58 protein-coding genes, 2 pseudogenes and 1 riboswitch are annotated in these 55,840 nt (G+C 43.0%); of the genes and pseudogenes, 28 read left to right on the top strand and 32 right to left on the bottom strand.

The genetic code is table 11. The annotated features are described in order from the left end of the window. The first annotated feature begins 146 nt into the window (after nucleotides 1-146). Nucleotides 147-1,181, top strand: coding sequence for a cyclic di-GMP-binding domain-containing protein, MshE-related (locus AC2VE5_RS03065; RefSeq protein WP_486886307.1), 1,035 nt, complete (start codon nucleotides 147-149; stop codon nucleotides 1,179-1,181). An 8-nt stretch (nucleotides 1,182-1,189) separates the two neighbouring features. On the opposite strand, the gene proB is transcribed toward AC2VE5_RS03065, so the two are convergent. The 12 genes from proB to AC2VE5_RS03005 all read right to left on the bottom strand — a co-directional run bounded on the left by proB (nucleotide 1,190) and on the right by AC2VE5_RS03005 (nucleotide 12,181). Then, nucleotides 1,190-2,293, bottom strand: coding sequence for a glutamate 5-kinase (gene proB, locus AC2VE5_RS03060; RefSeq protein ID WP_486886306.1), 1,104 nt, complete (start codon nucleotides 2,291-2,293; stop codon nucleotides 1,190-1,192). A gap of 204 nt (nucleotides 2,294-2,497) precedes the next feature. Further along, nucleotides 2,498-3,031, bottom strand: a complete 534-nt coding sequence (locus tag AC2VE5_RS03055; protein ID WP_486886305.1) for a YqeG family HAD IIIA-type phosphatase — start codon at nucleotides 3,029-3,031, stop codon at nucleotides 2,498-2,500. Nucleotides 3,032-3,051: 20 nt separating this feature from the next. Beyond that, nucleotides 3,052-4,098 carry an endolytic transglycosylase MltG gene (mltG, locus tag AC2VE5_RS03050; RefSeq protein ID WP_486886304.1) on the bottom strand — a complete coding sequence of 349 codons (1,047 nt, stop codon included), beginning with the start codon at nucleotides 4,096-4,098 and terminating at the stop codon, nucleotides 3,052-3,054. A gap of 48 nt (nucleotides 4,099-4,146) precedes the next feature. Continuing rightward, on the bottom strand, nucleotides 4,147-4,719 hold the full coding sequence (locus AC2VE5_RS03045; RefSeq protein ID WP_486886303.1) for a DUF3727 domain-containing protein: 573 nt from the start codon (nucleotides 4,717-4,719) through the stop codon (nucleotides 4,147-4,149). A 119-nt stretch (nucleotides 4,720-4,838) separates the two neighbouring features. Next, nucleotides 4,839-5,300 carry a Holliday junction resolvase RuvX gene (ruvX, locus tag AC2VE5_RS03040; RefSeq protein ID WP_486886302.1) on the bottom strand — a complete coding sequence of 154 codons (462 nt, stop codon included), beginning with the start codon at nucleotides 5,298-5,300 and terminating at the stop codon, nucleotides 4,839-4,841. Between the two features lie 12 nt (nucleotides 5,301-5,312). Next, complete coding sequence (locus AC2VE5_RS03035) at nucleotides 5,313-6,551, bottom strand: GNAT family N-acetyltransferase (protein WP_486886301.1); 1,239 nt, start codon at nucleotides 6,549-6,551, stop codon at nucleotides 5,313-5,315. A gap of 154 nt (nucleotides 6,552-6,705) precedes the next feature. Further along, on the bottom strand, nucleotides 6,706-6,912 hold the full coding sequence (locus AC2VE5_RS03030) for a hypothetical protein (RefSeq protein ID WP_486886300.1): 207 nt from the start codon (nucleotides 6,910-6,912) through the stop codon (nucleotides 6,706-6,708). A gap of 164 nt (nucleotides 6,913-7,076) precedes the next feature. Beyond that, on the bottom strand, nucleotides 7,077-9,626 hold the full coding sequence (gene mutS, locus AC2VE5_RS03025) for a DNA mismatch repair protein MutS (protein WP_486886321.1): 2,550 nt from the start codon (nucleotides 9,624-9,626) through the stop codon (nucleotides 7,077-7,079). Between the two features lie 162 nt (nucleotides 9,627-9,788). Continuing rightward, on the bottom strand, nucleotides 9,789-10,667 hold the full coding sequence (locus tag AC2VE5_RS03020; RefSeq protein ID WP_486886299.1) for an aminotransferase class IV: 879 nt from the start codon (nucleotides 10,665-10,667) through the stop codon (nucleotides 9,789-9,791). Next, nucleotides 10,664-11,314, bottom strand: coding sequence for a Uma2 family endonuclease (locus tag AC2VE5_RS03015; RefSeq protein WP_486886298.1), 651 nt, complete (start codon nucleotides 11,312-11,314; stop codon nucleotides 10,664-10,666). Before AC2VE5_RS03015 ends, AC2VE5_RS03020 begins: the two co-directional genes overlap by 4 nt. A gap of 19 nt (nucleotides 11,315-11,333) precedes the next feature. After that, nucleotides 11,334-11,765 (bottom strand): NUDIX hydrolase, encoded by a 432-nt coding sequence (locus AC2VE5_RS03010; protein WP_486886297.1) that lies wholly within the window; start codon nucleotides 11,763-11,765, stop codon nucleotides 11,334-11,336. 2 nt (nucleotides 11,766-11,767) lie between these two features. Further along, entirely contained in the window at nucleotides 11,768-12,181 is a 414-nt protein-coding gene (locus AC2VE5_RS03005) for a hypothetical protein (protein WP_486886296.1), read from the bottom strand. A gap of 189 nt (nucleotides 12,182-12,370) precedes the next feature. Between AC2VE5_RS03005 and folD the strand changes: the two genes are divergently transcribed. From folD to AC2VE5_RS02985, 4 genes are all read left to right on the top strand, one after another. Further along, a complete protein-coding gene (gene folD / locus AC2VE5_RS03000) occupies nucleotides 12,371-13,255 on the top strand; it encodes a bifunctional methylenetetrahydrofolate dehydrogenase/methenyltetrahydrofolate cyclohydrolase FolD (protein WP_486886295.1) in 885 nt (294 codons plus the stop codon). A 73-nt stretch (nucleotides 13,256-13,328) separates the two neighbouring features. After that, on the top strand, nucleotides 13,329-14,255 hold the full coding sequence (gene crtE, locus AC2VE5_RS02995; protein ID WP_486886294.1) for a geranylgeranyl diphosphate synthase CrtE: 927 nt from the start codon (nucleotides 13,329-13,331) through the stop codon (nucleotides 14,253-14,255). A gap of 29 nt (nucleotides 14,256-14,284) precedes the next feature. After that, nucleotides 14,285-14,740 carry a divergent PAP2 family protein gene (locus AC2VE5_RS02990; RefSeq protein ID WP_486886293.1) on the top strand — a complete coding sequence of 152 codons (456 nt, stop codon included), beginning with the start codon at nucleotides 14,285-14,287 and terminating at the stop codon, nucleotides 14,738-14,740. Between the two features lie 97 nt (nucleotides 14,741-14,837). After that, complete coding sequence (locus AC2VE5_RS02985; protein WP_486886292.1) at nucleotides 14,838-15,476, top strand: peroxiredoxin; 639 nt, start codon at nucleotides 14,838-14,840, stop codon at nucleotides 15,474-15,476. A 65-nt stretch (nucleotides 15,477-15,541) separates the two neighbouring features. Here AC2VE5_RS02985 and AC2VE5_RS02980 read toward each other — a convergent pair whose 3' ends face one another. The 3 genes from AC2VE5_RS02980 to AC2VE5_RS02970 form a co-directional block, all read right to left on the bottom strand. Beyond that, complete coding sequence (locus AC2VE5_RS02980) at nucleotides 15,542-15,778, bottom strand: 2Fe-2S iron-sulfur cluster-binding protein (RefSeq protein WP_486886291.1); 237 nt, start codon at nucleotides 15,776-15,778, stop codon at nucleotides 15,542-15,544. Between the two features lie 5 nt (nucleotides 15,779-15,783). Further along, a complete protein-coding gene (cobQ, locus tag AC2VE5_RS02975) occupies nucleotides 15,784-17,262 on the bottom strand; it encodes a cobyric acid synthase CobQ (protein ID WP_486886290.1) in 1,479 nt (492 codons plus the stop codon). A 101-nt stretch (nucleotides 17,263-17,363) separates the two neighbouring features. After that, nucleotides 17,364-17,765, bottom strand: coding sequence for an Npun_F0494 family protein (locus tag AC2VE5_RS02970; RefSeq protein ID WP_486886289.1), 402 nt, complete (start codon nucleotides 17,763-17,765; stop codon nucleotides 17,364-17,366). 100 nt (nucleotides 17,766-17,865) lie between these two features. Then, nucleotides 17,866-17,995: riboswitch (guanidine-I (ykkC/yxkD leader) on the top strand. An 80-nt stretch (nucleotides 17,996-18,075) separates the two neighbouring features. Here AC2VE5_RS02970 and speB point away from each other — a divergent pair. The 10 genes from speB to AC2VE5_RS02920 all read left to right on the top strand — a co-directional run bounded on the left by speB (nucleotide 18,076) and on the right by AC2VE5_RS02920 (nucleotide 25,700). Beyond that, nucleotides 18,076-19,281 (top strand): agmatinase, encoded by a 1,206-nt coding sequence (speB, locus tag AC2VE5_RS02965; protein WP_486886288.1) that lies wholly within the window; start codon nucleotides 18,076-18,078, stop codon nucleotides 19,279-19,281. Beyond that, nucleotides 19,281-19,646 (top strand): hydrogenase maturation nickel metallochaperone HypA, encoded by a 366-nt coding sequence (gene hypA, locus AC2VE5_RS02960; protein ID WP_486886287.1) that lies wholly within the window; start codon nucleotides 19,281-19,283, stop codon nucleotides 19,644-19,646. Before speB ends, hypA begins: the two co-directional genes overlap by 1 nt. After that, a complete protein-coding gene (hypB, locus tag AC2VE5_RS02955; RefSeq protein WP_486886320.1) occupies nucleotides 19,630-20,316 on the top strand; it encodes a hydrogenase nickel incorporation protein HypB in 687 nt (228 codons plus the stop codon). Before hypA ends, hypB begins: the two co-directional genes overlap by 17 nt. Nucleotides 20,317-20,412: 96 nt before the next feature. Further along, a complete protein-coding gene (locus AC2VE5_RS02950) occupies nucleotides 20,413-21,462 on the top strand; it encodes an ABC transporter substrate-binding protein (RefSeq protein WP_486886319.1) in 1,050 nt (349 codons plus the stop codon). Nucleotides 21,463-21,484: 22 nt separating this feature from the next. Further along, nucleotides 21,485-22,330, top strand: coding sequence for an ABC transporter permease (locus AC2VE5_RS02945; RefSeq protein WP_486886286.1), 846 nt, complete (start codon nucleotides 21,485-21,487; stop codon nucleotides 22,328-22,330). Nucleotides 22,331-22,370: 40 nt separating this feature from the next. Then, nucleotides 22,371-23,141 (top strand): ABC transporter ATP-binding protein, encoded by a 771-nt coding sequence (locus AC2VE5_RS02940; RefSeq protein WP_486886285.1) that lies wholly within the window; start codon nucleotides 22,371-22,373, stop codon nucleotides 23,139-23,141. A 77-nt stretch (nucleotides 23,142-23,218) separates the two neighbouring features. Then, complete coding sequence (locus AC2VE5_RS02935; RefSeq protein WP_486886284.1) at nucleotides 23,219-23,656, top strand: peroxiredoxin; 438 nt, start codon at nucleotides 23,219-23,221, stop codon at nucleotides 23,654-23,656. Between the two features lie 134 nt (nucleotides 23,657-23,790). Continuing rightward, a complete protein-coding gene (gene ispE / locus AC2VE5_RS02930; protein ID WP_486886283.1) occupies nucleotides 23,791-24,747 on the top strand; it encodes a 4-(cytidine 5'-diphospho)-2-C-methyl-D-erythritol kinase in 957 nt (318 codons plus the stop codon). Nucleotides 24,748-24,777: 30 nt separating this feature from the next. Continuing rightward, nucleotides 24,778-25,101 carry a DUF3082 domain-containing protein gene (locus tag AC2VE5_RS02925; RefSeq protein ID WP_486886282.1) on the top strand — a complete coding sequence of 108 codons (324 nt, stop codon included), beginning with the start codon at nucleotides 24,778-24,780 and terminating at the stop codon, nucleotides 25,099-25,101. Between the two features lie 398 nt (nucleotides 25,102-25,499). Further along, the gene (locus AC2VE5_RS02920) at nucleotides 25,500-25,700 is read left to right on the top strand and encodes a DUF2811 domain-containing protein (protein ID WP_486886281.1); all 201 of its coding nucleotides are present in this window, start codon (nucleotides 25,500-25,502) and stop codon (nucleotides 25,698-25,700) included. 53 nt (nucleotides 25,701-25,753) lie between these two features. Here AC2VE5_RS02920 and AC2VE5_RS02915 read toward each other — a convergent pair whose 3' ends face one another. Beyond that, nucleotides 25,754-26,458 carry a response regulator transcription factor gene (locus tag AC2VE5_RS02915; protein ID WP_486886318.1) on the bottom strand — a complete coding sequence of 235 codons (705 nt, stop codon included), beginning with the start codon at nucleotides 26,456-26,458 and terminating at the stop codon, nucleotides 25,754-25,756. Between the two features lie 543 nt (nucleotides 26,459-27,001). Here AC2VE5_RS02915 and AC2VE5_RS02910 point away from each other — a divergent pair. Continuing rightward, on the top strand, nucleotides 27,002-27,628 hold the full coding sequence (locus AC2VE5_RS02910; RefSeq protein ID WP_486886280.1) for a CPP1-like family protein: 627 nt from the start codon (nucleotides 27,002-27,004) through the stop codon (nucleotides 27,626-27,628). Nucleotides 27,629-27,631: 3 nt separating this feature from the next. Here the strand turns inward: AC2VE5_RS02910 and AC2VE5_RS02905 are convergent, their stop codons facing one another. The 3 genes from AC2VE5_RS02905 to AC2VE5_RS02895 form a co-directional block, all read right to left on the bottom strand. Further along, nucleotides 27,632-28,330: an HAD family hydrolase gene (locus AC2VE5_RS02905; RefSeq protein WP_486886279.1), complete on the bottom strand. Its 699-nt coding sequence runs from the start codon at nucleotides 28,328-28,330 to the stop codon at nucleotides 27,632-27,634. 89 nt (nucleotides 28,331-28,419) lie between these two features. Beyond that, on the bottom strand, nucleotides 28,420-29,448 hold the full coding sequence (gene hppD, locus AC2VE5_RS02900) for a 4-hydroxyphenylpyruvate dioxygenase (RefSeq protein WP_486886278.1): 1,029 nt from the start codon (nucleotides 29,446-29,448) through the stop codon (nucleotides 28,420-28,422). 96 nt (nucleotides 29,449-29,544) lie between these two features. Then, nucleotides 29,545-30,252: an SDR family oxidoreductase gene (locus AC2VE5_RS02895; protein WP_486886277.1), complete on the bottom strand. Its 708-nt coding sequence runs from the start codon at nucleotides 30,250-30,252 to the stop codon at nucleotides 29,545-29,547. 300 nt (nucleotides 30,253-30,552) lie between these two features. Here AC2VE5_RS02895 and ftsH2 point away from each other — a divergent pair, with 300 nt between their 5' ends. Together ftsH2 and AC2VE5_RS02885 are read left to right on the top strand one after the other, a co-directional pair. Next, entirely contained in the window at nucleotides 30,553-32,439 is a 1,887-nt protein-coding gene (ftsH2, locus tag AC2VE5_RS02890) for an ATP-dependent zinc metalloprotease FtsH2 (RefSeq protein ID WP_486886276.1), read from the top strand. A gap of 209 nt (nucleotides 32,440-32,648) precedes the next feature. Continuing rightward, nucleotides 32,649-33,188, top strand: coding sequence for a hypothetical protein (locus AC2VE5_RS02885; protein ID WP_486886317.1), 540 nt, complete (start codon nucleotides 32,649-32,651; stop codon nucleotides 33,186-33,188). A 206-nt stretch (nucleotides 33,189-33,394) separates the two neighbouring features. Here AC2VE5_RS02885 and AC2VE5_RS02880 read toward each other — a convergent pair whose 3' ends face one another. Next, entirely contained in the window at nucleotides 33,395-33,886 is a 492-nt protein-coding gene (locus AC2VE5_RS02880) for a MarR family winged helix-turn-helix transcriptional regulator (protein ID WP_486886275.1), read from the bottom strand. Between the two features lie 100 nt (nucleotides 33,887-33,986). Between AC2VE5_RS02880 and AC2VE5_RS02875 the strand changes: the two genes are divergently transcribed. Next, nucleotides 33,987-34,889 carry an EamA family transporter gene (locus AC2VE5_RS02875; protein WP_486886274.1) on the top strand — a complete coding sequence of 301 codons (903 nt, stop codon included), beginning with the start codon at nucleotides 33,987-33,989 and terminating at the stop codon, nucleotides 34,887-34,889. A gap of 171 nt (nucleotides 34,890-35,060) precedes the next feature. Here the strand turns inward: AC2VE5_RS02875 and AC2VE5_RS02870 are convergent, their stop codons facing one another. Next, nucleotides 35,061-35,534, bottom strand: a complete 474-nt coding sequence (locus AC2VE5_RS02870; RefSeq protein ID WP_486886316.1) for a GNAT family N-acetyltransferase — start codon at nucleotides 35,532-35,534, stop codon at nucleotides 35,061-35,063. Between the two features lie 184 nt (nucleotides 35,535-35,718). Between AC2VE5_RS02870 and AC2VE5_RS02865 the strand changes: the two are divergent. The 3 genes and pseudogenes from AC2VE5_RS02865 (at nucleotide 35,719) to AC2VE5_RS02855 (ending at nucleotide 37,637) form a co-directional block, all read left to right on the top strand. After that, nucleotides 35,719-36,240, top strand: a pseudogene (locus AC2VE5_RS02865) (photosystem I assembly protein Ycf3). Nucleotides 36,241-36,284: 44 nt separating this feature from the next. After that, nucleotides 36,285-36,575 (top strand): Asp-tRNA(Asn)/Glu-tRNA(Gln) amidotransferase subunit GatC, encoded by a 291-nt coding sequence (gene gatC, locus AC2VE5_RS02860; RefSeq protein WP_486886273.1) that lies wholly within the window; start codon nucleotides 36,285-36,287, stop codon nucleotides 36,573-36,575. An 84-nt stretch (nucleotides 36,576-36,659) separates the two neighbouring features. Then, complete coding sequence (locus tag AC2VE5_RS02855; RefSeq protein WP_486886272.1) at nucleotides 36,660-37,637, top strand: glutathione S-transferase family protein; 978 nt, start codon at nucleotides 36,660-36,662, stop codon at nucleotides 37,635-37,637. Nucleotides 37,638-37,678: 41 nt separating this feature from the next. Here AC2VE5_RS02855 and AC2VE5_RS02850 read toward each other — a convergent pair whose 3' ends face one another. Genes AC2VE5_RS02850 through hemF form a run of 3 tightly spaced genes read right to left on the bottom strand, consistent with a single transcriptional unit; the run spans nucleotide 37,679 to nucleotide 39,406 of the window. Next, complete coding sequence (locus tag AC2VE5_RS02850; protein ID WP_486886271.1) at nucleotides 37,679-37,978, bottom strand: DUF3593 domain-containing protein; 300 nt, start codon at nucleotides 37,976-37,978, stop codon at nucleotides 37,679-37,681. Beyond that, the gene (locus AC2VE5_RS02845; protein ID WP_486886270.1) at nucleotides 37,975-38,322 is read right to left on the bottom strand and encodes a DUF2499 domain-containing protein; all 348 of its coding nucleotides are present in this window, start codon (nucleotides 38,320-38,322) and stop codon (nucleotides 37,975-37,977) included. The genes AC2VE5_RS02850 and AC2VE5_RS02845 overlap by 4 nt, the downstream gene beginning before the upstream one ends. A gap of 55 nt (nucleotides 38,323-38,377) precedes the next feature. Continuing rightward, nucleotides 38,378-39,406 carry an oxygen-dependent coproporphyrinogen oxidase gene (hemF, locus tag AC2VE5_RS02840; RefSeq protein WP_486886269.1) on the bottom strand — a complete coding sequence of 343 codons (1,029 nt, stop codon included), beginning with the start codon at nucleotides 39,404-39,406 and terminating at the stop codon, nucleotides 38,378-38,380. Between the two features lie 295 nt (nucleotides 39,407-39,701). Here hemF and AC2VE5_RS02835 point away from each other — a divergent pair, with 295 nt between their 5' ends. From AC2VE5_RS02835 to AC2VE5_RS02820, 4 genes are all read left to right on the top strand, one after another. Beyond that, nucleotides 39,702-40,220 (top strand): SRPBCC family protein, encoded by a 519-nt coding sequence (locus AC2VE5_RS02835; protein ID WP_486886268.1) that lies wholly within the window; start codon nucleotides 39,702-39,704, stop codon nucleotides 40,218-40,220. A gap of 114 nt (nucleotides 40,221-40,334) precedes the next feature. After that, the gene (locus AC2VE5_RS02830) at nucleotides 40,335-41,405 is read left to right on the top strand and encodes an Mrp/NBP35 family ATP-binding protein (RefSeq protein ID WP_486886267.1); all 1,071 of its coding nucleotides are present in this window, start codon (nucleotides 40,335-40,337) and stop codon (nucleotides 41,403-41,405) included. 134 nt (nucleotides 41,406-41,539) lie between these two features. Further along, a complete protein-coding gene (locus AC2VE5_RS02825; protein WP_486886266.1) occupies nucleotides 41,540-42,811 on the top strand; it encodes a M16 family metallopeptidase in 1,272 nt (423 codons plus the stop codon). Between the two features lie 34 nt (nucleotides 42,812-42,845). After that, on the top strand, nucleotides 42,846-44,117 hold the full coding sequence (locus AC2VE5_RS02820; RefSeq protein WP_486886265.1) for a M16 family metallopeptidase: 1,272 nt from the start codon (nucleotides 42,846-42,848) through the stop codon (nucleotides 44,115-44,117). 182 nt (nucleotides 44,118-44,299) lie between these two features. On the opposite strand, the gene AC2VE5_RS02815 is transcribed toward AC2VE5_RS02820, so the two are convergent. From AC2VE5_RS02815 to dpdE, 6 genes and pseudogenes are all read right to left on the bottom strand, one after another. Beyond that, nucleotides 44,300-44,632 carry a DUF5615 family PIN-like protein gene (locus AC2VE5_RS02815; RefSeq protein ID WP_486886264.1) on the bottom strand — a complete coding sequence of 111 codons (333 nt, stop codon included), beginning with the start codon at nucleotides 44,630-44,632 and terminating at the stop codon, nucleotides 44,300-44,302. Beyond that, nucleotides 44,629-44,859 carry a DUF433 domain-containing protein gene (locus AC2VE5_RS02810; RefSeq protein ID WP_486886263.1) on the bottom strand — a complete coding sequence of 77 codons (231 nt, stop codon included), beginning with the start codon at nucleotides 44,857-44,859 and terminating at the stop codon, nucleotides 44,629-44,631. Before AC2VE5_RS02810 ends, AC2VE5_RS02815 begins: the two co-directional genes overlap by 4 nt. A 371-nt stretch (nucleotides 44,860-45,230) precedes the next feature. Continuing rightward, a complete protein-coding gene (locus AC2VE5_RS02805; protein ID WP_486886262.1) occupies nucleotides 45,231-45,479 on the bottom strand; it encodes a DUF4926 domain-containing protein in 249 nt (82 codons plus the stop codon). Nucleotides 45,480-45,489: 10 nt separating this feature from the next. Next, a pseudogene (locus AC2VE5_RS02800) lies at nucleotides 45,490-45,809 on the bottom strand (DUF6883 domain-containing protein). 937 nt (nucleotides 45,810-46,746) lie between these two features. Continuing rightward, the gene (locus AC2VE5_RS02795) at nucleotides 46,747-47,067 is read right to left on the bottom strand and encodes a hypothetical protein (RefSeq protein WP_486886261.1); all 321 of its coding nucleotides are present in this window, start codon (nucleotides 47,065-47,067) and stop codon (nucleotides 46,747-46,749) included. Nucleotides 47,068-47,936: 869 nt separating this feature from the next. After that, nucleotides 47,937-51,248: a protein DpdE gene (gene dpdE, locus AC2VE5_RS02790; protein WP_486886260.1), complete on the bottom strand. Its 3,312-nt coding sequence runs from the start codon at nucleotides 51,246-51,248 to the stop codon at nucleotides 47,937-47,939. Between the two features lie 305 nt (nucleotides 51,249-51,553). Here dpdE and AC2VE5_RS02785 point away from each other — a divergent pair, with 305 nt between their 5' ends. After that, nucleotides 51,554-52,180, top strand: coding sequence for a hypothetical protein (locus tag AC2VE5_RS02785; protein WP_486886259.1), 627 nt, complete (start codon nucleotides 51,554-51,556; stop codon nucleotides 52,178-52,180). Between the two features lie 150 nt (nucleotides 52,181-52,330). Here AC2VE5_RS02785 and AC2VE5_RS02780 read toward each other — a convergent pair whose 3' ends face one another. Next, nucleotides 52,331-53,158, bottom strand: a complete 828-nt coding sequence (locus AC2VE5_RS02780; protein WP_486886258.1) for a metallophosphoesterase — start codon at nucleotides 53,156-53,158, stop codon at nucleotides 52,331-52,333. A 48-nt stretch (nucleotides 53,159-53,206) separates the two neighbouring features. Further along, nucleotides 53,207-54,670 (bottom strand): dihydrolipoyl dehydrogenase family protein, encoded by a 1,464-nt coding sequence (locus tag AC2VE5_RS02775; protein WP_486886257.1) that lies wholly within the window; start codon nucleotides 54,668-54,670, stop codon nucleotides 53,207-53,209. 225 nt (nucleotides 54,671-54,895) lie between these two features. Here AC2VE5_RS02775 and AC2VE5_RS02770 point away from each other — a divergent pair, with 225 nt between their 5' ends. Further along, nucleotides 54,896-55,816: an endonuclease/exonuclease/phosphatase family protein gene (locus tag AC2VE5_RS02770; protein ID WP_486886256.1), complete on the top strand. Its 921-nt coding sequence runs from the start codon at nucleotides 54,896-54,898 to the stop codon at nucleotides 55,814-55,816. The last annotated feature ends 24 nt before the right edge of the window (nucleotides 55,817-55,840 follow it).

Raw genomic sequence — 55,840 nt, 5'->3', positions numbered from 1 at the left:
CCTAAACTTTATGTTTTCTTAACCTAACCTTAGTTAAACTAATCTTAAACAAGATTGGTGAGGTGTATATTTCTTTACATACAAAGGCAAGCACAAGTGGAGCCTTACTAGGTTAATGAACTTGAATCGGCAATAAAGGTAAAACAGTGATTAGTATAAATGAAGAACAAAGCAATCTATCAAAGCCACTAGGCGCATACTTAATTGAGGCTGGTACGATTGCACCAGAGCAACTAGAGATTGCGCTTCAAAAGCAAAGCCAATCGGGAAAACGCTTAGGAACAATTCTTGTAGAATGCGGTTGGATAAAACAGCAAACTATTGAGTATTTGATGGAAAACATTGTATTGCCAAGTAGAACTGCCAACCTGCACTCTAAGCTAAAACCCTATGGAAATAACCATTTAACTATAGTCGAACAAACAAATAACTATCATCCCGTAACTGGCTCATCAACTAGCAATGTAAAGTTTTCTCTATCTCCAAAAAAGACTACCCGTTTTTTAGTTCTTCTGGTATCCAGTTTGGTTTTATGTGGTTTGTTCTTCCAGTTCTGTGTTTATTTTTTACCAGATTATCCTTTAAGAGATACTTTCGCACGGCTATTTAATGTCAATGGAGAACAAAATATTCCAGCACTTTACTCTTGGGCAGCTTTACTATTTTGTGCTGTTCTACTAGAGGTCATTGCTGAGGCAAAAAAGGTAGCTGGCGATCGCTATGTCAATTACTGGCGAGTATTAGCAGTTATTTTTGTGTATTTATCCCTTGACGAAGCACTTTCAATTCACGAACTATTTATAGAACCCTTGCGAAATGCGTTCGGTGCAGGTGGTTTTCTATACTACGCTTGGGTGATTCCTGGTGCAATTTTTGTGGTACTCTTTTTGCTAAGTTTTCTAAAATTTATTAATGCTCTTCCTGGTAAGACTAAACGCTTATTTTTGATTGCTGGTACAGTTTTTGTAGGTGGGGCGATTGGGATGGAATTACTGGCTGGAACTCATGACGAGGTTTATGGCTCCGAGAACTTTACTACAGCTATTCTTACTTCCATTGAGGAATTTATGGAAATGACGGGCGTAGTTATTTTTATCTATGGGTTATTGTCTTACATCAGTTCGGAGTTGAAAGGAGCAAATCTAAATATAAGGATTGCCGACGGCAAAAAGTATCAGTAAGGCATTACTTAAGTTAAGACGAGGTTATCGCGGTGAACTATAGTTTCCGCAGCAGCGTAGCCCAAAATTGTTGATATTTCACTAGAATGTCTGCCCAAAATTTGCTTGAGTTCGCTGCTGTTATAATTAACTATGCCTCTAGCGATCGCTTTTCCGCTTAGATCGCATAGTTCTACCGCCTCTTGACTTTCAAATTCTCCGGCTACAGATGTAATTCCTGCCGCTAGTAACGATTTCCTTTCTTCAACAATAGCTTTAACCGCACCTATATCTAAAGTTAGTTTGCCCATTGGCACTAAACCATAAGCAATCCAACGCTTGCGCGCTCTATTTGGCTGGGGTTGGGGTTCAAACTGCGTCCCTAAAGTTTCTCCTTGTAAGATTTTTTGAATATTGTCAGGATTGCCTTGGGTAATTACCGTCCGCACCCCGGCGGCGGTAGCAATGCGGGCGGCGGCAATTTTTGTTGTCATCCCACCAGTCCCCCACTTAGATGGGCGATCGCCGGATTGTACTTGCTCGGCTAATTCATTGATATTTTTAACCAAAGAAATTGGTTGAGCGTCAGGAAACGAACGCGGATCGGCAGAATACAGCCGATCGACATCGGTTAACAAAAATAGCCAATCTGCTTCTACTAAACTGGCAACTAAAGCAGACAATGTATCGTTATCGCCAAACTTTAATTCATCCACAGCTACGGTGTCATTTTCATTTACTACTGGAATTACGCCTAATTTGAGTAACTCTGCAAAGGTACGATAGACATTGATATAACGGCTCCGCGCCACTAAGTCACCGCGAGTCAGCAGCACTTGAGCAATGGGTTGTTGCAATGTGTCAAATAGATCGTCGTATATCCGCATCAACCGTCCTTGACCGACGGCGGCTATGGCTTGCTTAAGGGCGACTTCTTTGGGTCTTTCCGTTAGTCCCAGCCTCGCGCAGCCTATCCCTACGGCTCCAGAAGAAACCAAAATTACTTGATGACCTTGCTGCCGCAACTGACTCAAAACTTTTACTAATGTAGCGATCGTAGATAAGGCAAGCTTTCCTGTTTGCGGTTGAGTCAGGCTTGAAGTGCCAATTTTTATAACTATGGTTTGGGACATTTGGGTGTATTTGCCTAGGGCATAGACAAATTGTAAAGCGCCAGTTCCTCTATAGGTGAGGCTGACGCTTTACGAACATATTTATAGATATTTATAGCTAGAGTCTTTATCAAGCTGACTCTATTTGATCTGTATCTATCATTACAGATTTTTCGTAAAAATGAGCAGTCCATAACATTTTCTTTAGATTTCTTAAGTTCTATTCTACTTTGTTACTTTTTGTTTCGGTACGATTGAAGCGCCCATAAATTTGGACACTAATACCTCAAAATTTCGCAGGGGATAGGAGCGTACTGCTTCGCCGGGATCGAGGATCGGGTCTACCAAAATTGTAAACATTCCCAGTCGATTTCCGGCGATCACATCAGTAAATAAGCGATCGCCTACCATCGCAATTTGTTCGACAGGTAAATCCATCGCTGTTACAGCTTGTCGCAATTTGCGCCGAGAAGGTTTGACCGCACCTAAAATATAAGGCAAGTCTAGAGAGCGGGCAATGCCCCCAATACGAGCATCGCTGAGGTTATTACTTACTAGCCACAGCTTCGTTGTCTGTCGAATGCTCTCTACCCAATCTTTGAGTTCGGTAGAGGCGGTAACAACTTTTACTGGGACAAGGGTTTCATCCACGTCCAAAACCAGCCCTTTAAGCTGGTACTGGGCAATAATATCGGAGGTCAAACTTAAGACGGAGTTTTGTAAGATTAAGTCCGGCTGTAAGTATTCGTGCCATGCCATAGTCAGTTTTTAAGTTGGGTTTAATTTGCCGAGACTTGTCTACGGATAGCTACTTGTGCGGCGGTGTGTTCGCTGAGAGTTTTGCTAAACACATGAGTACCATCATAACGAGCAACAAAATACAAATAAGGAGTCTTTTCGGGATACAGTGCGGCTTTCAAACTAGCAATCCCAGGACTTGCAATCGGCGTAGGGGGTAAGCCAGGATTGACGTAAGTATTGTAGGGACTGGCAACTTTGATTTGATAGAAAGTCAAAGGTTGGTCTTTAGTTTGGCGAATATTGAGCGCGTATTCTACGGTTGGATCGGTTTGCAAGAGCATTCCTTTGCCCAACCTAGAAGCAAATACTCCAGCAATGAGCGATCGCTCTTTAGGAATTACGGCTTCTTTTTCGACAATGCTGCCCAAAGTTACCCACTCTAACAAGCTTAAATCTGTTTGTTTTTTACCTTGTTCGTACACTGGCAGCGCTACAACTTGAAATTGGTTAAGCATTTGCCTAACGACAATTTCGGGGGTGACGCTATCGCCATTTAGCTTGTAGGTGTCGGGATATAAAAACCCTTCTAAGTGAGGTAAGTTTGCTGGCAACCAGGGGTATTCGTTTCTGGGAATTTTTTTTACTTCTGCCAAAAACGCTTGGGCGGAGAAAAAGCCTTGTTTTTCAAAGTATTCTCCCATTTGCCGCAACGACCAGCCTTCAGGAATTGTAAAACTTAGTTGGACAACCTTACCCCGCCAAATTTGCGCGGCAACGGCTGGTAAAGATTGATTTGGTACTATGACATAATTTCCGGCTTTAAAGCCCCCATTAGGTTCTTGTTTTTCCAAATACCGCGCCCACAAGTTCCAAGCTTGACTAGAACGAATTCCCCCCGCCTCTGCCAATTGCTGCCCAATTTGCTGGGCTGCCATTCCTGATTTTACCTGAATAGAGACTACTTGATTATTTTCGGTAGGAGAAATCGCTCCATTCCACCAATTCCAGCCTAGCCAAGTGCTTACTCCCAAGACTGGCACAAGTAGCACCATAGACCACTTGAAAGCTTTTTGCATTACTTTCATTTTGTTTAACTGCCCTAAATAACTACTTTTGCTTTGCAGCAAGCTCAATTAGTCCATCTCGTCAAATAGCTGCTCCTCTAATAGCGGTTGAATTTTACTAAATTCTTCTTGAGAAAGTAGCTCTGGCTTGCCATCAGAGGTCATCTTGGCAAAAAACAACAAGGGATCGAGGGGCGTGTAAATTGAGTATTCTTGCTCTTGATGATAAAAGTTTGCCAGCAATTGCAACTGTTCTGGCTCTAACTCCGAGCCTTCTTCTTCAATTTCTAGAGTAAATAACTCCGCATCTTCTACGGGGGGAAGTTCCCCAGCAACGGTGAGAGCAAAAGCCGTGCGCCGGAGGATCAAGTTCTGTTCAGCTAGTACAGCTTCGGCGGTAGTAAAGATTTGGTCGATAGTCTCATCATCTTCTATCGGCACTGCTTCTTCCTCATCGCCATCGCCATGCCATGCAAAAATTTCGATGGCTGAGTCTTCTGGGAGCAGTAAAACATATTCAATATCCCCTACAAATAGCGATCGCTCGATATAACAGGGAAGACTCCGCCCAGATTCATCAGTGAGGGTGATGGACGCTGTTGGAGATGAATCGTTTTCTTCAGGGGATGGGGATGAAAACATAGACGATGGGGGACTGTCAATTGATTAATAACAACAGCAACTAACTCACTTGCGCGTTTATTAGGTACTATTTGTCAGCTTTCAGGATATCACGGGATGCGAGTTTAACTGCATTTAAGTTATGTGCGGGAAACATCTACTACTTGTAATTGGTTGCTGCGTCTTAGATCTAGCCAGCGTTGTAAAATTATAGCGGCGGCTTTGCGATCGATTAGTCCTTTCTCGATAAAATGCCCTGACTTTTTTTCTAAATTAATTAACTGCTCAGCTTCCACCGAAGTCAGGCGCTCGTCAACATATTCCATCGGCAGGGTGAGAACTTGGGCAAGTTTTGATGCTAATTTTTGCACTTGTCTAGCCTGAAAACCCAGTTCGCCTTTCATTGTGTAAGGTAGACCAACTACTAGGATTTGAGCCGTACGCTCTTGCACCAATTGTTGAAGCTGAGCTACATCTAGGGCAAAAGATTGACGCTCTATGGTAGTTAAACCTGTAGCAATCAATCCCGTACCGTCGCATCCAGCTACACCAATGCGCTTTTTGCCAATATCTAAACCCAAAGCAGAAATTCTCGGTGACATAGGTTTAAGTTGCTATGCCTGTTCTTTGCCTAGGTCTGATGAACTTGGTGGCAGAGGATCTACATTAGAATAACTACTAGGTTCCGACGTTAAGTTAGGGGTATCGTTTGTCACTTCTATAGAAGACATCTGCTGTTTTGGTTGTCCTAGCCAAGACATTCCTCCCGCTACAGGCTTGCGTGCTGGCTGGAATCCTTGCAACATTTCCGACCATTGCAACCCTTCTAAAGAGACAAATTTGGACTCGCGCAACTTGTGATACACCGAGCGCGACATCATCAAAGTGTGTTCTACTCTTTTAGCGCCAATTTGTTCTAGATACTCCTCCCTTTCTTGCTGGTAGTCTGCGGAAGCTAGTTGCAAGGACTGAGGGGGTAAATCTTGAGCAATGCGAGCTAATTGGGATAATAGTTCCGGATAGAGCCAAGTATAGGCGGGGTGAACCGTCAGGGTAGCTCTATGAGGCTGCGTACCTTTGCGACACATCCGCACTTGGAAGTAGCCAATTGCGGCTTTGCGTTGGGGTTCAAAGACGTAGCCGCTAATTACTTCAAGCTTATGTATCCACTGCTGGATGGCTTCAACGATACCACCAAGCAAGCTAGTTTTAAAATCGTCAGCATTGCGGTCAAATACTTGACGCACCAAAGGAGGCATGGAGGCGGTATCTAATTGATAAAGTAACTGAGCATCAGCATTACTTACAGGCAAAATATTTGGTAAATCAGGTTCGCGTAATGCCAATTCTTGCAATAAACTAGGGGTAATTTCCCAGTAGGTTTGTTGAGCTAATGTTTGAAAGCCATTTTGACGGTAAAGAGCCAGCGACTCTTTATCATTGATATCAACTTCCAATAACCAGGTTCTAGCTTCACCCACGGCTTCAAAACAATAACGTAGTAGTTGAGAGCCAACCCCATGAGCGCGGGATTGAGCATCTACCAATAACTTTTCTACCCGCCATGTGCTGCGAGTGCGGTTGCAAGGAGAAATTTGAATTGTACCTTGGACGCGCCTAGCTTGCTCGGCGACATAAATACAAAAGTGGTATTGCAGGGGATTAGGAAACAAGTTTAAAAACTTCAGCAAGCCGTACCAGCGACGCAGTAGTTTTAATTGATTTTGCTCTGTAGCCACCATCGGTTTTTCTGACGCGAACGATTCGGCACAGAGACGCTCAATTCCTTCTATATCCCGGCGTTGAACCGTGCGAATAACAACGTTTAGATTTTGAGGAAGTACTGAAGTCATGATTCGTCTGGTTGGAATCCAGCCTAAAGTTAGTTAATATGCTGCACCAATATTTTAACGATTTTCTGGGTTTATGCCGCCGATCTCAAGATCGATCTTCAGATTAGACCTTGCCAAATTAACTCGCGCGGGTGGCAAGGTCTAATTAAATTATTTATCGTGCTTGACGGGATACTAATTTTTCAAAATTTGCTTGGGTTTGATGCAGCAATTGTTCGCGGCTATCGCCCACAGTTTTGTTGAGCGTGGGGACTAGGTTTCGCGCTTGCAAAGCCATATGCAATTGCAGATGAGCAACATATTCGCTAAAATCTTCACGGCTACGAGTGTTAGATGGTAGTCCCTGGGGTTGAATTGCCACGAGCAATGGTCTCCTAATAGTTGATTTTTTGCATTTCATCCAGATCGGAAATTATCACGTCGCTGGTGCTTGTGACCTATTCCGCAATCAAGTGTAACAACAGTCACTATTTCTCTGGACTTATTGACAATTTTAGCTTTAGGATAATCGCGTCGAACAATAGTTTACAACTTGTTAATTTGCGATCGCAGTCCGATGGCAATTTTACTATGTTTTTCAATTTGCCCCATTACTTCTTTAGCCCGTCCAATCACAACTGGGGGTAAACCTGCTAGTCTTCCCGCCTCAATTCCATAAGATTTATCTGCGCCGCCTGGTTGAACTTGGTGCAAAAATATGATTTGGTCGGGTAATTCTTTTACCGTCACTTGATAATTAGCAACATTCGGCATTATTGAAGCAAGTTCGTTCATTTCGTGGTAGTGAGTGGCGAAAATAGTGCGCGATTTAATTGCTTCTGCCAAATACTCCGCTACCGCCCAAGCAATCGAAAGCCCGTCAAAAGTTGCCGTACCGCGCCCAATTTCATCTAGTAATACTAGCGACGTGGAAGTAGCGTGATTGAGGATGTTTGCCGTTTCGTTCATCTCTACCATAAAAGTAGATTGACCTGTAGCTAAATCATCCACCGCTCCTACACGAGTAAAAATGCGATCGCATATTCCAAGTATTGCCTCTTTTGCGGGGACAAAGCAACCCACTTGAGCCATTAATTGAATCAATCCCAGTTGACGCAAGTAGCAGCTTTTTCCACTAGCGTTAGGTCCCGTCAAAATTACTAAATCTGGCTTTTCTGTCGCATCTTGGCTATTTTTCTCCCACCCCAACATTGTTGAATTTGGTACAAAAAAACCTGATGGTAAAGATTGCTCTACTACGGGATGACGACCATCAGTAATCTTAATTTCTCGCCCTTCTACCATTTGCGGGCGACAGTAACCCTGGTAAACCGCTACTTCTGCAAACCCACACAATACATCCGCCGCCGCTACCGCGCGAGAAGTATTGCGAATAATCTCCGCACTTTCCCCAACTTCTTGACGTAAAAGGGAAAAAACCTCGTATTCCAGACGATTGAGGTCATCTCTTGCCGTCAAAATTCGCGCTTCTTTTTCCTTCAAATCGGGCGTAATATACCGCTCCTCGTTGGTGAGGGTTTGTTTGCGGATGTAGTTATCGGGAACTTGGTCAGCACGCGAGCGAGAAATACTAATGTAATAACCAAAAGTTTTGTTAAATCCTACCTTAAGGTTGGGGATTCCCGTTCGGGCTTTTTCCTCAACTTCCAAGTTAGCAATCCATAGTTTGTCTTGTTCGACCGTAAGACGCAAGTCATCTAGCTGAGAATTGATACCACTGCGAATTAAACCGCCTTCGGTGAGATACAAAGGGGGAGACTCTACCAAGTGAGCGCGAATTTGATGCCCCAACTGCTCCAAAATAGGCGGTATTTTTTGCAAAGCTTTTAGATAAGGCGACTTGGCATTTTCCACTAACATAGCTATTTCCGGCAGCCTGAGTAGAGAATCTGCTAAAGACACCAAATCTCGAGCGTTAGCACTTCCCGAACTTGTCCGTCCCGTCAACCTTTCTAAGTCATAAATTTGCCGCAGGAGTTGCCGCAAGTCATGACGCAGCGACGTGTCTTCAACTAATTCTTGAATAGTATCAAGGCGCGCATTAATACCTTTAATATCTAGCAACGGCTGCAAAAACCAACGCCGTAAAGCTCTACCGCCCATTGCTGTACTGGTTTTATCAATTGCCCACAGCAAAGAGCCATGTAATATCCCATCGCGGACAGTTTGGGTAATTTCTAGATTGCGACGGCTTTGGCTATCAACAATTAGGTAGTCTGTGATAGTGTAAGTCCGCAATAACTGGAGCGCTACAGGGTTTTCTTTTTGGGTAGCTTCTAAATATTCCAGCAATCCGCCCGCCGCCCGCACTGCCAGGGGTAAGTGTTCCGTGCCAATTCCTTCTAAACTACGCATTTTAAAGCGTTGCAACAGCCGATTTCGAGCTTCGGCAAGGGTAAAAGGGGTTTGACTGCGCATGGCATAGCAAAACGAGCTAGGCAGGTAGCTAGGCAAGTGTTCGGATTTTTCTCCTGGACGCAATAAACTACCTAAATCGGGGACATTGGTGGGAAATAATACTTCTGACGGATGCAAGCGCATCAATTCTTGAGTTAGCTGCTCTAAGCCGCTTGATTGAGTAGTAAGAAATTCTCCAGTAGAGATATCTGCGTAAGCTAAACCCCAATGTTCTCCAGCAATGACTACGGCGGCGAGAAAGTTGTTGCGACGAGCATTGAGCATTCCTTCGTCAAGCAACGTACCAGGAGTTATAACCTTTGTTACTTCGCGTTTTACCTGCCGATTTTGCGCCGCCGCTACAGACGCATCTTCTACTTGGTCGCAAATTGCGATCGCAAATCCTTTTTCAACTAACATGGCACAATAGCGGTCTATGGCATGATGCGGTACGCCGGACATTGGTACTCGTCCGATTTCTTTACCTGCTTGGATGCTAGTTAAAACTAATTCTAATTGCTCGGAAACCGTGCAAGCATCTTGAAAAAATACTTCGTAAAAGTCGCCGACTCGGTATAACAGCAGCGCGTGCGGATATTGCTCTTTGATTTCAACATAATGCTGCATCATCGGGCTGAGTTTTTTTCTCTCTAGCTCCTGATAATCGGCGTTACGCATGGTAGGCTTGCCTTGATTGAAGTCTGGCGTTGAAGGGTCGGGCGAAACGTTCATAGCTGGCGTTGCAGGTTGCTCAATATTGACTTTATCGCATGGATTTGATTGCTGTTGCGCTTTCGTTTTTAAAACAGCAAGGATTTGTTAAATAGTTAACTAAAACTATCAGCTAAATTTTTGCTTTTGGTGGGTAATTTGGCGAAATTCCTGTAGAAACTGCTTAAATAGTGGATGGTTACAGGATTCGTATTTATAGTTATCAATACTTGCTACTGGCTTTAGTTCCATCATGGTTGCAGCTAAAAAAGCGCCATCAAAATTTGCTAATTCGCTAGGTTTAATATCGCGCTCTACTACTTCAATATTTATGGACTTGGCGATATCTAGCAACGTAGCACGGGTAATGCCAGGGAAAATATTGACATTAAGTGCAGGTGTAACAACTGTATGGGATTGTAAGAAAAAAATATTAGCGGCGGTTGCTTCAGTGATTTTACCTTCCGCATCGAGCATTATGGCATCATTAAAGCCCTCAATTTGGGCAGCACGGCGGCTGAGGTAGCTATTTACATAAGTTCCGCATATTTTCCACGTTACCGGAATTGCCTTACCAGAAACGCGCTCGTATTTTGAGATATGACAAGTAAGGGGTGTAGCCTCGTCGCGGGCGATAGTTACTGCCAAAATTGTCACATCTACAGGCATATCATCGCTAAAATTTAGATACGCCCCGCTACGGTAAACAATTGGGCGGATATAGTAATTATTAGGCGGTATTGCTTCTAATAATCCCAAAAGCCCCGATTTTAGCTCAGTATTTGACCAATCAAATTCTAATCCCATCTGCAAAGAGCCATGACGCAAACGGTCTAAATGAGCTTCCAGACGATGAATATAGTATGAATCGCTATTGCAGTAAGCCATAATGCCATCAAATACGCCAACGCCTAAATGTAGAGAATGGCTGGCGATAGATGGGGCAGCTTGTTCGCGTTCGACAAGTTTACCATTATGCCAAGCGATCGCGGCAGGAGTAAAATTCATTTATTTTCGGTTTGTAGATGGGCTAGTAGCCAAGCGCCAACTTGAGTATTATCCATTTGACGACTGCGCTGCAAAGTTTCTTCTAGTAAAGCTATTTCTAATTCTGGTAATACCTGAGACTGGTAAATTCGCTTGCTTCCGCCATCAGAAATCGCCAAAGCAACTATCTGGGTATTCTGGACATCTATAATCCAATACTCCGCAACATCCATACTTTCATACAGCAAGCGCTTTTTACCTAAATCGTCAGCTAGGGATGTACTGGCAATTTCAATTACTAAGTCTGGTGCTGGATAATTGTTTAAATCGATTACTGATGTACCTGTAATAGCTAATTTTGCCCTTTCTCCAACGTAATAAGATACATCGGGTTGGCCTTCTCTGACTCCCGTCTTACGGTAGCTACAGTTAGTTAATCCCCTAATAGAAATATTTTTAAGAGTACAAAACAGATTTACGGCAAACAGGATAATCGTATTATCGCTTGCATGGTCATATCCAACTGGTGACATTTCAATCCTTAACTGTCCGTTGTCATAATAACCTTTAGCGTTTTCCAATTCAGGCTGATTAATAGCGGCGATATATTCGTCCCAGTTAACAGTAATCCATGTATCAGTCTCTATTTTGGTTTGTAATTCATTCATGACAGACTTAATAATATTTTTAATTTAAGGACGCTTGAAAGTCTAATAAAATCTTTTGAGCAGTGGGAACTAATGGATATACACCCTTAGCTTTTTGCGAATAATAGCTACCGCGTTTTATATTATCAACGGTCAAAAAATCCATGTCCCAACCTTCATGTAAAATCAACTGATTTAGTTCTACGGTTAGCGGGGCATAATAAACATGGCGAACGGCTTTTTCATCTGGATAACAGCCAAATTCTAATAAGTTTGGTGGCGTATAGCCGATTTCTTCTAATAATTCTCGTTTTACGGCAACTTCTGAATTTTCTCCTGATTCTAGGTGTCCGCCAAATAAGCCCCAGTGTCCGGGATAAACTATATTGGGGATATCGTCGCGCAATTGCATCAAAAATTGGTTATTTTGGTAGAGAATTGCGATCGCTACACGCACAATTGAATTGCTCATAACTAAGATGCTGGCGTATGTTCGATTCTTTCTTGTTCTTCGACATAAAAGTCGCCTAATTCTTGAGTTTCCATCGGAATACTCTGGTAGCGAAGATTACCCTTAATTAATAACTTATCATTGATTTTTAAGCCTTGTTGACTGGTTATTGTCCAAATTGTCCCGCTAGAGTCTTGCATTTGATAAGCTTGCCAAGGCTCTGATAGTGGGACAATATTAGTTACTTGTCCTTGCAGATAAACTGTCCCTTGATTATTGGGCGATTTGATATTGCTAATATCAGTTACATTTGTACCAATTCTGAACTTGATGCTATTCCAGCTAGAGTTTCCTACACCATTACAACCAATTAGGCCACCGACTATAAAAAAATTACAAGTGACTAGATAAAAACTTCTTGTTAGTTGAATTTTCATATAAAAATATATAAGTTAAGTAGATTCACACCGTTAAATATTTGCTGTCAACATCCAAAGTATAGATAAAATTATTTTTAACTTCTGCTTTCACCTAAAAGTAAAAATAATTGCCAGAATCCTTTGCTGCGGTTAAAAAAGATGCTAATTGATTAAATAGTTTTTCCTAAAAATCCAGGTGCAATCTTAATGAACACAATGGCTAAATTACTAGACGGCAAAGCTTTAGCCCAAAAGCTGCAAATTGAGCTACTAGAGCGCATCCAAGCTTTGACACCGCAAATAGGACGTAACCCTGGTTTAGCGGTAATTATGGTCGGCGATAACCCTGCCAGCGCTGCCTACGTGCGAAATAAAGAGCGGGACTGTGTAAAAGTCGGAATAGCCTCTTTTGGTCGCCATTTCCCCGCAAATACTAGCCAATCAGAGCTAGAACAAGTAATTCAAGCCCTAAATCAAGATGAAAGAGTAGATGGAATTTTGGTACAGTTACCCTTACCAGAACCCTTAGATGCGGTTGCATTACTACACCAAATAGAGCCTAACAAAGATGTTGATGGACTGCACCCGCTTAATTTAGGACGACTGCTAAGAGGAGAACCCGGTTTACGCAGTTGTACCCCCAAGGGAGTGATGCGCTTATTGCAAGAATACAATATTGAACTGAAGGGCAAAAAAGCCGTTGTTGTCGGTAGAAGTATTTTAGTTGGTAAGCCTTTAGCATTAATGCTATTAGAGGCAGATGCTACCGTCACGATCGCACATTCCAAGTCAGATGATCTAGAATCTATTACTAAGCAAGCTGATATCCTCATCCCTGCTGTAGGCTTGGCGGGATTAATTACGGATTCAATGGTGAAGCCGGGAGCAGTAGTTGTCGATGTGGGTATCAATAGCATTACAGACGCACATACAAGCAAAAGTCGTTTGGTTGGAGATGTAGATTTTGCCTCGGTGCAACAAGTCGCCTCTTATCTTACCCCGGTTCCCGGCGGCATTGGTCCGATGACTAGAGCGATATTGCTGCAAAATACTGTACTTAGCTATTGCCAGTACCATAAAATTAGCCTGTAAAGTTTCCTAATTTATGTTCCCCAAAGCCCCGTAGAATTATTACGGATATAACAGCAGCTTGAGGAACCAACCGATGGTAGCAACGGATAATCTGCAAATGACCCCAGGAAAAACTCAATTTTTATTATCAGCTTATCTGCAAGAGCATCAAAGCCTTGTAGAAGCAGCCTTAGACCGGGCGATTTCTGTTGTCTACCCAGAAAAAATATACGAAGCAATGCGCTACTCCCTGCTGGCGGGTGGAAAGCGCCTGCGTCCGATTCTTTGCCTTGCTACTTGCGAAATGGCTGGAGGTACGCTAGAAGTAGCGATGCCTACAGCCTGCGCTTTAGAGATGATTCATACCATGTCATTGATTCACGATGACTTGCCAGCGATGGACAACGACGACTATCGCCGGGGTAAATTGACCAATCATAAAGTTTATGGCGAAGATATTGCGATTTTGGCGGGCGATGGCTTACTCGCTTATGCTTTTGAATTTGTTGCCACTAATACTCCTAACGTGCCTGCGGAGCGAGTTTTACAAGTAATTGCGCGCCTAGGACGAGCGGTGGGTGCCGCGGGGCTAGTGGGCGGTCAGGTAGTTGATTTAGAATCGGAGGGCAAGCCTGATGTCTCTCTAGAAACCTTGAATTTTATTCACAACCATAAAACGGCGGCATTATTAGAAGCAAGTGTAGTATGTGGGGGAATTTTGGCAGGAATGCCAGGGGAAGATTTACACAGGCTGTCTCGATTCTCTCAAAATATCGGCTTGGCATTTCAAATTATTGATGACATTTTGGATATCACTTCTACCCAAGAACAATTAGGCAAAACTGCGGGAAAAGATTTGCAAGCGCAAAAAGTAACCTATCCTAGCTTGTGGGGTATAGAAGAATCACAAAGTCAGGCACAACAGATAATTGCCGCCGCCATAGCGCAATTAGAGCCATTTGGGGAAAAAGCAATACCCTTAAAAGCACTCGCTCACTATATTACCAGTCGCACTCACTAAACTCTAACATCCACCCTTTTTAAAACACCATGCAGGACTTTGGCGACATTTTAGATAACAGCGTTCTATATATTGCTGTCATAACTTGTCTTTTCGCTCAAGGGTCAAAGTTGATTATTGACTTAGCCAAAAATCGTAAACTTAACGTCCGCGTCTTAGTCACCACTGGGGGAATGCCTAGCGCTCACTCGGCGCTAGTAACTTCCTTAGCAACGGGGGTCGGACAAACCGCCGGATGGGGAAGTCCTGAATTTGCGATCGCAACTATTTTTGCAGTTATTGTCATGTATGATGCGGCAGGAGTGCGCCAAGCCGCCGGAAAGCAAGCTCGTATTCTCAATCAAATGATTGATGAATTATTTAGCAAAGACCACGAATTTAATGAAGACCGTTTGAAGGAATTGCTTGGTCATACACCTTTTCAAGTGATTGTGGGATCGATTTTAGGGATAACCATTTCTTGTCTGGCTGCACCCGCTTATTAAAATTTTATTCAAATCCTCTACAATCCGACCGGAAAACCGGGCTTTTATGTCATGATCGCTAAAGTAAACAACAGGATTTGAGCAGAGGTAACAATTCATGGCGTTAAGATTAGGCGATACAGTCCCTAACTTTAAACAAGCTTCTACGCACGGCGATATTGATTTCTATGAATGGGCAGGCGATAGCTGGGTGGTGCTGTTTTCTCATCCGGCGGACTTTACCCCAGTTTGTACTACCGAACTTGGACAAGTCGCCTATCTCAAGCCAGAACTTGACAAGCGCCATGCTAAAGCATTGGCACTCAGCGTTGACGATGTGGAGTCTCACCAAGGCTGGGTAGGAGATATTGAGGAAACTCAGGGAACTAAACTAAATTTTCCAATTTTAGCCGATCCCGATCGCAAAGTTTCTGACTTGTACGACATGATCCACCCCAATGCCAACAATACTTTAACCGTGCGCTCGGTATTTATTATCGATCCTCAGAAAAAACTGCGTTTGACTCTTACTTATCCAGCTAGTACCGGACGCAACTTTGCGGAAATTTTGCGGGTAATCGATTCATTACAACTAACAGACAACTACAGCGTTGCAACTCCGGCTAACTGGGAAGATGGCGGCGACTGCGTGATCGTTCCATCATTGAAAGATCCAGAAGTGTTAAAAGAGAAGTTTCCCAAAGGTTACGAAGAAATCAAGCCTTATTTGCGGATGACTCCTCAGCCAAATAAATAATTTTTGCCTTTTCTCTTAACTAAAACCTGACAAGCCGTTTACTAGCGCATTGTCAGGTTTTTTATTTACCAAGTTGGATCGCACGTAAGATTAATTGTCAAATGCGATCGCCCTTTTGGTACGCCAGTAATACAAGCACGAATTTCATGACCATCATCTATTTCTACCTCACAAGCATGGCAAGAACCCATCAAGCAGCCTGTAGGAATAGTTATCCCACATCGGGCAGCAACATCTAATATCAATTCTCCAACTTCTGCCTCCGTGGTGATATTGTCAGGTAAAAAATGTACAGAAACCATTATTTTTAATTCAAAATATCGTTTAAATTCAAATGAGCTTCAATAGTAGTTGCCAAGGTGTCTAGCATACTTTCTCGTTGCTCTCGATAGTTGGGAATGCCTGTAGGCAAGGATTTTAAACCTCGTTGCTGCCGGAGTCGATTTAACCAAGCACGTCGCCATGCTCCATTATCAAACAATCCGTGCAGGTAACTACCCCAAACTAATTGATCTTTATCTACTAAGCCTAGATTAGGATCGTCAAATAAGGGTTTGTAATCGCTTGCCCCTGTATCAGCTTCAATTAAACGCGATCGCCCTTGATGAATTTCATACCCAGCTACAGGTAAGCCTTCTTGAGGAAAGTTTGAAGTTACTTGCCTTTGTTTGGCAATTTTGTAATCAGTAATCATAGTTCTAATTGGCAATAATTCCAATCCTTCGCATTTGCTATATTCGCTTTCTAGGCGATCGGGATCGGTTAAGTATTGCCCCATCATTTGATAGCCGCCGCAAATACCCAAAACTGTACCTCCCGATGCGGCATAATTTCTAATTGCGTCTGCCATGCCACTTTTTTGCAGCACTATTAAGTCGGCAATGGTAGTTTTAGTTCCGGGAATAATTACCGCATCTGGATGCCCTAATTCTTGTTTGGGATGGAGATACTTGAGAGACACCGTAGGTTCTGATTCTAGCGGATCGAAGTCGGTAAAATTAGCAATGCGCGGTAAACGCAAGACAGTAATATTGAGATCCCCTTGAGACGAAGAGGTTTTGCGCTCAAATAAATCTAGAGAGTCTTCGGCGGGAAATACTTGCTCCAACCAAGGAATCACTCCAACTACTGGAATACCTGTATAGTTTTCCAACCATTCAATTCCTGGCTGCAAAATCGAGCGCATTCCTCGAAATTTATTAATAATTATGCCGCGAATTAAGGCGCGTTCTTCTGGTTCCAGTAAAGCTAAAGTTCCCACTACATGGGCAAAAGCACCCCCGCGCTCGATATCTACAACGAGTAGCGTTGGCGCGTTAAGATGTTTTGCCACCCGCATATTAGTTAAGTCGCGGTGTTTGAGATTGATTTCTGCGGGGCTACCCGCACCTTCACAAACAATTAGATCGAATTCTGTACTCAACTGCTGCAAAGAGTCCTTAATTGCTTGCCAACCCACATCAAAATATTGCTGGTAGTAATCGGCGGCTCCTACCTTACCTACTGCTTTACCTTTAAGGATGACTTGAGAAGTCATATCACCTTGGGGTTTAAGCAAAATTGGATTCATTTCTATGGTTGGCTGCGTCCCGGCTGCCCAGGCTTGCACGGCTTGAGCATAACCAATTTCTCCACCATTTGCGGTTACATAGGCATTCAAAGCCATGTTCTGCCCCTTAAAAGGTGCTACTCGCCAACCACGGCGAGACAAGATCCGACATATAGCCGTAGTTAGCAGAGATTTTCCAGCGTGGGAAGTTGTTCCCACCACCATTAAGGATTTCATAAACAGCTATCCATGAACTAAAGAATAAAGATTAAAAATACGCCGTCTGTTTTATTCTTCCCTGTTCCTGCTTAGTTTTAACTGCTAACTACAACCAATTTTTATAAAGGCAATCTAAACCACTGGTTCAAAGCGTTATAAAAGTAATCCTTTAGTGATGGCTGCCAGTCGCTATCGGCGTACTGCTCAATTAGTTGGCTGCCTAGGGGTGTAAGGCGAAAACTATCAGTAATGCCTTGTCCATCTACTTCGCGGCGGAGAATGCCGACTTGAATTAACCACCCTAGGGCGTTTTCTGCGGCTAATTCTGATATAGAGCGGCGAGTATAGCCATTTTTCACTCCGTCAAGAGCAGATATTGCATTGATAGGGACGCTTTCATGGCGCATTTTTGCCAATAAATGGATTTTGAAAGGCGAACAAAATAAACTTTGCTTGGCTCTAGCGATCGTTTTTGGGGAATAAGTTAGGGATTTATAACTTTTAGAATCAATAGTTGACATTTTGTATCTATAAATACATTTGGATCTGGGAAAGATTGATATTACTATCAATTAACACTGGCTATATTAATAGTTTAGATTATTAGCTAAAACAAAAAACTTAATTAGCTTCTAGGGTTCCGGTTTGAATTTTCACTGGCAACAGCAATTTTTTTAAGCGGCAGGTCCAAGAGAAGCAACCAATATTCCTAGAAATATTGGTTACACGGCGGGAGAAAAGCCCGGGAGAAACAATAACAGTTGTATAACTGTTATTGACTCCTGGGTTTTTTGTTGACAAAATGCGAGTTTATACCAGGGAGCAATTAAAATGACTGAACGCGATCGCCCATTAGAAGAAAGTTTAGAATCTCATCCTAAGCAATCTCCTAGCGAGGCGGAAAGAGCTTTGGAGAGTGAAAGAAAATTACCTTTAACAGGTTGGCAACAAGAAGTATCTAAAGGTTTAGAATTTGGATTAGAAGCAGCAGAAAGTATAGGCGATCGCTCTATTCCAACTTTTTCTCGTGGCGAACTACCTCACTATGCGGGGATCAATACTTTTTTAAAAGCGCCTTACGTTGAAGATGTACGCAAAGTCGGCGAGTACGATGTCGCTATTGTTGGCGTACCTCACGATTCTGGCACAACTTATCGTCCGGGAACTCGTTTTGGTCCTCAAGGTATCCGCCGCATTTCGGCTCTTTATACGCCTTATAGTTTTGAATTAGGCGTAGACTTGCGCGAACAAATTACGTTGTGCGATGTGGGAGATATTTTCACAATTCCCGCCAATAATGAAAAGTCTTTTGACCAAATTTCTAAAGGGATTGCCCATATTTTTAGTTCTGGCGCATTCCCCATTATTTTAGGAGGAGATCATTCTATTGGTTATCCCACAGTACGCGGTATTTGTCGGCATTTGGGCGACAAAAAAGTCGGGATTATTCACTTCGATCGCCATGTGGATACTCAAGAAAAAGACTTGGACGAAAGGATGCACACTTGTCCTTGGTTTCATGCCACAAATATCAAAAATGCTCCGCCTAAAAACTTAGTTCAATTAGGAATTGGCGGCTGGCAAGTTCCCCGCGAAGGCGTGAAGTTTTATCGGGAAAAAGCCAGCAACATCCTAACAGTTACAGATATTACAGAAAAAGGCTTAGATTACGCGGTAGACTTTGCCTTAGAAAGAGCTTTAGACGGTACAGATTGCGTTTATATCAGCTTTGATATTGATTGTATTGATGCGGGTTTTGTCCCTGGAACTGGCTGGCCTGAACCTGGTGGTTTGTTACCCCGCGAAGCTCTATATATGCTAGGTAAAATTGTCCAACGCGCGCCTATTTGTGGTTTGGAAGTTGTGGAAGTTTCGCCACCTTATGATGTTAGCGATATGACAGCATTACTAGCCGCTAGGGTAATATGCGACACTATGGGTCACTTGGTTGTATCGGGACAATTACCAAGAAAACAAAAACCTGACTATATTCACCCTTACGCTCAACCAGAATTAGTTAAGGAGTGGACTAATTAATGCACGAAACGGATATGACTAAGGCGCTAATTTTAACTGTTAAAGATTGGCAAGAAAGTCAGCAAGAATTGCCGCAAATAGCTTGCATTCATTTAATTGTTGGTAAGTTTACGTGTGTAGAGCCTGTAAGTTTGCAATTTGCGTTTGAAGTGCAAACCAAAAACACATTTTTAGATGGGGTAAAGCTAGTTATTCAAGAAACGCCCTTGATAGCTTTTTGTCATCAATGCCAAGCAGAATATCATCCAGAAATTGGCATTCAGTATGCTTGCCCAGAGTGCAAGTCGCCGATGGATGATATCAGGTCGGGAAGAGAATTAAAAATCGATCGAGTTGAATATACAGATTATGCACCAAACTTTTGACGCAGCTTTAGGCATCAATTTACTCCACGCCAACCAAACTGGCGCAGATAGTAATCGCGATCGCTTTGATGAATGGGGAATTACTTGCTTGAATATTATGAGCAGTCCTGGCGCTGGTAAAACGGTGCTGTTGGAACAAACTCTAGCAGCTTTGAGCCGCGAACTAAAAATTGCTGTAATTGAAGGGGATATGACTACCGAACTAGACGCGGAACGTTTGCGTAAATACGATGTTCCAGTCATTGCGATTAATACCGGGCGCTCTTGTCACTTAGATTCAAAAATGGTAGCGGGTGGAATTCATCAACTCCAACATCAATACAACCCGCCAGAATTGGATTTGGTATTAGTCGAAAATGTGGGCAATTTAGTTTGTCCAGCCGAATTTGAAGTAGGAGAACACTTAAAAGTTGCGCTCTTAAGTATTACCGAAGGCGAAGATAAGCCGCTCAAGTATCCAATCATGTTTCAACAAGCAGATTGCTTGCTGATTACAAAAATCGATTTAGCACCATATTTAGACGTAGATATGCACCGCATTGAAGAAAACGTTAGGCAAATGAATCCTCACGTCAAAATAATTGCTATTTCTGCCAAAACTGGAGCAGGAATAGAAACTTGGCTTTCTTGGGTGCGATCGCAAATAGTCCCCAAACCTGCTTTAGTTTGAAAATTGTGTAGCAACGATTGCAGATAACTATTGGCACTATCTGCTATCGAGTATTAAATGAAACTAAGCTACGAGAAAATACTGAAAAGAAATGCAATGAAACTGCGATCGCTTTTTACCTATGTTGCTTTATTTGTAGCAGGTTTGACCTTAACTGTCAGTTGTACTAATCCAGCAACTAATATAACCACTAGCTCTGATACTACTACGTCTGTTGGAGGCAATAGTGCAGCCACGGCTAGTCTAGGATTTAGCGCTTGGCCTGGTTGGATTCCCTGGCAAGTCGCCCAAGAGCAAAATATCTTTGATACACACAAAGCCTCCGTAGATTTGAAATGGTTTGATGGATATTTAGAATCTATAAGTACCTTAGCAGCGCAACAAATTACAGCAAATAGTCAAACCTTAAACGATACTATTAGCTCGGTTTCTGGTGGTGCAGATCAAGTAGTAGTGCTAGTAAATGACAACTCTACAGGCAACGATAAAATTATTGTCCGAGAGGGCATTAACTCCATTGCCGACCTTAAGGGCAAAAAAGTAGCTGCCGAAGAAGGCACAGTAGATCACTTTTTATTGCTGCTAGGACTAGAACAAGCAGGTTTAAGTCCCCAAGATATTCAGTTTGTACCCTTAGAAACAGGCAAAGCCTCCGCCGCCTTTGTAGGGGGACAAGTTGATGCGGTGGGTGTATTTGCGCCCTTTACAACCCAAGCACTCAAGCGTCCTGGTAGCAAAGAATTATTTAGCTCTAAAGAGTTTCCTGGGGCAATTCCAGATCATTTGGTAGTAACGCGCAAATTTATCAACGAACAGCCAGCGCAAGTACAGGCGCTAGTTGATTCTTGGTTTGCAACTTTAGATTATATCGAGGCAAATCCTAAAAAGGCGATCGCAATTATGGCAAAAAGAGCCGGGGTAAGCGTCGAAGAATACAAAGAATACGCTCAAGGAACTCACATTTTTAGCATTGAAGAAAACCTCAAAGCCTTTCAACCAGGCACAAATCGAACATCCCTAGCTTTTGCGGCGGCAGAAATGAGCGGGTTTTTAGAAAAAGTTGGACTAGCAAAGCAAAAGCCAGATCTTAGCAAGCTATTTGACGATCGCTTTATTAAAGCCTATGCCGAGAAAGTCAAGAAATGAATCCACTTACCACGATTAAGCCATGAGTTCTACGGAATCAGTGCCGCCAAATGCCAAACAATCTAAAAGCCTACAGTCTACAGTTTTCTGGCGACTTGGCGAAGATATCCCCAAGCCTTTAAATACAGGACTAATTGCTACTTCTATTGCCTTACCGCTCTTGCTATGGTGGCTGGTAACTACTTTTGGAAACGTAGATCCGCAGTTTTTGCCCTCTCCAGGTAGAGTATTAGAGGCGTTTGGGCGCTTGTGGGGTACGGGAGAGCTATTAAAAGATACCGTAGCGAGTCTGTGGCGGGTGGGGGGAGGGGTTTTGCTGGCAGTAATCTTCTCGATTTCTGTAGGCGTTTTGATGGGCAGTTTTGCCAGTATTAGAGCTTTACTTGAACCATTATTTGGTCTAGTGCGGTATATGCCTGCGCCTGCCTTTATTCCTTTACTGATTTTATATTTGGGCATTGGTGAAGAACCAAAAATTACTTTAATCTTTATTGGTGTATTTTTCTTTAACTCTTTGATGGTGATGGATACAGTCAAATTTGTACCCAAAGACTTGATTGAAGCAACCTATACCTTGGGTGGAAGCCGGATACAGACTTTATTACAGGTAATTTTTCCTCACGTTATCCCCGGAATTATTGATGCTTGTCGGATTAACTTAGCCGCCGCATGGCAATTAGTAATTGTGTCTGAATTGATTGCCGCAAACGAAGGCTTGGGTCGGCGAATTAGCGTAGCAGGTAGATTTTTGAGAACTGATGAAATTTTTGTGGGGCTAATTGTCATTGGTGTAATTGGGCTGACTTTCGACTTGCTATTTCAATATTTACTGAGAGTTTCTTGTAGCTGGGCAAGTCAAAAAAGATAAATCGACCGTCGAGCAAATACTACATAATCAGGGACAAATCATGTATCTACAAGTCAATAACTTAAATAAAAACTTCGAGACAAAGCAAGGCTCTCTACCAGTCTTGAAAGATATTAATATGACAATTAAGCAAGGCGAATTTATCTGCGCTGTAGGAGCATCAGGATCGGGTAAATCTACCTTGCTGCGCCAAATTGCCGGATTAGATCGCCCCACCACTGGAGAAGTCAAAGTTGATGGGATGCGCGTTACAGGCCCAGGTCCCGACCGAGGAATGGTATTTCAGCATTACACGCTTTATCCTTGGATGAACGTGCAGAAAAACACAGAATTTGGACTTAAGTTACAAGGATTGTCCAAAAAACAGCGCCGCGAGAAAGCTAGTTATTATCTAAATGTCGTGGGGTTGGAAAGTTTCGCTAAATCCTTACCAAAAGAGCTATCGGGTGGAATGAAACAACGCTGCGCGATCGCCCGTGCTTTAGCTTCCCAACCCAAGGTAATGTTGATGGATGAACCTTTTGGCGCGTTAGACATCCATACCAAAGAATCTATGCACCAGTTCATGTTAGAGCTTTGGGAGCGGACAAACTTAACAATTTTTATGATTACCCATGACGTAGAGGAAGCCGTATTTCTCTCCAATCGAATTTATGCTTTAACCGCGCGTCCTGGTACGGTACAAAAGGAAATGTCGATCAAATTACCCCATCGTAACGCTACAGTGAAGCGCAACTCTATATTTCACGATTACCGGGATGAATTGATGGAATTGCTGCGAGGAAACCCCCAAAAAGCGATCGCCGCTTAAAAATTATCGCTGTGCTTGTAGCAAAAAAAACTGCTATAAATATCGAGGACTAGAAAACTTGATATTAAGGGCATACTATGGCTTTAGCAGTTGGCACAGATGCACCAGCATTTACCGTCAAAGATACCAATGGCAATACCGTTTCGCTATCCGATTATGCTGGTAAAACAGTAGTTTTGTATTTCTACCCAAAAGATGATACTCCAGGCTGCACTAAGCAAGCTTGTAGTTTTCGCGATGCTAGTACCGACTATCAGGGCAAAGATGTAGTAATTTTAGGGGTTAGTGCTGATGATGAAGTATCTCATCAACAGTTTACGCAAAAGTACAATCTCAATTTTCCCTTACTAGCGGATACTGAGAAAACTTTAATTAAAGCTTACGATGTCGATGGTGGTGGTTATGCCAAACGGGTTACTTATGTAATTGATGGGAATGGCAAAATTACTCACGTAGATTCTAGTGTGAATACTTCAACTCATGCTAGTGATGTTTTAGCGGCACTAGGAGCGTAGGAATTGCTTGATAGTAGGCCTAGGGTTTAAGCTTTAGGCTACTCTAGCTCAAGTTAGCGTCAGCCGATGGGCTTACTCAATCGAGCTTTAGCGCTTTACTCGCTCATTACAGCACTTTTCCCCTAATAGCCCTAATGCGTTCTTATTCTTTAACGGCTCCAGCAAAAATTAATTTATATTTAGAAATAATTGGCGATCGCCCCGATGGTTATCACGAACTTGCAATGGTGCTGCAAAGCATTGATTTAGCCGATAGAATTGACCTGCGCTCTTTGAGTACCGACACTATCTCTGTTCGTTGTTCTCATCCCCAAGTACCAAGAAGTCGCGCTAACCTCGCCTACCAAGCGGCGGCTTTAATGGCGGCAGAATTTCCCGACGCTTTTGCCCAATTTGGCGGCATAGAAATTACTATTGATAAGCGGATTCCGATCGCTGCGGGTTTAGCTGGAGGCTCTAGCAATGCTGCGGCGGTGCTGGTCGGGTTAGATTTATTTTGGCAACTAGGACTAACTCAATCCCAATTAGAAGAATTAGCAAGTCAGTTAGGCTCCGATGTACCTTTTTGTATCGCTGGCGGTACGGCGATCGCCACCGGACGCGGTGAAATGCTCTCGCCCTTACCCAGTATAGATAATCTCTATGTAGTGCTAGGCAAATATCGCAATTTAGATGTTTCTACAGCTTGGGCTTACCAAACTTACCGCGCTGAGTTTGGCAATTCTTACGTTGTAAGCAAGCAAGATCTCAAATCACGGGCGGGGGCGGTTCACTCTAGCTCAATGGTACAAGCAATTATTCATGAAGATCCAGTCCAAATTGGTCAAAGGCTGCACAACGATCTAGAGCGTGTCGTTATTCCTGCTTATCCGCAAATATTGCGCTTGAAAGAGACATTTCAACAAGCGGGCTGTTTGGGCGCAATGATGTCGGGTTCTGGCTCTACGGTATTTGCTCTGTGCGCAGGAGAGCAGCAAGCTCAGAAAGTGCAGCAGCAAGGACGCGCGAGCGCCCAGCCAAACGAGTTAGACCTTTTTATTGCTCGTTTAACTTCTACAGGCGTTCAAGTAACCTCTAGTAGTAAAGATTAATCTATAAATCCATTTTGGCAATGCCCGATTATGAATGACCCCACTCCTACTACCGAACCAGCAGCCAATCTAAAGCCGCTCCCAACCCCTCTACGCTCCTTCCTGGGGGCGCTAATTGCGTCAGGACTTGCGATCGCTCTTTACCGCGTTACTGGCTCCATTTCTCAAAGTTTTGCTCAAAAACCTCTGCATTCTGACAATGCTTTAGTTGTCAAAATTACCATTGCCGTTCGTACCTTGGTTGTTGGTTTGAGTACGCTTGCAACTTTCATGTTTGCCATTGTCGCGGTAGCTTTAGTCGCCTTGGCGATTCAAGCAACTATCCAACAGCTAAAACAGCGCCCCTCTAGTTAAAGATTTGCTTTACTTTGTAATTCTTATTTTTAAGCCTACTTTTCCCCGACTTCTTCCCCAGGTTTTTCACAGATATTTTGGCTTTTTCCCCAAAATTTAACGGTAGCTATGGCTAAACCCTTCCGTCTGTGGATTATTTATTTCTCTATCAAAGCGTTATCAGTACGTAGTTAATATAAAGTTAAGTAACAAAATTTAGGCTAAAAGCCTGATTATCTCGTAGTTATTTTTCTTACCTACAAACAATTGCAACATTTCGTAGCATTGACAACCCTACCCCCTCCTAGCGCACAATAAAGCACCGACCTCTAAATATTTAGACTCTCACAGCCTGAAGAATCTAAGTTTTTTGACGTAGAGGAAGATTTTTGTATTTATTTACGCCCACAAGGTAATCCATGAGCAATACCCTTAGTATTTTGACGGAAATTCCCGAAGAACTGCATCAATCCCTCAAAAGCTACTTAGAAAATCATCCCGATTGGGATCAAGACCGAGTTTTTGCGGCGGCTCTGTCGCTGTTTTTGCTGCAAAATAGCGATGGCGATCGCCGCGCTGCTAGAGTATACCTAGAAACTCTGTTTGATCGCTGCTCTTAGTTTTTAAGCAAGATGAGGGGAAATTAACGGCTTTTAACTTTTCCTCTCCTCCCTTACTGCGAAAGGCTATGGGGAGCCTCAAACTTATATCCAACACCGCGCACGGTCTGAATTAGAATTGGCTGCGTTGCATCAATTTCAATCTTTTTACGAATTTGACCGATGTGAACGTCTACAACTCTTTGATCTCCTACATAATCGTAGTCCCATACTTCTTGTAACAATTCCGCTCGTCGCCAAACTCTACCGGGGTGGCTGGCGAGAAAACGCAATAAGTCAAATTCTAAAGCAGTCAAGGGAATTAGCTGATTATTTAGGGTTACTTCCCGGCGCTCAGGATCTATTACCAGCTTTTCAAAGCTCAAACGCTGCTTTTCTGGTGCTGTAACTGTTCTTTGGCGCTTCAAAATCGCACCAACTCGCACCTCCAACTCGCCTAAGCCAAAAGGTTTAGTCAAGTAATCATCGGCTCCTTGGCTAAACCCGCGAATTTTATCAGCTTCGTCAGCGCGACTTGTGAGCATAAGTACAAAAACCTTAGTACGTTTTTGCATTTCTTCACAAAGGTTGTAGCCGATTGTGTCTGGCAAATTTACATCCAAAATTACCAAGTCAGGGTTAAATTGCTCGAAGATTGCTAAAGCGGTTTTGCCATCTTCCGCAGATTCCACTTGGTATTTCTGCTTGGTTAAAAAGCGTTGAATTAAATTGCGAATTGCAGGATCGTCATCAACGATCAGAATTTTGGCAAGAGCCATAGCCATTACTTTGTACAACTAAAAGAGAGGAACAACACGGCAATAAAGCGGGAAGCAGCGCAAACTTTGTGAGGAAGGTTTTCCGCAAAAGTTTGTCAGAGAAAGCTACACCGCTTTTTGCCTCAAGTAAATAAAAAATTAGGCAGTAGCTTTATTGACTTTTTTCAATTTATTGTACTCTTACTAATTATTAACCTATACCTTAGCAAAGCCAATAGTAGTTAATGTCAAACGCGATCGCTAGTGCTAGTATCTACCCTTTTACTGCAAAAGTTGCCAGATCGAAAATTATATCCTAAATTTCGAGCGCTTTATCCTCTAATTCAATCTCCAACTTAATTTAGAAAAGCTATACCTACACGAGGATGTTAGCTTATGCTAAAGTCCAATATAGAAGGCACGCAAGTTGTTAGACTGACCGTTGCAAGTAACTAATAAAGAACATTTGTTACAAGTAGCAATAATCGCAACTGGTGCGTCTATTATTCTAAGTCCGTTTCTATTTACTGTATGCTCCGATCCATGCTGAGGCGATAAAGTTACATGAGCGAGCCTAATCCCTACGAAAAACTTGGGGTAAAACAAGACGCTACATTCGACCAAATTCAAGAAGCTCGCAATCGCCTTGTAGAGCAACACAATGGCGACTTAGCTCATCTGAATATGGTAGAAGAAGCTTACGATGCCATCCTAATGGAGCGCTTGCGAATGCGCCAGGAAGGTAAAATTAAAGTACCCGAAGGCATCAAATTTGCCGAGCGTCTCTCCCAAGCCCCTCCGAAGCAAAACCAAGCCCCTACCCAGAAGTCGCCATCGTGGCTAGAAAAATTGCGCGATCGCCCTACTCCAAAAGATATATTATTGCCTGGTGGTTTATTTCTAAGTTTAAGCGGGTTGAGCGTTGTTTATCCCACGGCGGGCGCTCAACTGTTGCAAGTAGTATTGATGGTAGGAGTATGCCTAAGTATTTATTTTATTAGGCGCAAAGAACAGAACTTCAGTCGTGCCATACTACTGACAGCCGCCGGATTGATAGTCGGGCTAATAGTTGGTGGACTACTTGCTAGTTTGTTGAGTTCGCCCCTAGAACAAATTAATCTACAAGCAGAGCAATTCTCTACAGTAGTGACGTTTGTTGTTCTGTGGCTAGTCAGTAGCTTTATGCGCTAGTTTTCAGGCGACTTGGGACAAAGACTTAGCAATCAATATATCTACAGCTTCGCTTAAAGTTTCCACAATTAATTCAGGATTGTAGGACTGGAGTTGTTCGTGATCGCGGATACCGCACAAAACCGCCATTACTTTGACACCGTGATTTTTGGCTGCCATAATATCTGCCTCTGTATCGCCTACCATCCAGGTATCTTCCGCCGTCGGCAGTTCTGCCAAGGCTCGTTCCATTAGTAAAGGCTTGTCGTCAATGTCGCGGGTTTTGACATAATCATTTGTGAGGCAGTAACAGCGATTTTTGGGAAAAAATCTGCCCAAATCGTAACGTTCAAAAGCATAATCTAATTCTTTGACCCGGCGCATAGTCATTACTGCCAAATCTATCCCCGCGCTTTGGACTTTTTCTAAAGCATCTACCGCACCTGGCGCAAGCGAGTCGTAGCTAAAGTAAGAAGGAGTATGTACCGTTTGGCGGCGCAATTGAGAAAAAGTTTTTGCTTGAACTTCGTCCAATCCAGAAAGAATCCCAATTTGGGTTTCGGGAACGCGCGATCGCTTTAACTGCCAAAATTCGGCTTTACTTAGCTGCCTGACTGACTGTTCGGGGTGCTTGCTAGTTTCTAGGCAATATTTATAAACCTGGTAATAGCGCTCGGAAACATCGATAATTGGTCCGTCAAAGTCAGTAATTAGCCTTAACATTTGGACATAAAATATAAACTTTATTTATACATTATCTCAAGCTAGACAAAATTGTCCTGAAGTAAGTTTTAAATTCCTGATTAGATTGATTAAAAATCTTGCAAACTACCCCGCTTAAGTTGTTCGCGTTCGATAGCTTCAAACAAAGCGCGAAAATTGCCTTCGCCAAACCCACGCGCTTGCTGGCGACGTTCGATAATTTCCAAGAAAAAAGTAGGCTGGCTAAAAATTGGTTGCGTAAAAGTTTGCAAAAGTATCGCTTGGGGAACCGTCTCTTGCCAATCAACTAAAATTTCTTGCTCGGCAATTTCTGTTAGCTCAGCGACGGTTAGCGGTAGCCCTGGGCGCTGTTGCAGTTGCGTGTAGTAGCTGGGAGGTACGGGGAGAAAAGACACCCCACAGCGCCGAAATTGAGCAACAGCACTGACAATATTTGCGGTTTCTAGGGCAATATGTTGGATTCCCGCGCCTTTGTTAGCATCTAAAAACTCTTGAATTTGGGAGTTTGGGGAGGCAGGCTGATTGATCGGAAATTGGACTTGGCGATCGGGAGAAACCATTACCTGGCTGTGTAAAGCCGATCGCTCGGTTTGAATTTTGAATGCCTGTTTAGCTTGAAACCCTAAAGTGTCTTGATACCAAGCCACCGCAGGCTCCAAATCGCCTGCTTCAACGTTTAGCACCACGTGATCGATTCCAGTAAAACTAGAGCGCGCGGAGAAAATACCGCTTTTTTGCCCCTTCTCAACCAGCGTGTGAGTCAAAGCACCCCAAGCTGAAATTTTTCCCCATTTGCTACCGCTTGCAGCATCTGTTTGCACGCTTTTTAGCACTTTTGCTCCGCCAAAACTTGCCAGCGCGATCGCCTTTTCCACATCATCAACACTAAAAGTAATATCCGCAACCCCAGGGGGATGCCAAGCTAAAAAGTTAGCTACAGGACTTGTAATTGTTCGCGGTGACGACAAAACAAAACAGACAGCGCCGTTATTTATTACTTCTGTGCAGGTATGTAAATTAGCACTACTAGCTATTGATTGAAATCCCAAATGGTTAATAAACCAGTCACGGGAAGCTTTAGCATCTTCTACATAGAAGCAAACACGGTCAATTTTCATAAATCTGCCAAAATCCAGCTTTTAAGCTTACTTTAAGTAAATTTTGCCCGATCTACATCGATTTGCAGGTCACTCTCTAGTAATGATTCTGCTTACTTAGAAAAACAAATGACTTTCTGGTTGAATATTTATTTCCATTGGTACGGCTTGAGGCTCGGCAGCTAGAGCGTAGGCGATCGCTTCTGCCGCAGTTTCGGGACTTAGCATTTTTTTGCGATCTACCTTCAAGCTGACATTATCCCAAAATGGCGAATTTACCCCACCAAAGTAGAATAGCGTGAACTTAACCCCAAAACGTTTTAATTCCTCTGCCATGCACTTACTAAAACCAACTACAGCGTATTTTGAAGCACAATAAGCTGCTGCCATGGGCATGGAGTGCTTGCCCAAAATTCCGACTACATTACAGATATGTCCCGATTTGCGCTCCTGCATTAGCTCCGCCGCCGCTTGACAGGTGTAGAAACTGCCTTTGAGGTTTACGTCGTCTAGCATTGCATCCAAATCCGCAGCTTCTAGGTTGCTGTAAGGCTTCATTACCCCTGCTCCGGCAGCATTGACTAAAGCGTCAATTTGCCCAAACTCCGAGAGTATTTGTTTGAACAATGCGTCTACTTGCTCTTTTTGAGTAATATCGGTAGGAAAAATCGCAACTTCCCCAGATAACTCCTCAGCTAGACTTATTAACCTGTCCTTGTCTCGCGCTACCAACACTAAACGCGCACCAGTAGCAGCTAACTTGCGAGTCAAGGCGGAACCTATACCACCCGTTGCGCCCACAACAACAATAACTTTATTTTTCACAGGTCTTTACATTTCTTCACGTATCTTCCCATAATAACTGTAGAGAGGTAAATCGAAAGACAAAGGCAAAGATGGAACTAAACAGTTTCTGATTCTTTACTTTTAGATGTACGAGCTAGATGGTAGGAAGGCTTAAAATTAGGTTAAATTTAATTAAGATTAAACACAAATATCAATTGCTTAGCTTGTGGCTAGATACTAAAAACTTATTTAGTTAAAAGCTTAGTCTCCCAAGGGTCACACCATTAAATTGTAGTAAGGCTAATTTGTGATTTTCATACTAATAGAGGCAAATAATTGATGAAATTTTCCTGGAAAACACTCGTATTGTGGACTTTGCCACCTTTAGTTATTGGATTCTTCTTTTGGCAAGGAGCTTTTGCTACGGCTCCGGCGGATACAACCAAAAATACCGCTAGTACCCGCATGACCTACGGGCGGTTTTTGGAGTACATAGATTCAGGACGAGTCAAAACTGTAGATCTGTACGAGGGTGGTAGAACTGCCATAGTTGAAGCGGTAGACCCAGATTTAGACAATCGCATTCAACGTTTGCGGGTAGATTTGCCTTACAACGCGCCGGAATTAATTTCTAAGCTGCGGGAATCTAACATCAACCTAGACGCTCACCCGATGCGGAATGATGGCGCAATTTGGGGTTTACTGGGAAATTTAGTTTTCCCCATATTGTTGATTAGCGGTTTATTTTTCTTATTTAGACGCTCTAGCAATATTCCTGGTGGTCCTGGTCAAGCAATGAACTTTGGCAAATCAAAAGCACGTTTTCAAAGCGAAGCCAAAACCGGAATCAAGTTTGACGATGTAGCTGGAATTGATGAAGCTAAAGAAGAATTGGAAGAAGTAGTTACTTTCTTAAAGCAGCCAGAGCGCTTTACTGCCGTAGGCGCAAAAATTCCCAAGGGCGTATTGTTAATTGGTCCTCCAGGAACTGGTAAAACTTTACTAGCTAAAGCGATCGCCGGGGAAGCGGGAGTACCATTTTTTAGTATCTCTGGCTCCGAATTTGTGGAAATGTTCGTTGGTGTTGGTGCGTCTCGCGTCCGCGACTTATTTAAGAAAGCCAAAGAAAGCGCTCCGTGTCTGATCTTCATCGATGAAATTGATGCAGTTGGTAGACAACGGGGTGCAGGTATTGGTGGCGGTAACGATGAAAGAGAACAAACTCTTAACCAGTTACTCACAGAAATGGACGGGTTTGAAGGTAATACAGGCATTATTATTATTGCTGCTACCAACCGTCCAGACGTGCTTGACTCTGCTTTATTGCGTCCAGGACGTTTTGACCGCCAAGTAACGGTAGATGCGCCAGATCTCAAAGGACGAGTTGAAATATTGAACGTCCACTCGCGTAACAAAAAACTTGCAGCTTCCGTATCCTTAGAAGCGATCGCTAGACGCACTCCAGGCTTTACCGGAGCAGATTTAGCTAACTTGCTCAACGAAGCGGCAATTTTGACGGCTAGACGGCGCAAAGATGCGATTAGCCTAGCGGAAATTGACGACGCGGTAGACCGGGTAGTAGCGGGGATGGAAGGTACGCCTTTGGTTGATAGCAAGAGCAAGCGCTTGATTGCTTATCACGAAATTGGACACGCCTTGATTGGTACTTTGGTTAAAGACCACGATCAGGTACAGAAAGTTACGCTAATTCCGCGCGGACAAGCGCAAGGCTTGACTTGGTTTACTCCCGATGAAGAACAAGGGTTGATTTCAAGAGGACAACTAAAAGCGAGAATTACTGGCGCTTTAGGTGGTAGAGCGGCAGAATACGAAGTCTTTGGACCTTCGGAAATTACAACTGGTGCAGGCGGTGACTTGCAGCAGTTGAGCGGAATGGCAAGACAAATGGTAACTAAGTTTGGGATGTCAGACTTAGGACCGTTGTCTCTTGATAGCCAGAGCGGAGAAGTATTTTTGGGGCGCGATTGGATGTCGCGCAGTGAATGCTCGGAATCTATATCTTCTCGCGTAGACGAGCAAGTAAGGATGATCGTTACTGAATGCTACGAACACGCCAAGCAGATAATTAGAGAAAATCGCACCGTATGCGATCGCTTAGTCGATTTGTTGATTGAAAAAGAAACCATTGATGGCGAAGAATTACGGCAAATTGTTGCGGAGTACACAGATGTTCCCGAAAAACAGAAGTTTGTGCCAACTTTGTAATTAACACTGATTAAATAAGCAGGGATGACATTTTGTCATCCCTTTTTTTTGGCAACAATTGAGCGCTCTAAATAGTCAATCTAAAATAAACTCTAATGAGTATGAGCGCAAAATTTTTAACCTATAGCGGTTCGCACTTGAGTGCAGTACACCTTAAGCATGACCTCACAGTAATTAAATCCTAAAGCTGTACTTTATCGGAATGAGAACTGCTGTATTTAATCAGTCCTCTAGTAGTTGCGGTAGTAGCTATTGGTGCAACTAGCGCGCAACCAAAGATTGCCAACCAGTCAAAAGTTGCTATTAATGGTATTGGCTCAATTCGAGTAGGTATGACCGTTGCCGAGGCAAGTCAAGCGTCGGGTACTAAGCTAGTTTCCACCGGGCATTACCCAATCGAGCGCGGTTGCTATTACGTCCAGCCCCAAGGTGCACCTAATGGGTTGGGATTTATGGTTAGTAATGGGCGCATTGCTAGAGTCGATGTATACGATAAAAGCCCCATTACTACCCTAAGTGGGGCAAAAATTGGCGATACCGAAGCCCGGATCAAAGCACTTTATCCAGGACAAATAAAAGTTACCCCTCACGAATACACGGGATATATGGGCGGACACTATTTGACGTTTGTACCCAAAGACAAAAGCGATCGCAATTATCGAGTAGTATTTGAAACTGACGGCAAGCGAGTAACTACTTTTAGAGCCGGAAAACTGCCAGAAGTCGAATATGTTGAAGGCTGTTCTTAGTTTAGTTACTCAAACACTCACCAACAACCTTGCTATACCGTCCCCACGAAGATATAAAGCTGAATAACGAACGTTCCGTTTGAGTGGCAGCCTATAACCTCTGAACCCCATACAAGCGGCTTCGGTCAGTCTACAACACTAGGGTTGTTAGGCTACGTTTTATGGCGATCGCAAAACTTCATTCAGGCTTGAATTATCCTCTACCGCTACTCCTCAAACGAAATTAAAAGCTTGCTCAACAATTGAGCAAGAACTTTACGTTCCGCTTCCTCTAAAACTATAAGGAGACGATGCTCATTGGCAACATGAGCCTCAACAGCTTTTTCAATCATGTTGAAACCTTTATTGGTCAACTGAATTAGCGTCCCTCGGCGATCGCTTGGATCGGGAATGCGCTTCACAAGGTTAGCTTGTTCTAAGCGATCAATACGATGCGTCATCGTACCGGATGAAACCATCATGGTATTGAATAGCTCAGTCGGCGTAAGCTGATACGGCTGACCAGAGCGGCGCAATGTAGCTAACACATCAAATTCGCCAACATTTAAGCCAAATTCTGAAAATGTCTCCTGAATCCCTCGCTCTAAGTGTTTGCTCAGTCGCCCTATCCTTCCGATGATGCCCATTGGTGACACGTCTAAGTCAGGGCGCTCTCTCTGCCATTGAGTTAAAATCACATCGACTGGATCGGCATTCATCAAAATGCTACTCACCTAAAAATCTTGATGTCAACCATCTTAACATCAAGATAAATGCTAGAATCTTGATGTCGAGTATCTTGACGTAAAGATAAAAATCATGAAGACAGATACTGTTCGCCTGTCCGATATTCTGCTGACTGCTCTAGCGCCGATGACCTGGGGAACGACTTATGTTGTGGCAACTGAACTCCTGCCGCCTAACCATCCGCTATTGGTGGCTGCCTTGCGATCATTGCCGATTGGTATCCTGCTAACAGCAGGGTTGAGACAACTGCCTCAAGGGATTTGGTGGTGGCGTATTTTGCTTTTGGGCAGCCTCAATATTGGCATCTTTCAAGCGCTATTATTTATAGCTGCTTATCGCCTTCCGGGTGGCGTTGCGGCAACAGCAGGCGCAATCCAGCCCTTGTTAGTGGTATTGTTTTCTTGGATTTTATTAAATGAAAAACCGTCTAAACTCTCCATTGTCGCAGCGATCGCTGGCTTTATTGGTGTCGGGTTGCTGGTTCTCAGCCCTACTGCGCGTCTTGATAGTGTTGGCATTGTTGCCGCGATCGCTGGAGCCGCAACAATGGGTTTAGGAACGGTGCTAGTCAAACGGTGGAAACGCCCAGTTTCTTTACTTGTTTTTACAGCATGGCAGTTAGCAGTTGGCGGAATCATTTTGCTGCCAGTTGCCCTAGTGATAGAAGGGCCAATAACTCATCTCTCAACAATTAACCTATTGGGCTTCGTTTACCTGGGCTTAGTCGGCACTGGAGTTGCTTATGCGCTTTGGTTTCGAGGGATTGATAAACTCAAAGCATCAGCTGTTTCATATCTAGGGTTGATGAGTCCTGTAGTCGCAACACTCATTGGATTCCTCTTACTACACCAAACATTTACGCCAATCCAACTGATTGGGATTGCGATCGTTTTGATGAGTGTTTTGCTCGGACAACAAACCAATCAATTACGCCAACGCTCATCTAAGCCTTTCAAATCACGGCTCAAAAAATAACTTGCTCTTTTTGGGCGATCGCGAATCGAATTATTGATCGGTGAGACTCAAACTTTGACCTACCACAAGATGTCGAGTAATGTTGAGATTGTGCCAAATCCTTTGACTACGATCTGATGTTGGTAAAAACTGATGATTAGCTCTTTGTCATCAGCAATGATCGCATGGCTATCATAATGTCAGGTTCAAAAACTTTTCCATTGCGTAGTTAGTAAAAGTTTCTCCCCGTCTAGTAACTTGCTGCTCGGTGATAATTACAAATCCTAGATGCTGAAAAAATGGCTTTGCGGTAATACTTGCTTCGGTAAATAAACGCTGTAATCCTAATTCTACCGCCTTTTCCTCCATGGCTCGATAGATTTGTTTACCCACACCACAACGCTGATACTCTTTATGGCAGTAAAAGCAATCAATATGACCATTGGCTTCTAACTCCCCAAAACCAACAATTAAATCCCCAACCTCGGCAACAAAAGTATAGCGACTGGCGCATATTTTCGCCCAGTCTCGAAAATAAATATCCTCTGGCGACCACGCTAAGCACTGATTGTTAGAATAATCGCGGCGATTGATTTCATGAACAGTCTGATGAAATAACTGCGCTATTTGGTCTGTGTCTTGAGGGCGAAACAGCCGAATTTGCATTTTGATTGAAGTGCGATCGCATTTTGAAACTACAACAATTGCCCTCCGGCATACTACCTTAGATATAGAGAAGATTTCGATCTTCAAACCGCAACGGATGTTTGAGCAACTATTAAAATAATCGTGTTGCCGCCACAAAATCAATTAAAATCCAGCAATTAGCAAAAACATTATAGAGACGACTATGCCTAGAACTCAACGTAACGATAATTTTATTGACAAGTCTTTTACTGTCATGGCAGATATTATCTTAAAAATCTTGCCTACCAACAAAAAAGCTAAAGAAGCCTTCGTTTACTAACGCGATGGAATGTCGGCGCAAGCTGATGGAGAATACGCTGAGGCTTTGGATAACTACAACGAAGCTTTGGAATTAGAGGAAGATGCCAACGATCGCAGCTATATTCTCTACAATATGGGGCTAATCTATGCTAGTAATGGCGATCACCAAAAAGCAATGGATCTCTACGAACTAGCTCTAGAATCTAATCCCCGCTTACCTCAAGCTTTGAATAATATTGCTGTAATTTACCACTACCAAGGCGAACAAGCTAAAGCTTTAGGAGACGCTGACGCAGCCGAAGGTTTGTTTGATAAAGCCGCCCAGTACTGGGTAAGAGCGATTCGGATGGCTCCCAACAACTATCTGGAAGCCCAAAACTGGCTCAAAACGACTGGACGCTCCAACATAGACGTTTATTTCTAGCTTGAACTTCGGTTTTACAACTTTCTCTATTTTTAACTGAACCTATGATCGATCGCGAACAAGTCCATAAAGTTGCTTTACTCGCTCGTTTGGAGCTATCGCCTGAAGAAGAAGAACAATTCACTACCCAATTGGGCAGCATTCTAGATTATTTTGCTCAACTAAGCGAACTTGATGTTACAGGTGTCCAACCGACAACCCGCGCCATCGATGTTAGTAATGTAACGCGCAAGGATGAACTACAACCTTATAGTGACCGAGAATCTATCTTAACTAGCGCGCCAGATCGAGAAGGAGAATTTTTCAAAGTTCCCCAAATCCTGAGCGCCGAATGATTTTGCCCTAGCACTTAAGAACGATGCAGCCTAAGCCCTAATTGGACTTAATTTAAAGGTAAACACTTATTAGAGAGGAAAATTATGGGTTTGGGTGTGCTTAGAGACGGTAAATGGATTGCTCGACGAGATCAAGAAGATGAGCAAGGTAAGTTTATTCGTCCTTCTACTACCTTTCGCGATCAAATTACAAACGATGGAAGTAGCGGCTTTAAAGCCGAACCGGGACGCTACCATCTCTACATCTCTTGGGCGTGTCCTTGGGCGCATCGTACCGCAATTATGCGCCGATTAAAGGGCTTAGAAGAAGTAATTGGTCTATCGGTAGTAGCGGCAGAAATTGACCAAAATAGTTGGGAATTTTCCGATACCGAACTAGGCTGCATTCCCGATAATGTCAACCATACTCGTTATTTGTGGGAATTGTATCTTAAAGCCGAGCCTAACTATAGCGGACGAGTAACAGTTCCCGTATTGTGGGATACACAAACAAACACAATTGTCAATAATGAGTCTCGTGAAATTGTCAGGATGTTTGACACTCAGTTTGATGATTATGCAAAAAATAATATCAGCTTTTATCCCGATCGATTGCAGTCAGCTATTGATGAAGTTGCCGATTCTATCTACCAACCAATAAATAACGGCGTTTATAGAGCAGGTTTTGCTACGACGCAATCAGCTTACGATGAAGCTGTAACTGAGCTATTTGCAAATCTCGATCGCTGGGAAAGCATACTTGCCAAGCAAAGATATTTAGTTAGCGATCGCATTACCGAAGCTGATTGGTTTATGTTTACAACCTTGTTACGCTTCGATGCGGTGTATTACGTTCACTTTAAATGCAACTTGCACCGCATTGTCGATTATCCCAATCTTTGGAACTACCTCAAAGACTTGTACCAGCAGCCGGGAATCAAAGAAACCTGCAATTTAGATCACATCAAACGGCATTACTACAAAAGCCATCCCAATGTTAATCCGACAAGAATTGTCCCCAAGGGATCGATAATTGATTTCGAGGAAGCCCACAATCGCGATCGCATACCAGTTACTATCTGAGGTTAACCGAAGCCCCTTCCTGACAAAAGAAGGGGCTTCGTTTATTCAGCGCCTTTAGCTTTAGCCACCATCAAAGCTTGCCTAAAACCCAATACCAGCAAGATATTAGACACTGTTAAAAATGACTCCGCCGAACCATGTAGCCAATCAACATCGGCTAGCGACTTACCATAATGCACCTGAGCGTAAATTCCGGCTGGTATAGTAATAGCGACAAAAACCAAAGTACCGTAAAAGCCCATAAGTGCCAACCTTGGCATTTGCTTAGTCCGGCTGAGAAACCACAAAAAACCTAAGTATGGAAACAAAGATAGAGCAAAAAGAGTTTCTTTAGAAATCATGCCCCTAGTTTAGAAGAATTTGACGGTACTTTAGAAGCTACCTCTGGTTTTAACTTACTCCTGCGCCAAATCCACCAACCCGCCGCTAAAAGCGTACAATTACCAACTAGCGTCATCGCCGCTTGGAGTGTCACCAGCCATTCTAAGGAAGACGCATTATCAAAAAAGTGCCAAGTACAAGCGCACATAGCACTAATTAAGGCTGGTAGCATAGCGAACGATAGTGCAAACCAAGAGTGATTTTTTGTAGTTTCGCCATAAATCCAAATTAACCAAATAGCGCTAACCCACTCGATAACGCTAGAAATGTGAATAATCCAGGTAGGAATAGAAAGAGCGTGCATGAGCAATAATTTGAAGGTTTTTTAAGGCGTTTAATCTCGATTTTGCTCGATATCCTTACTCTTGCGTCCAATTTACCCAATCTTGAGGCTTTAAATAAGTTTCGTATAGTTCCGCTTCTGGGGTATTAGGTTCGGGCTGATAGCCGTATTCCCAACGGACGAGAGGCGGTAAAGACATCAAAATCGACTCGGTACGCCCGTTAGTTTGCAAGCCAAAAATTGTTCCTCGGTCGTACACCAAATTAAATTCTACATAACGTCCGCGACGATATAGCTGAAAATTGCGTTCTCTTTCGCCATATTCCATCCCTCTACGTTTTTCTACTATTGGCAAGTAAGCAGGCAAAAAAGCTTTCCCACAATCGCGCGCAAAACTAAATATTTCTTCCCAACTGCGCGGCGCGGGTTTGCCAATTTGCTTGTTATAAATACCTGCTGGACCTTCTGGATCGGTTCCCCGATAGAATTCCCCTTGTCCATCTTGATAGTCAAAAAATATCCCCCCAACGCCGCGAGTTTCACTGCGATGCTTTAAGTAAAAATATTCATCGCACCAACGCTTAAATACTGGGTAATATTCTGGATTATGGGTATCGGCGGCTTGCTTCATCGTTAAGTGAAAATGCTTGACATCCTCCGCAAACGGGTAGTAGGGAGTTAAATCGATTCCACCACCAAACCACCACACGGGGCCTGCTTCAAAATAACGATAATTCAGGTGAACTGTCGGCACGTAAGGATTGCGGGGATGCAATACCATCGATGTACCCGTTGCAAACCATCTATGCCCTTCTGCATCGGGACGCTGGGCTAAAATCGACGGCGGTAAATGCGTACCCCAAACTTCTGAAAAGCCTACTCCGCCTTGTTCAAATACATCGCCATCGCGCATTACCCGCGATCGCCCGCCACCACCTTCAGCGCGTTCCCAAGCGTCTTGACGAAACTTGCCTACGCCATCAATCTGTTCTAAAGCTTGACAAATCTCATCTTGCAGCCCTTGCATCAGTTGTCTAACGCGATCTTTGGCATTTTCTGGTGGTAAGGCAGTGGGTGTGGTTTGAGGAGTAGAGGCAGTAGTCATAAGATTACTAAGTTTAAAGAATAGTTAACTTTTAGACAATTTGTTAGGTTGTACTAACAAATATGCTAGTTAGTTTCGCTAAGGTTTTTTAAAGGCGAGACAAACGCTCCACCTATTTTCGCTTAAATTAGACTTGACGCGCGATCGCATCTCACTTAACTTAAATAAAATTTTCTTAACTATAATGTTGAGCAAAATGGTATACAAACAAATTGCAGCTATGTGAAAAACTAAATTAAGTCAGTACCGCAATGCCAAATTTGTATAAAAGTGCTTAGAAAGGACATTTAGGAAAATGCACAAATGTTTGTCTAAATTCATCCACCGCAAACAGCGCTGGTTTCGATGTTCTTTAGCACGAACCTATCAAGTTATTAGTTCTGCCTCTGTAGATGAACTGTGGCATACAGTAGTAGACTTGGCAGATGTTTCCTGGCATCCAGTCCTATCGCGCACCAACGTTCCTTGCGGCGTAGTACCAAAACCTGGGTTAATTTATCAAGCAGTAACGCGCTTAGGTCCAATTCCCGTACAAATTTTTGTTGAGATGGTTACACCTGGAGAATTGCTAAGCGTTCGAGTAATGGCTATTCCTGGGGTAGAAGAAAGAGTAACTTATCGAGTAGAGTCTACGGTCTGCGGTAACTGTATTTCTTACTCCGTAACCCTTAATGGTTGGTTATCGCCGTTAGTTTGGTCTTTGTCCCGTCCTTATGCCGCAAAAGTAGCCGCCGCCTTAGCCGCCGCCGCCGAAAAAGCTGCCGATGGTTTGCCTAGAGTCACCAAAAAACAAAAAAATAGTTTTGAGTTTTAAATGCAACGCATAGATTTATCCGCTTGATAAAGAAAGACTTACCTAGGCTTCGAGGGCTAAGATGCAGGAAGAAGTACAATTTTTGCTGGATGCTTTCCTCTTTTTAAAAACACCATGATTGAAACCCTTAGTTCTAGTTCTGTATTAGAAGTATTGCGCCCAGTTCAAGATCCAGAACTGCAAAAAAGCCTGGTAGAACTAAATATGATTCGCAACGTTGTTATTGACAACGGTAAAGTTAGCTTTACATTGGTACTCACAACCCCAGCTTGCCCGTTGCGGGAATTTATTGTTGAAGATTGTACTAGAGCCGTCAAAAAATTACCAGGCGTAACGGAGGTTTTGGTAGATGTAACTGCCGAAACTCCCCAACAAAAAGGCTTACCCGATCGCACGGGAATTGCTGGCGTTAAAAATATTGTGGCAATTTCTAGTGGCAAAGGTGGCGTAGGCAAAAGCACTGTAGCAGTAAATATTGCGGTGGCTTTGGCACAAACTGGGGCAAAAGTTGGCTTACTAGATGCGGATATTTACGGTCCCAATGCGCCCACTATGCTAGGACTTGCGGACGCGAAAATATTGGTGCAAAACGATGGCAAACAAGACGTACTAGAACCTGCTTTTAATCACGGCGTGAAACTTGTGTCGATGGGCTTTTTAATTGATCGCGATCAGCCTGTAGTTTGGCGCGGTCCGATGTTAAACGGTGTAATTCGCCAGTTTCTCTATCAAGTGCAGTGGGGAGAATTAGATTATCTCATTGTTGATATGCCCCCAGGCACGGGGGACGCGCAATTAACGCTAACTCAAGCGGTTCCGATGGCGGGGGCAGTAATTGTCACTACACCACAGAACGTGGCGCTACTAGACTCCCGTAAGGGTCTAAAAATGTTCGAGCAAATGAGCGTTCCGGTATTGGGAATGGTAGAAAACATGAGTTATTTCATTCCCCCCGATATGCCCGATAAGCAGTACGACATATTTGGCTCTGGCGGCGGCGAAAAAACTGCTAAAGAAATGGGCGTACCGTTACTCGGCTGCGTCCCTTTGGAAATTGCTTTGAGACAAGGTGGAGATCGCGGTATCCCGATTGTAGTCGCCGAACCTGAATCTGCGTCAGCAAAAGCCTTAACTGCGATTGCATTGAACATTGCGGGTAAAGTCTCGGTTGCGGCTTTAACATAGTCGCTTAAAAGAGGTAATAATTATTGCCTCTTTTTGCCAAATATAAGCCAAATATAAACTGTAGTAATTAATTCAATTTTTATTGCCTATAAGCGCTACTATATTAAGATTAAATTCTAGTTAAAACTTGTTAATTGCAACTGCTAACGGCTCCTGTACCTACAGCTAATTTTCTTAAACTAGATAGCGGCTTAACCGTTATTCATCAATACCTGAGTACCACCTCTGTAGTTGTGGCAGATGTGTGGATAAACGCGGGCGCAGTTCGAGAACCAGAAAACTGGTCGGGGATGGCGCACTTTCTCGAACACATGATCTTTAAAGGTACTTCCGCCATCAGTCCGGGAGAATTTGACCGCGTAATTGAAAATAAAGGCGGGATGACAAACGCCGCTACAAGTCACGATTACGCTCATTACTTTTTAACTACTGCTACGCCCTATTTAGCGGATACTTTACCTTACCTGGCTGACTTACTTTTAAACGCCGCAATTCCTGAAGATGAATTTGACAGAGAACGAGATGTAGTATTAGAAGAAATCCGCTCGTGCTATGACGATCCAGACTGGATAGGTTTTCAAGCTCTAAGCGAAAGCGTATATCAACTTCATCCTTATGGGCGTTCAGTTTTAGGGAAAGCAAACAATTTAATTCAGCATTCAGCCGCCGAAATGCGATCGTTTCACCGTACCTATTACCAGCCGGAAAATATGACGGTAGTAGTGGTGGGAGGAGTGGAACAAGATCGGGCGGTGGAACTGGTTAGTAGTAACTTTGAGCGCAAAAATAAGTTATTTATCGAACCATGCGATCGCCCAGAAGTTAAGTTAGGAGAATATTTATTAGCGGGAGTCCGCCGTCAAGAAATCAAATTGCCTAATTTAGAACAGGCGCGCTTAATGATGGCATGGATAGGACCTGGTGTAGATAAGTTTCGCCACGCCTACGGCTTAGATTTGCTTTCGGTAGTATTAGCGGGTGGCAGGTCTTGCCGTTTGGTGAAAGAATTACGAGAAGAACGGCAACTTGTACAGGGAATTAATTGCGACTTTTCCTTACAAAAGGAGTCAAGTTTATTTACAATTACAGCTTGGTTAGAGCCGCAACAATTGGAGCGGGTAGAATTTTTGATTCGCGCTTGCTTAGAAGAATTGCAAACTACACTTATTTGCCCGTCGGAACTCGATCGCTGCAAACGGTTAATGTGCAACGATTACACTTTTTATACCGAAACGCCAAGTCAAATCGCCGGACTTTACGGTTACTACAGCACGATCGCCACACCGGAACTAGCTTTACGCTACCCTCAAGAAGTGCAATCTTTTCAGAGCGAAGAATTGCAATTGTTGGCTCGTCAGTATTTATCGCCCTCTCAGTATGCGGTAACTGTACTCAAGCCTTGTTAGGGTAAAAATAATTATAAGTTAAGGATACGCGGGCGTGACCACTCAACTACAAAATCAAACTACCCAACGCACAGTTTTAAATAATGGCATAACAATACTGGTAGCCGAAAACCCCGTAGCGGATATCATTGCAGCGCGGCTATTTATCCGGGCTGGTAGTAGTTGGGAAGCGCCAACCCAAGCAGGACTTGCCCATTTATTATCTAACGTGATTACCAAGGGGACGCAAAAGCTTTCTTCTTTTGAAATAGGCGATCGCGTAGAATCATTGGGAGCAAGTTTAAGCACCGATGCGGCGGGAGATTATTTTGTCCTCAGCCTAAAAACTGTAACCGCAGATATGCCATCAATGTTAGAACTTGCGGGGCAAATATTGAGGTTTCCTAGTTTCCCCGAAATGGAGGTAGCACTAGAACGGCGTTTAACTTTACAGGGTATTCGTTCCCAGCAAGAGCAACCGTTTACCATTGCTTTTGACAAGTTGCGTCAAGCAATGTACCAAAACCACCCTTACGCCATGTCAGCATTAGGGACGCAAGAAACAGTAACTAATCTCACTAAAGAAGATTTGCATCAGTTTCATCAAACTCATTTCCGCCCCGATAACTTAGTAATTAGTCTAGCTGGTCGGGTAACTTCACAGGATGCGGTTTCAATGGTAGAAGAAATTTTTGGCGATTGGCAAATGCCCCCAAGTCCTTTACCAACGCTCAATTTTCCCCCTCTTACATCTGCGCCTTACCCAACGATGACCCCCAAGCAAACCCAACAATCTATAGTTATGCTTGGCTATCTTGCTCCCGCCGTGCGCGAGGCTGATTATACGGCGCTCAAGCTACTTTCTACTTATTTAGGTAACGGGCTTTCTAGTCGGTTATTTGTAGAACTGCGGGAGAAACGAGGATTAGCTTACGATGTTTCGGCATTTTATCCTACCAGACAAGATGTGGCTCAGTTTGTAGTTTATATGGGTACGGCTCCCGAAAATACTGCGCTCGCTCGCGCGGGATTGCAAACAGAAGTCGATTTGTTATGCAGCGCCGAACTTAGCGAGGAAGCATTGCAAACCGCCAAAAATAAGCTCCTAGGACAGTATGCTTTGGGTAAACAAACCAATGCTCAAATTGCTCAAGTGTACGGCTGGTACGAAATTATCGGCTTGGGAATCGAGTTTGATGCCAAGTTTCAACAACAAGTTGCTGAAGTGACAACGGCAGATACTCTAAGAGCCGCAAATCGTTACTTTACAAATCCCTATATATCTATAGTTGGCCCGGAAACTGCTTTAAATGATTTAGCAGCTTAGTTAACCAACTCTTAAAATTCGTCTCTTTTTGGTAACGTTGCCCATCACCCGCCGAGATAACTTTGTATCATAACCGATCGACTTTCGGCAGTAGGCGCGCATGGACGTTGTTATGCGGCGATCGCCATTATGTTTGCTCTATTTGTAAAAACCCTGGAAAGATATCTAAAGCTATCGGTGCATTATGACAAAGCAAGCAGGGATAAATTCTCATCTTCATAAAATAATTTGATCGCGTTAAAATTTCGACGCAACAAATTTTCAATTTGCAATGTCGAACAGTTGCCAAGGCGAAGCCAAATAACTTTCGGTGGATTCCCAAATACTAAGCTTAGATCGTGCATATCCGCATCTTTCGAGACAATCATCAAATTATTGTCTTTTGCATAATCCCAAACTATTGAGTCAATTGTTGCTTTCATGTCCACATCTCGAACGTGAAGCGAATTGGGGAAAAGATCGCTCAAACCATTCGGCAACTTGGGCGACAAGTTTTGATCAAAAAGTAATTTCATGCGGGTAATGGAGCAGTCATAAACCGACGCTCACGGTCAGCAGCATAAGCTATGCAGGCTTTTAAATCTTCTCGCGTCAGATCGGGAAAATCTTCAAGAATTTCTGCTTCAGTCATCTCGGAAGCCAGGTACTCAAGCACTTCATAAACCGTAATTCGCAAGCCACGCACACAAGGCTTACCACCGCGCTTATTTGGTTCGATCGTGATGTGGTTTCGGTAGTTCATGGTTAAAATTATCGTTATTAGACCTGTAGGGCAATAAGCTTAAAAAACCTTGAAATCTTTTCGTGGGTAGCCTTTTGAGAGCCTTCGATTCAATTGCTTAAAACTCAGCCGATGTATAGGTTTCAGCGATTTGTATCAGTATTTCCCAACTCAATACTACCAGCCTTCTCTGCCGACCATAGAGCGTTCTCATCAAATGAAGGCGATCGCATCTAGAATTCTCTGAGCTTGAAGTCTAGAATCATTTTGTAAGCATTTTTTTTCTGCTCCTTATGCGGTCTAACGTTCCCCTTTACCCGCCGTTAGTGACCTTTCAGACTTACTGAAGAAAATTAATAAATCAGGTGCAACGGGTTTGTTAGCCTACCAGACTAACTTGCTTTTTCTAAGGGGCGAACGGCTAAAACTTCATTAGAGCGCAGAGTCTCTACCGCAGAAATTGGTACAGCAATAGTTGTAAAGGATTCACCAATAGCATTAAAAACTTCCAACACACAGCCTTCTTCACCATCACTCGGATGAGGAACAAAATCAACCAGCATGGCAATATCTCCTGCTTTCAGTCCATGCTCTGGTAAGTCGCGAGTTAGTGCAACCTCTTGATATAGCTCTACGCTCATATTACTACTCCTAATTAGGTTTGAGGATCACAAACTGAAATTTATCATCTATCTGTCTTTGTAACCAAACTGTAACAACTGACAAATTTACCCCATTTACACCGATTAGTTCTCCTTCAACATGGTAAAAAGTGCCGTATTCATTACTTTTCTCTTGGCTCGCTTCTGTCGCCAATGCTTGTGTCTGGATGGCTAATTTTAAAACCTCTGGGTTTTCGTGAGTAAATCCAGCCTGGGCTAAGAACTGCGATTTGTCATTCGTGCTTTCAGCACCAAAAGATACTGAGTTATTTTAGCGTCGGGGATGATTAAATCTTCAGGAACCCTCACATCTAAATTCCTCGCATCAATTATCTAGTATCATCGCAAGTTTTTCTAGATGAGATCGGTACAATCTGGCTCGTCGGCTTTAACTTGCGATCGCATTTAGAATTGTCTGAGCTTGAAGTTTAGAATCATTTGTTGACATGAAGATAAAAGAGGCGATTATACAGAAATCATACTCTCACGAATTCTGCCCTAGTCTACAATTAGGCTATATAAAAGACTTTAAGAAGCTACGACGATCTCTAAAGTAGCGAAAGGAATCGGGTATTGTAAGTTGTCACGAGTCTGAAACTTGATACTTGACTTACAATAATTTCTTGTTTTGAGCTTGAAGTGATGGAATGGGTCAGTACAAAGGAACCTGCGCCTAAAACACAAGCTCACAGGACTGCTAATGCAACAACTCTAGTAGACATTTCTTTTATGCTCCTTTTGCAGTCCGACGGCTTTGAATTGAGCGGACGGACTTGCATTTTGATGCAAAACTGGTCGTGTAAGCCTCCGTTCCGCTCCAATGAGTAGTTAGCACTAATGCAGTGAAGCAATGAACCATTGAAGCTATTGTACCGTTAATGTGATGTATTTTGGCTGCTGAGTGAAGGGCGGTCGCCCCACCAACCCGGAAACAAAACCCCACAACCGCAGTCCAAAAAATGCACCACTTACACTCAGAAATATAGCCAAAAATGGGCTGACTAAAAAACTAGAAACCTCGGGCGGGTTCTAATTGCTCGGCTCACAGGCGTTCAGATCCCTAAAAAGAAAACAATGGTCGTGTGGATCGGATGTCCGGTGCAGCCAATTCATAGACAATAGCAGTACTATAATTGGACATTTCCGCATCATAGCCGAATCGCCCCAAGCCAAACTACTCTGTAACAGAAAACATAACCCTTACTGCACTGCCATAACATCGGTCGATCTTCAAAGCTTCAAGTTCCTAGGATTGAATACCTACCAGATAACAACTATCGCCTTTTTTTTCCAGCAACAATGTTGCTTTTTGCTGATTATCTTCTGACCCAATTCCTGATACAGGCACCTCAGCTTTATCACCTTCGACTACAGCCTCCCCATCAACTTTTACTGTAGAGTAGCCCTGAGAAAAAATATCCTGTATGCTCTTATTTTGCTGCGACATTGTGCAGACAGATTTAGAGAGTGCATCACTTTTCGGCAAACACAAACTTTCAAGTGACTTGTAATTCTTTATGGTGGCTGCATCAGCTATTACCTTAACCAAGGCTTCTGGACTATTCACGGCAGCAGTAGCTATTGTACACATCATGCCACTCATTAAAAAAGCTAAGGAAGTGCAGAAACAGCAATAATTTTTAGTCTAGTCAATGCTTTCATACGTAACGCAGCCAAAATTGATTCAATTAAAGTAGTTAGTTTCTAAGAGAAAAAAGAAGTCAGCGTACCAAGTAAACGCACCTTAAACCTAGAAAAACCGCTGGTGTAATATAATTCATAATTATCAGTTGAATTTTTTATTTGCTTGGTCAAAAAGAAGTATGACCGCAAGCTTACCCATACTCTAGCTGTAACTACAGCAGCTAACCATAGCCCTATAATTAGTGCAGGCAAAACAAAAAAAATATACTGGTACATATGCATTTCAAGCTAATCAGGAATAAAATTGATGCAATCATAACATTAAAAATCTAGCAAAAGTGTCAGAGGGAGGATGACCTGAAGGGGGCATCCCACTCTGAAACATCTGGGTTATTTGTCACAAATTTAATTATTCTTACGATACAGACAAGCTGATGAGGTAGGTGCGAGACGGTCTAACTACTTAGTTATACTGGAACTTTCCATATAATATTTTAACAAAATAATATTTTAACAAATCACAGTTTATAAGCATCATAGTCAGTTTTGCATATAGTATGCAGAAATTTTCTATATAACATCCATATTTGGAGATTAACCAAAAGTTTTCCGTATATCCACCCTGTAAGAGATATTATACGGAAAACTACTTATATCCCTTGATATCCTGCCAACATGGAGATAATTTCGGCGGCAGTTAAGCCACGATCGCCAATAACACAAGTTAATGTTGCAATATCACCAATATATCCTCAGTTTGAATGAAGTCTTGGAGTGCTTGAAAGGAGTTACTCACCAGTTAATCTCCTCCTTTTCCCCCGCAGGCGATCGCCCAGAAACGATTATAAAGCCCACCGAATCAAGTTTGAGGCGGGGGCGGTTTATTCCTTGCAGTAAGGCTTGACTAATCGTGCTTTCGGTTGAAAGTTCCTCAGCTAATAAAGAAGAATTAGTATTTGCTTCAGATAAGCGGTGGAGGCGCAATTGAAGTTGGTTGATGCGGTTATCTAGTTTTGAAGCCGCAGTTTTGGCGCAATGCTCGCATAGTTCAATGAAACTTGGGCGATCGCGTAACAATTTTTCTGAAGTTTTCCGCGCTAGGTTACAGAAGTTAGACCATTTACCCGGATCTATAAATTCATCCAGAATTGACAAGCGGTTTTTAGCTAAGTTGTAGTCGCGGTAATCGTTGCCTTTGCCATAATAAGGACGTTGGAGAATATTTATTATTCCCAGATCCTCCACAATATTCATGCGAGCATCTACAAAAATAGTCTCTAATTTGGGTGGAAACAACGCATCTGCTCGTCGTCTGAGTGTTTTAATCTCTAATTTATTAAGAGCGGCATCTTTAGCAAAACTTAGATCGGCTTCCACCGTATAATCGAAGCGAAACCCCAGCCATTCCATGCCTTCGCCAGCGTCCCAAGCTTTATCGTGTCGCCACATCGCAAAGGCTTGTCCGCGATCGTCCCAATACATATAAGAAGCTAATGCTTCCATTAGTCCTTCACCAATACGGTATAGCTCGATCCCTGAATGTTTGTTTGCTAACCTGCGATCGTAAGTTCCAGGTTTTCGAGCATGAGCAGAAAAGCGATCAATTAATTCGTTAGCGGGAACTAGAGTGCGATCGCTTGGCTTGTATTCACAAACTCCTGCTAAATCGGGATTATCGACTTTGAGAAAATGTAAGGCACTACAAAGCCAGCTTTCTGTAGCTTTTTGCAATTTTTGATGGTGATCGTCGTAGGTTTCTAATTCTTGAAAATATGAAAGCGCATTCTCATCGGCAGCATCAATATCATCTAAAACATTTTGTTCGCTAATTTGTACTTGTTCTATTTCAATTTCTGTTTGAATTTGGGGAATTGCTTCTATTAGTCCCGTAGCTCCAGAATTAAACAAGATATTTTCTAATTTTGGTAACTTTTCATCAACATAAAATTGTAAGCTGGCAATCGATTGAGTAAATATCCCCAATCCTGTTTTTAGCAACTCATACCAAGCCTGATGAGGACTATCGGGCAAATCTACCCCTGCTAGTAACCAAGAATTGATTGCTACTTTGCCGCCAATACGGTCAATTCTTCCCAATCTTTGTTCTAGGCGATTCGGCGACCAAGGTAAGTCAAAATGAATTAATCCGTCAGCAAATTGTAAGTTGCGTCCTTCTTCTCCAGAAAAATCGCTAACTAGGATAAAACAACTAGGATCGCTTTTAAATCGGTTGATATTATGTTCAGTTTGTTCTCTTGATGCGCCAAATTGATGAACTGCGATCGCATTTTCACCAAAAGTCTGCACCAAATAGTGCTTAAGTTCCGCACAAGTCTGCACAAAGCTTGTAAATACAATTATTTTCGGTAAAACTTCGCTATTTATTGGTCTATCGAGTCTTTTTTGAACTTCCTCCAATAACTTAGTAATATTTCCTTTGTAAGACTGGAGTTTGAGAACTTCCGCAAGGTGGTAAAGCAAGACAGTTTGCAATAATTTCAGGCGATCGCCGTCTTCTGATGGTTGTTGCAACTTGTTGAGTAGAGCTTGCAAAATCTCCGCTTCTCCTGAAAACTTAGGAGTCTCAACTAAGAGGCGCACATCTTCCGTACCAAACTCTTTAACTAAATCTGCATTAGATACGCTATTTAAACGAGCCGTAACCACTGCTTTTAAAACCCCCAACCAAGTCCCGGCGGCGCGAAACAATAGTAAGAAAACACGACTATATTGTTCGCTTGGCGCAACAGTTCGCCATTCTTCTAGTAGTTCGTGAATTTGATAGGTGCGATCGTCTAAGTCATATTCCGTTTTAGGTATGGCATTGCGGTCAAAAATTACATCTTCAACAGTAGCGCGGCGGTTACGCAGCATCCGGCGGTGTAGCCGATAGGTATCGCTAATATGGTTGCGAATTACCTGCACTATTTTATCTAGCTCACTAGCAGATGCTTTTTGCTCTAAGCTTTGCTGCAACTGGCGAAGAAGATTTAGTAAATAGGTATCATCAGGAAAAAGACTTTGCAACTTGCCGAGATTTTTGGTTAAAACAAATGGTTTTGCACCCGCTTTAAAAGCAAGCAGCACTCTACCAATTTCCTGACGCTTAAGCACTTTGGCTTGAAAGCCTGCTAAATCGTCAAGCTTATAAGTCGTAGGATCGAGCAGATGCAGCATTGCTAAAAAATTTTGCTCGTGGTTTAAAACAGGGGTTGCAGATAATAGCAGCAGGCGATCGCACTTATGAGCAAGTTGTTTACAAACATCGAAACACTCTTGCTGCTCATAATTAGAAGAATTAGCCATCGCTGCAATGTGGTGTGCTTCATCCAAAATCAGAAAGCCAATATCTTTACGTTTAATTTGATCCCAATCTTCTACCGCAATTATCTGTACTCGTTTGGAAAAGTTGGAGAGATAAAACTTACTTTCTAATTCTTGCTGCCACTGGGCTAGAAGATATTGCGGAACTACGATTAGCGCTTGTTTGCGAGGCTCGTCAAGCAGGTATTGCCGCAAAATAGCTCCCGCTTCAATCGTCTTTCCAAGTCCCACTTCGTCCGCTAATAGGTAGCGCCCAATGGGGTCTTCAAGTACGCGCCGGACTACTTCTACTTGATGGGGATAAAGGGCGATATTTGCCGAAATAAGTCCTGTCATCCCACGACTAACAGCACGTTGTTGCAGGAGACATTGAACGAAACGCGATCTCTTGCTATGAAAGTAAGGCGTTTCGTGACCCTTCATCGCTAATATTTCGATTGGATCTGCAATCGGGCGATCGCAACGCACGTAAATTTCTTGCTCTGTCGCTAATATGGTTTGGCGATCGGGCAAATCGATTTGATACTCATAGTTATCCCCTGCGTAAACTCTGCCAATCGTCCAGGTTTCTTTGTCTTCCAAATAGAGGTAGCACCGTGTTTGCTTTTGGAGCCTAACTCTAGCGAGCGAATCTATAGGTGAGGTTTTGCTTCTGCGTTGCCCTACGGAGTAAAAATACTCAACAACAGCACTATTAGGAGCTATTTCAATAACTTTTCCAATTCCTAGCGATAGGTTGCGCGATCGCACCAAACAACCAAGCTCGATAGCATTACTCATATAACGGGCTGTTAATTAATATTTTCTCTATCTATAAGGTTCCCTCAATAAATAAAAAACTACCAACTTGGCTTATTTCTCTGGGCTGAGATTAAAGATATAAATTTTAAAAATTTGGCGATCGCAATCAGTCCTTAGATAGACGATCGAATCCCATCTGTAGATAGAGCCGTTTAGGCATCGCAAAAGCTATGCTAATAACAACTAAAGCTCAAGTAGCAAATAAGACACAAAAATACGAAGCAAGTATTTTTACAAACTGCTAATAATCCGTCAATTTTAACCACCAAGGAAGTTTTATAAACATGGCTAACCTAAACGATCCTCAAAATCACGGTCGTGAAGTACGTAAAGAAACATACAGCGATGCTGATGGTCACACTAACGTCACCAAAACTACTGATACTGTAAATGGCGCTAATACCTATAACAATGGTGATGCGTTAGTTGCCCGCGATAATGAAAATGCTGGACGCGGTTTATTAATTGGTATTTTGTTGGCATCCTTGGCAGCTTTAACGGCTGGTGCGGTATGGTTTGCAAACCAAAGCAATGATGTTAATCCCGTGACTCCGGTAGTAGTTCCTGTTCCCAATAGAGCCGATCCTAGCCCCGTTCCTGAAACTAAAACAGAAACTACAATTATCGAAAAAACTAGAGATGTCTTAGTTCCTGTTCCTCAGCAACAGACTTCTCCCGCACCTCAACCATCTGCTGCTGCTCCAGAGCAGAACGTGAATATTACCGTTCCTCCAGTTACACCCCCATCCCCAGCCGCAGAACAAGCCCCCGCAGCTGAAACTGCACCACCCAAGAGCGATACCTCTAGTAGTCCAGATATGCAAAGTACGACTCCAGCCGAAAATAGTGCTGATAGTACAACTCCATCCGAAAATAGTACCGATGCTCCGGCTACAAATGGCTCTAACTAAAGCTTAATAATAAGTTAAATAGTTGTTGAAGTCCTCTCTAAATTTAGAGGGGACTTTTGAATTAAGAACTTTGATCAAAAATTGCAAAAACCGCCGAATTGCTACTTAATTTTTCAATAGTAGGAGCTACGACGGGTTAATAGTTTGCCCCTAAATCAGCGTAATAATCGTAACTTCTGGCGGACAAAACAAACGTCCTGGTAAATAAGTTCCCAATCCTCGATTTACGTACAGTTGATTGGTTCCGACTTGGTGATAGCCTTGCGCCCATTCCCAATGACGGACTACTTTAGCACAATCTTTTTGCATAAATGGTATTCGACGACGCGCAGACTTAGAAAGCTTGCGCCGAAAGTTTTTGTATAGAGTCACCGCCGGACCAATACCAGGAAGCATAATTTGACCTCCGTGAGTATGACCGGATAATTGCAAATCTACGCGCCATTTTTTCAATAATTTTGCCGTATCGGGGTTGTGCGATAAAACAATCCGGGGTGTATCAGCGTCTAATCGGCTCATGACTGGCTTGATGTCAAACTCTTTCGACCAATAATCAGCCAATCCCACAATCGGTAATCGTTGCCCTAGGGGGTAAGCAATTTGATTCCACAGCACATGAATACCAACGCTAGTTAGCGCCTGAGTAATTTCGGCTTTAGAGTTGCGGTGATAGAGATCGTGATTACCTAGTACCGCATATATACCAGAACGGCTTTGCAGATGTTTGAGCCGCAGTACCAATTGATGAATAGGCGCGGGATCGTCTGTTACATAGTCGCCAGTCAAGACAATTAAATCGGGTTCGGCTTCATTAGCAACCGAAATTGCTTGATTCAACATTTTTTCCGACAGCCGCAAACCGTCATAGTGCAAATCTGACAGTTGTACTAGCTTCGTACCTTGCAATGACATAGGCAGATTTGCGATCGCCACGGTCAATTTTTCGCTGCTCAACGCTCCTGATAATATCCGGTGCATAAAGGCTAACTTTACTCCTCTACCGTAGCGATTCTAGCTTACCAAAACTTAGCCAAATGCTCGTAGTAACTGAAACACCTTTGTTAATAATTTTTGGAGTCTGGGGCTTTTTTCATAGTTTTGCTGAGTGAGGGCAAAGGCTGCGTTGCTATTTAACTCTGCCAATGTAGGGTAAATGTGAATGCCGCTCAGGGCGGATATTTTTAGGTTATGGGACATAGCTAAAACAATTTCATGTATCAATTCCCCCGCCGACTCTCCAACCAAGTGAGCGCCCAGAATTTGACCGTTGCGCCGGACAATAATCTTGGCAAATCCTATAGTTGCAGCTTCAGCCTGAGCGCGGTCTACATCAGCATATTCTTGTTTAACTACTTGCACGTCATCCCCGTAGCGTGATCGCGCTTGTTGCTCCGTCAATCCCACCCGCGCCAGTTCTGGGTCGGTAAATGTTGCCCAGGGAATTACGCGGTAGTCAGCCTTAATTAAGGGTAAAAACAGGGCATTTTTTAAGACAATATTAGCTTCGTAACTAGCGACATGAGTAAATTGGTAGCCACCAGTAACATCACCACAAGCATAAATGCGGGGGTTAGTAGTTTGAAGGAGGGCATTGACGCGGATACCTTTTTCACTGCCAGAACTGCTATGACCAGACTCACCCTTTTGTCGCATCTTTACCCCTGCCGCCGACAAATTTAGCGATTCAACATTAGGTTGTCTTCCCGTCGCCACTAATATTTGCTCTACTTCTGCTATTTTTTCTCCTGCTGCCCACAGCACCTTCTTACCATTAATAACTTCTACTCGTTCGACTCGCGTTTTAGTAAGGACGCGGATATTTTCGGTCGCAAATTGATTCGCAACTACTTGAGCAACTTCGGGGTCTTCTTTGGATAAAAGTCCACTTTTTCCGGCAACAATAGTAACTTCCGAACCTAGTCTAGAAAAAGCTTGCCCCAATTCGCAACCGATAGGCCCGCCGCCAATGATAGCTAGGGTTTCTGGACGCTCAGTAATCGAAAAAACTTCCTCATTGGTAATATATCCTACTTCCTCAAGCCCAGCAACAGAGGGAATAGCAGGTCTTGAGCCTGTAGAAATTACAAAGGCTCTAGCTTTAATACTTCTGCCATTAATTTTAAAAGTATGACGATCTATAAATTCCCCGTCGCCAAAAATCACCTCTGCGCCCAAATCTTCAAAGCGTTTGGGAGAATCGTGGGGTTCAATATTTGAAATAACATTTTGGACGTGAGCGATCGCTTTACTAAAATCAATAGATATATTTTCGCTATAAATGCCGAACTTTCCGGCGTTTTTTACTTGATAAGCCAAACGAGAAGCATGAATCAAAGATTTACTTGGAACGCAACCGTACCACAAGCAATCGCCGCCCAAACGATCCTTTTCAATTAGCGCTACCTTAGCATTGAGCGCGGCGGCGACCCCTGCAACCACCAAGCCACCAGAACCGCCACCAATAACTACCAAATCGTATTCAACCGCCATAATTATCACCACCTAGCACTATCTCTATTCCTAGCTTATTAGCCGTGGGATTGGATGAAACTACTGCCTAGGGTCGGAACTCTTCCCAAGTATTAGTCTTACCTTAAGGTTTATTTATTGTTCATTTAAAGAGCTTGCGGTAATTTTGTCGGTTAAAGCCTTAGTTAGTGATTTATGCAAAGCAATAGACCGAATCGGAACTCTCCTCAAAGAAATACTCCGATCTTGAATGACAATATTTCTCGGCTGCTAAGGAGTGGAGATTTTGTCCCTAAAGAATTTGAAGGTAGCGATCGCTTTTTAGACATAATTTCCTGGAACATCAAGTTTTTCAACGACAGAGATCCCAAACGCGTTGAAAATATCCGTATCATTATGCAGGAGTTAAATGCTGATATTTTTGTGCTACAAGAGATTGAAGATGGCGCTCTTGATGTCATTGCAGATATGCTGACGACCTCCGGCGCTGGACTGTATAAGACTGCTTACGGAACAACAGGCGGCGATCAAAGAGTTGCCTTTGTGTACGATATGGAGTGGGTGAAAGCCTCCACAGATATAGAAGAACTTTTTGCTACCGAGGACTTAATGGTGCAAGTTGGCGATACAGAAAAAGTAGTATTTCCAAGATTACCGCTATCTGCAACTTTTACCGCCTACAAAGAAGAAGAACCTTTTGATTTCAACTTGGTAGGAGTACATCTAAAGTCTCAACGTGGTGGCGGTCAAGAACAACGCGCCGCCGCCGCCAATCGTTTGGCTAATTGGATACAAGACGAGGCTACAGACGAAGATGTAATCATTGCTGGAGATTGGAACGCTCCCCCCGAAAGACCCGAATGGGAACCATTGCGGCAAATGGAAGCCGAGGGAGAGCTTAAGTTTATTAGCTTTAATAAAAGCGGGGAAACTGTAGAACCAAGCTACTTATCGGTAGGTAACAGGCGATCGCGTTTAGACTTGATTGTGGTTTCTTCTAGCGTTCCCCAAGCCGATATTCAACAAACAGCTAGGGTAGTAGATTGGAATGTTTTACTAGAAAAAGGTAGTTCGGCGCAAACAAAAGCAACATTAGAAAGTTTAATTGAAAATATTAGCGATCACCTGCCCGTATTAGCTCGGTTCTATTTTAGCGATACAGATTGAAGATTTTGGAATTGCGATCGCCTT

The sequence above is a fragment of the Aliterella sp. E5.1 genome, assembly GCF_057473825.1.
This window is presented reverse-complemented; position numbering and strand designations above follow the sequence as displayed.

Excerpts from the sequence above, each read along its gene's own strand:
- AC2VE5_RS03005 (WP_486886296.1), bottom strand. The coding sequence starts at position 12,181 with ATGAAAATTCAACTAACAAGAAGTTTTTATCTAGTCACTTGTAATTTT.
- AC2VE5_RS02910 (WP_486886280.1), top strand. The coding sequence starts at position 27,002 with ATGAGCGAGCCTAATCCCTACGAAAAACTTGGGGTAAAACAAGACGCT.
- AC2VE5_RS02775 (WP_486886257.1), bottom strand. The coding sequence starts at position 54,670 with ATGGCGGTTGAATACGATTTGGTAGTTATTGGTGGCGGTTCTGGTGGC.
- AC2VE5_RS02785 (WP_486886259.1), top strand. The coding sequence starts at position 51,554 with ATGGCTAACCTAAACGATCCTCAAAATCACGGTCGTGAAGTACGTAAA.
- AC2VE5_RS03010 (WP_486886297.1), bottom strand. The coding sequence starts at position 11,765 with ATGAGCAATTCAATTGTGCGTGTAGCGATCGCAATTCTCTACCAAAAT.
- hypB (WP_486886320.1), top strand. The coding sequence starts at position 19,630 with ATGCACCAAACTTTTGACGCAGCTTTAGGCATCAATTTACTCCACGCC.
- mutS (WP_486886321.1), bottom strand. The coding sequence starts at position 9,626 with ATGCGTAACGCCGATTATCAGGAGCTAGAGAGAAAAAAACTCAGCCCG.
- AC2VE5_RS02845 (WP_486886270.1), bottom strand. The coding sequence starts at position 38,322 with ATGCACGCTCTTTCTATTCCTACCTGGATTATTCACATTTCTAGCGTT.
- AC2VE5_RS02880 (WP_486886275.1), bottom strand. The coding sequence starts at position 33,886 with ATGAATGCCGATCCAGTCGATGTGATTTTAACTCAATGGCAGAGAGAG.
- AC2VE5_RS02925 (WP_486886282.1), top strand. The coding sequence starts at position 24,778 with ATGAATGACCCCACTCCTACTACCGAACCAGCAGCCAATCTAAAGCCG.
- AC2VE5_RS03035 (WP_486886301.1), bottom strand. The coding sequence starts at position 6,551 with ATGACTTCAGTACTTCCTCAAAATCTAAACGTTGTTATTCGCACGGTT.
- ftsH2 (WP_486886276.1), top strand. The coding sequence starts at position 30,553 with ATGAAATTTTCCTGGAAAACACTCGTATTGTGGACTTTGCCACCTTTA.
- AC2VE5_RS02875 (WP_486886274.1), top strand. The coding sequence starts at position 33,987 with ATGAAGACAGATACTGTTCGCCTGTCCGATATTCTGCTGACTGCTCTA.
- AC2VE5_RS02920 (WP_486886281.1), top strand. The coding sequence starts at position 25,500 with ATGAGCAATACCCTTAGTATTTTGACGGAAATTCCCGAAGAACTGCAT.
- proB (WP_486886306.1), bottom strand. The coding sequence starts at position 2,293 with ATGTCCCAAACCATAGTTATAAAAATTGGCACTTCAAGCCTGACTCAA.
- AC2VE5_RS02940 (WP_486886285.1), top strand. The coding sequence starts at position 22,371 with ATGTATCTACAAGTCAATAACTTAAATAAAAACTTCGAGACAAAGCAA.
- AC2VE5_RS02805 (WP_486886262.1), bottom strand. The coding sequence starts at position 45,479 with ATGAGCGTAGAGCTATATCAAGAGGTTGCACTAACTCGCGACTTACCA.
- gatC (WP_486886273.1), top strand. The coding sequence starts at position 36,285 with ATGATCGATCGCGAACAAGTCCATAAAGTTGCTTTACTCGCTCGTTTG.
- AC2VE5_RS02810 (WP_486886263.1), bottom strand. The coding sequence starts at position 44,859 with ATGAACTACCGAAACCACATCACGATCGAACCAAATAAGCGCGGTGGT.
- AC2VE5_RS03045 (WP_486886303.1), bottom strand. The coding sequence starts at position 4,719 with ATGTTTTCATCCCCATCCCCTGAAGAAAACGATTCATCTCCAACAGCG.
- crtE (WP_486886294.1), top strand. The coding sequence starts at position 13,329 with ATGGTAGCAACGGATAATCTGCAAATGACCCCAGGAAAAACTCAATTT.
- AC2VE5_RS02950 (WP_486886319.1), top strand. The coding sequence starts at position 20,413 with ATGAAACTGCGATCGCTTTTTACCTATGTTGCTTTATTTGTAGCAGGT.
- hemF (WP_486886269.1), bottom strand. The coding sequence starts at position 39,406 with ATGACTACTGCCTCTACTCCTCAAACCACACCCACTGCCTTACCACCA.
- AC2VE5_RS02850 (WP_486886271.1), bottom strand. The coding sequence starts at position 37,978 with ATGATTTCTAAAGAAACTCTTTTTGCTCTATCTTTGTTTCCATACTTA.
- AC2VE5_RS02970 (WP_486886289.1), bottom strand. The coding sequence starts at position 17,765 with ATGTCAACTATTGATTCTAAAAGTTATAAATCCCTAACTTATTCCCCA.
- AC2VE5_RS02980 (WP_486886291.1), bottom strand. The coding sequence starts at position 15,778 with ATGGTTTCTGTACATTTTTTACCTGACAATATCACCACGGAGGCAGAA.
- folD (WP_486886295.1), top strand. The coding sequence starts at position 12,371 with ATGAACACAATGGCTAAATTACTAGACGGCAAAGCTTTAGCCCAAAAG.
- AC2VE5_RS03020 (WP_486886299.1), bottom strand. The coding sequence starts at position 10,667 with ATGAATTTTACTCCTGCCGCGATCGCTTGGCATAATGGTAAACTTGTC.
- cobQ (WP_486886290.1), bottom strand. The coding sequence starts at position 17,262 with ATGAAATCCTTAATGGTGGTGGGAACAACTTCCCACGCTGGAAAATCT.
- AC2VE5_RS02905 (WP_486886279.1), bottom strand. The coding sequence starts at position 28,330 with ATGTTAAGGCTAATTACTGACTTTGACGGACCAATTATCGATGTTTCC.
- AC2VE5_RS03055 (WP_486886305.1), bottom strand. The coding sequence starts at position 3,031 with ATGGCATGGCACGAATACTTACAGCCGGACTTAATCTTACAAAACTCC.
- ispE (WP_486886283.1), top strand. The coding sequence starts at position 23,791 with ATGCGTTCTTATTCTTTAACGGCTCCAGCAAAAATTAATTTATATTTA.
- dpdE (WP_486886260.1), bottom strand. The coding sequence starts at position 51,248 with ATGAGTAATGCTATCGAGCTTGGTTGTTTGGTGCGATCGCGCAACCTA.
- AC2VE5_RS02985 (WP_486886292.1), top strand. The coding sequence starts at position 14,838 with ATGGCGTTAAGATTAGGCGATACAGTCCCTAACTTTAAACAAGCTTCT.
- AC2VE5_RS02835 (WP_486886268.1), top strand. The coding sequence starts at position 39,702 with ATGCACAAATGTTTGTCTAAATTCATCCACCGCAAACAGCGCTGGTTT.
- AC2VE5_RS02935 (WP_486886284.1), top strand. The coding sequence starts at position 23,219 with ATGGCTTTAGCAGTTGGCACAGATGCACCAGCATTTACCGTCAAAGAT.
- hypA (WP_486886287.1), top strand. The coding sequence starts at position 19,281 with ATGCACGAAACGGATATGACTAAGGCGCTAATTTTAACTGTTAAAGAT.
- mltG (WP_486886304.1), bottom strand. The coding sequence starts at position 4,098 with ATGAAAGTAATGCAAAAAGCTTTCAAGTGGTCTATGGTGCTACTTGTG.
- speB (WP_486886288.1), top strand. The coding sequence starts at position 18,076 with ATGACTGAACGCGATCGCCCATTAGAAGAAAGTTTAGAATCTCATCCT.
- AC2VE5_RS02780 (WP_486886258.1), bottom strand. The coding sequence starts at position 53,158 with ATGCACCGGATATTATCAGGAGCGTTGAGCAGCGAAAAATTGACCGTG.
- AC2VE5_RS02855 (WP_486886272.1), top strand. The coding sequence starts at position 36,660 with ATGGGTTTGGGTGTGCTTAGAGACGGTAAATGGATTGCTCGACGAGAT.
- AC2VE5_RS02815 (WP_486886264.1), bottom strand. The coding sequence starts at position 44,632 with ATGAAATTACTTTTTGATCAAAACTTGTCGCCCAAGTTGCCGAATGGT.
- AC2VE5_RS02945 (WP_486886286.1), top strand. The coding sequence starts at position 21,485 with ATGAGTTCTACGGAATCAGTGCCGCCAAATGCCAAACAATCTAAAAGC.
- ruvX (WP_486886302.1), bottom strand. The coding sequence starts at position 5,300 with ATGTCACCGAGAATTTCTGCTTTGGGTTTAGATATTGGCAAAAAGCGC.
- AC2VE5_RS02830 (WP_486886267.1), top strand. The coding sequence starts at position 40,335 with ATGATTGAAACCCTTAGTTCTAGTTCTGTATTAGAAGTATTGCGCCCA.
- AC2VE5_RS03015 (WP_486886298.1), bottom strand. The coding sequence starts at position 11,314 with ATGAATGAATTACAAACCAAAATAGAGACTGATACATGGATTACTGTT.
- AC2VE5_RS02990 (WP_486886293.1), top strand. The coding sequence starts at position 14,285 with ATGCAGGACTTTGGCGACATTTTAGATAACAGCGTTCTATATATTGCT.
- AC2VE5_RS02870 (WP_486886316.1), bottom strand. The coding sequence starts at position 35,534 with ATGCAAATTCGGCTGTTTCGCCCTCAAGACACAGACCAAATAGCGCAG.
- hppD (WP_486886278.1), bottom strand. The coding sequence starts at position 29,448 with ATGAAAATTGACCGTGTTTGCTTCTATGTAGAAGATGCTAAAGCTTCC.
- AC2VE5_RS02915 (WP_486886318.1), bottom strand. The coding sequence starts at position 26,458 with ATGGCTCTTGCCAAAATTCTGATCGTTGATGACGATCCTGCAATTCGC.